The organism is Stenotrophomonas sp. STEN008, from assembly GCF_056760435.1.
In genome coordinates this window covers 1-57671 of sequence record NZ_JBRRET010000023.1, presented here as the reverse complement: position 1 = coordinate 57671, position 57671 = coordinate 1, and the positions used below count along the sequence as shown (strand labels likewise).

49 protein-coding genes and 1 pseudogene (1 of these 50 running past the window's edge) are annotated in these 57671 nt (G+C 65.3%); 27 read left to right on the top strand and 23 right to left on the bottom strand.

Features of this window, described 5'->3' with window-relative positions:
* A protein-coding gene (rnpA, locus tag ACVOME_RS12370) for a ribonuclease P protein component (RefSeq protein WP_481505136.1) crosses the window boundary here: on the bottom strand, positions 1-182 show its start. It extends 313 nt beyond the left edge of the window; 182 of the gene's 495 nt are visible here — the first part of the coding sequence; the start codon lies at positions 180-182; its stop codon lies off the left edge, out of view.
* A gap of 5 nt (positions 183-187) precedes the next feature.
* Positions 188-328, bottom strand: a complete 141-nt coding sequence (gene rpmH / locus ACVOME_RS12365; protein ID WP_005411729.1) for a 50S ribosomal protein L34 — start codon at positions 326-328, stop codon at positions 188-190.
* Positions 329-582: 254 nt separating this feature from the next.
* Between rpmH and dnaA the strand changes: the two genes are divergently transcribed.
* From dnaA to ACVOME_RS12275, 18 genes are all read left to right on the top strand, one after another.
* Positions 583-1914 carry a chromosomal replication initiator protein DnaA gene (dnaA, locus tag ACVOME_RS12360; RefSeq protein WP_065174068.1) on the top strand — a complete coding sequence of 444 codons (1332 nt, stop codon included), beginning with the start codon at positions 583-585 and terminating at the stop codon, positions 1912-1914.
* Between the two features lie 275 nt (positions 1915-2189).
* On the top strand, positions 2190-3290 hold the full coding sequence (dnaN, locus tag ACVOME_RS12355) for a DNA polymerase III subunit beta (protein WP_164229749.1): 1101 nt from the start codon (positions 2190-2192) through the stop codon (positions 3288-3290).
* 707 nt (positions 3291-3997) lie between these two features.
* A complete protein-coding gene (gene recF / locus ACVOME_RS12350; protein ID WP_481505135.1) occupies positions 3998-5092 on the top strand; it encodes a DNA replication/repair protein RecF in 1095 nt (364 codons plus the stop codon).
* 112 nt (positions 5093-5204) lie between these two features.
* The gene (gene gyrB, locus ACVOME_RS12345; RefSeq protein ID WP_065174070.1) at positions 5205-7664 is read left to right on the top strand and encodes a DNA topoisomerase (ATP-hydrolyzing) subunit B; all 2460 of its coding nucleotides are present in this window, start codon (positions 5205-5207) and stop codon (positions 7662-7664) included.
* A gap of 67 nt (positions 7665-7731) precedes the next feature.
* The gene (locus ACVOME_RS12340) at positions 7732-8577 is read left to right on the top strand and encodes a CPBP family intramembrane glutamic endopeptidase (RefSeq protein ID WP_053517218.1); all 846 of its coding nucleotides are present in this window, start codon (positions 7732-7734) and stop codon (positions 8575-8577) included.
* Positions 8578-8647: 70 nt separating this feature from the next.
* A complete protein-coding gene (locus tag ACVOME_RS12335) occupies positions 8648-9454 on the top strand; it encodes a M48 family metallopeptidase (protein ID WP_053517217.1) in 807 nt (268 codons plus the stop codon).
* A gap of 132 nt (positions 9455-9586) precedes the next feature.
* Positions 9587-10780: a tetratricopeptide repeat protein gene (locus ACVOME_RS12330; RefSeq protein WP_053517216.1), complete on the top strand. Its 1194-nt coding sequence runs from the start codon at positions 9587-9589 to the stop codon at positions 10778-10780.
* A 143-nt stretch (positions 10781-10923) separates the two neighbouring features.
* Entirely contained in the window at positions 10924-11592 is a 669-nt protein-coding gene (locus tag ACVOME_RS12325) for an energy transducer TonB (protein ID WP_053517215.1), read from the top strand.
* A gap of 92 nt (positions 11593-11684) precedes the next feature.
* Positions 11685-12446 (top strand): TonB-system energizer ExbB, encoded by a 762-nt coding sequence (exbB, locus tag ACVOME_RS12320; protein WP_053517213.1) that lies wholly within the window; start codon positions 11685-11687, stop codon positions 12444-12446.
* Between the two features lie 61 nt (positions 12447-12507).
* Complete coding sequence (locus ACVOME_RS12315; RefSeq protein WP_053517212.1) at positions 12508-12933, top strand: ExbD/TolR family protein; 426 nt, start codon at positions 12508-12510, stop codon at positions 12931-12933.
* Between the two features lie 3 nt (positions 12934-12936).
* Positions 12937-13350 (top strand): ExbD/TolR family protein, encoded by a 414-nt coding sequence (locus tag ACVOME_RS12310; protein ID WP_053517211.1) that lies wholly within the window; start codon positions 12937-12939, stop codon positions 13348-13350.
* Between the two features lie 119 nt (positions 13351-13469).
* Positions 13470-14933 carry a cardiolipin synthase gene (gene cls, locus ACVOME_RS12305; RefSeq protein ID WP_065182132.1) on the top strand — a complete coding sequence of 488 codons (1464 nt, stop codon included), beginning with the start codon at positions 13470-13472 and terminating at the stop codon, positions 14931-14933.
* Between the two features lie 40 nt (positions 14934-14973).
* Complete coding sequence (locus ACVOME_RS12300; protein WP_053517208.1) at positions 14974-15243, top strand: hypothetical protein; 270 nt, start codon at positions 14974-14976, stop codon at positions 15241-15243.
* Between the two features lie 9 nt (positions 15244-15252).
* Complete coding sequence (locus ACVOME_RS12295; protein WP_481505134.1) at positions 15253-15996, top strand: pyridoxine 5'-phosphate synthase; 744 nt, start codon at positions 15253-15255, stop codon at positions 15994-15996.
* A gap of 77 nt (positions 15997-16073) precedes the next feature.
* Complete coding sequence (locus ACVOME_RS12290) at positions 16074-17165, top strand: PA0069 family radical SAM protein (RefSeq protein WP_262218833.1); 1092 nt, start codon at positions 16074-16076, stop codon at positions 17163-17165.
* A gap of 199 nt (positions 17166-17364) precedes the next feature.
* Positions 17365-20613: a DUF6531 domain-containing protein gene (locus ACVOME_RS12285; protein ID WP_481505133.1), complete on the top strand. Its 3249-nt coding sequence runs from the start codon at positions 17365-17367 to the stop codon at positions 20611-20613.
* Between the two features lie 14 nt (positions 20614-20627).
* Positions 20628-22856, top strand: coding sequence for an RHS repeat-associated core domain-containing protein (locus ACVOME_RS12280; RefSeq protein ID WP_279924099.1), 2229 nt, complete (start codon positions 20628-20630; stop codon positions 22854-22856).
* Between the two features lie 13 nt (positions 22857-22869).
* The gene (locus tag ACVOME_RS12275; RefSeq protein WP_164151471.1) at positions 22870-23271 is read left to right on the top strand and encodes a hypothetical protein; all 402 of its coding nucleotides are present in this window, start codon (positions 22870-22872) and stop codon (positions 23269-23271) included.
* A gap of 120 nt (positions 23272-23391) precedes the next feature.
* On the opposite strand, the pseudogene ACVOME_RS12270 reads toward ACVOME_RS12275, so the two are convergent.
* From ACVOME_RS12270 to ACVOME_RS12255, 4 genes and pseudogenes are all read right to left on the bottom strand, one after another.
* Positions 23392-23613 (bottom strand): annotated as a pseudogene (locus ACVOME_RS12270) (transposase); the annotation flags it as partial.
* Between the two features lie 740 nt (positions 23614-24353).
* Positions 24354-25064, bottom strand: coding sequence for a 2OG-Fe(II) oxygenase (locus tag ACVOME_RS12265; RefSeq protein WP_074902476.1), 711 nt, complete (start codon positions 25062-25064; stop codon positions 24354-24356).
* 107 nt (positions 25065-25171) lie between these two features.
* Positions 25172-26188: a class 1 fructose-bisphosphatase gene (locus ACVOME_RS12260; RefSeq protein WP_053516088.1), complete on the bottom strand. Its 1017-nt coding sequence runs from the start codon at positions 26186-26188 to the stop codon at positions 25172-25174.
* Positions 26189-26397: 209 nt separating this feature from the next.
* Positions 26398-27600, bottom strand: coding sequence for an amino acid aminotransferase (locus ACVOME_RS12255; RefSeq protein WP_053516086.1), 1203 nt, complete (start codon positions 27598-27600; stop codon positions 26398-26400).
* A 171-nt stretch (positions 27601-27771) separates the two neighbouring features.
* On the opposite strand from ACVOME_RS12255, the gene ACVOME_RS12250 reads away from it, so the two are divergent.
* Positions 27772-29886 carry a TonB-dependent receptor family protein gene (locus tag ACVOME_RS12250; RefSeq protein ID WP_481505132.1) on the top strand — a complete coding sequence of 705 codons (2115 nt, stop codon included), beginning with the start codon at positions 27772-27774 and terminating at the stop codon, positions 29884-29886.
* Positions 29887-29911: 25 nt separating this feature from the next.
* Here ACVOME_RS12250 and ACVOME_RS12245 read toward each other — a convergent pair whose 3' ends face one another.
* Entirely contained in the window at positions 29912-30256 is a 345-nt protein-coding gene (locus ACVOME_RS12245) for a hypothetical protein (protein WP_065182172.1), read from the bottom strand.
* A gap of 145 nt (positions 30257-30401) precedes the next feature.
* Here ACVOME_RS12245 and ACVOME_RS12240 point away from each other — a divergent pair, with 145 nt between their 5' ends.
* The 3 genes from ACVOME_RS12240 (at position 30402) to ligD (ending at position 34282) form a co-directional block, all read left to right on the top strand.
* On the top strand, positions 30402-30800 hold the full coding sequence (locus tag ACVOME_RS12240; protein ID WP_053516083.1) for a hypothetical protein: 399 nt from the start codon (positions 30402-30404) through the stop codon (positions 30798-30800).
* A gap of 104 nt (positions 30801-30904) precedes the next feature.
* A complete protein-coding gene (ku, locus tag ACVOME_RS12235) occupies positions 30905-31825 on the top strand; it encodes a non-homologous end joining protein Ku (protein ID WP_053516081.1) in 921 nt (306 codons plus the stop codon).
* Positions 31826-31828: 3 nt separating this feature from the next.
* A complete protein-coding gene (gene ligD / locus ACVOME_RS12230; protein ID WP_322523025.1) occupies positions 31829-34282 on the top strand; it encodes a DNA ligase D in 2454 nt (817 codons plus the stop codon).
* A gap of 36 nt (positions 34283-34318) precedes the next feature.
* Here ligD and ACVOME_RS12225 read toward each other — a convergent pair whose 3' ends face one another.
* From ACVOME_RS12225 to ttcA, 5 genes are all read right to left on the bottom strand, one after another.
* A complete protein-coding gene (locus ACVOME_RS12225) occupies positions 34319-37120 on the bottom strand; it encodes a TonB-dependent receptor (protein ID WP_481505131.1) in 2802 nt (933 codons plus the stop codon).
* A 119-nt stretch (positions 37121-37239) separates the two neighbouring features.
* Entirely contained in the window at positions 37240-37635 is a 396-nt protein-coding gene (locus ACVOME_RS12220) for a hypothetical protein (RefSeq protein WP_481505130.1), read from the bottom strand.
* Between the two features lie 36 nt (positions 37636-37671).
* The gene (locus ACVOME_RS12215) at positions 37672-38451 is read right to left on the bottom strand and encodes a M48 family metallopeptidase (protein WP_053516073.1); all 780 of its coding nucleotides are present in this window, start codon (positions 38449-38451) and stop codon (positions 37672-37674) included.
* A 59-nt stretch (positions 38452-38510) separates the two neighbouring features.
* A complete protein-coding gene (locus ACVOME_RS12210) occupies positions 38511-39416 on the bottom strand; it encodes a recombination-associated protein RdgC (RefSeq protein WP_053516071.1) in 906 nt (301 codons plus the stop codon).
* A gap of 36 nt (positions 39417-39452) precedes the next feature.
* Positions 39453-40373 (bottom strand): tRNA 2-thiocytidine(32) synthetase TtcA, encoded by a 921-nt coding sequence (gene ttcA / locus ACVOME_RS12205; RefSeq protein ID WP_262218840.1) that lies wholly within the window; start codon positions 40371-40373, stop codon positions 39453-39455.
* A gap of 91 nt (positions 40374-40464) precedes the next feature.
* Here ttcA and ACVOME_RS12200 point away from each other — a divergent pair, with 91 nt between their 5' ends.
* Entirely contained in the window at positions 40465-40668 is a 204-nt protein-coding gene (locus tag ACVOME_RS12200; protein ID WP_053516066.1) for a YdcH family protein, read from the top strand.
* Positions 40669-40741: 73 nt separating this feature from the next.
* On the opposite strand, the gene plsB is transcribed toward ACVOME_RS12200, so the two are convergent.
* From plsB to ACVOME_RS12175, 5 genes are all read right to left on the bottom strand, one after another.
* A complete protein-coding gene (gene plsB, locus ACVOME_RS12195) occupies positions 40742-43378 on the bottom strand; it encodes a glycerol-3-phosphate 1-O-acyltransferase PlsB (RefSeq protein ID WP_065174083.1) in 2637 nt (878 codons plus the stop codon).
* Positions 43378-44331: a hypothetical protein gene (locus ACVOME_RS12190; protein WP_164151484.1), complete on the bottom strand. Its 954-nt coding sequence runs from the start codon at positions 44329-44331 to the stop codon at positions 43378-43380. Before ACVOME_RS12190 ends, plsB begins: the two co-directional genes overlap by 1 nt.
* Positions 44332-44645: 314 nt before the next feature.
* Positions 44646-45467 carry a serine protease gene (locus tag ACVOME_RS12185; protein WP_197600184.1) on the bottom strand — a complete coding sequence of 274 codons (822 nt, stop codon included), beginning with the start codon at positions 45465-45467 and terminating at the stop codon, positions 44646-44648.
* 219 nt (positions 45468-45686) lie between these two features.
* Entirely contained in the window at positions 45687-46412 is a 726-nt protein-coding gene (gene pyrF, locus ACVOME_RS12180; protein ID WP_180876196.1) for an orotidine-5'-phosphate decarboxylase, read from the bottom strand.
* Positions 46409-47326, bottom strand: a complete 918-nt coding sequence (locus tag ACVOME_RS12175; protein WP_128987646.1) for a 5'-nucleotidase, lipoprotein e(P4) family — start codon at positions 47324-47326, stop codon at positions 46409-46411. The genes pyrF and ACVOME_RS12175 overlap by 4 nt, the downstream gene beginning before the upstream one ends.
* Before the next feature lie 99 nt (positions 47327-47425).
* Here ACVOME_RS12175 and ACVOME_RS12170 point away from each other — a divergent pair, with 99 nt between their 5' ends.
* A complete protein-coding gene (locus ACVOME_RS12170; RefSeq protein ID WP_111187079.1) occupies positions 47426-48076 on the top strand; it encodes a YceH family protein in 651 nt (216 codons plus the stop codon).
* Positions 48077-48124: 48 nt separating this feature from the next.
* Here ACVOME_RS12170 and ACVOME_RS12165 read toward each other — a convergent pair whose 3' ends face one another.
* Together ACVOME_RS12165 and ACVOME_RS12160 are read right to left on the bottom strand one after the other, a co-directional pair.
* A complete protein-coding gene (locus tag ACVOME_RS12165) occupies positions 48125-48652 on the bottom strand; it encodes a GNAT family N-acetyltransferase (RefSeq protein WP_053516055.1) in 528 nt (175 codons plus the stop codon).
* Positions 48653-48738: 86 nt separating this feature from the next.
* On the bottom strand, positions 48739-50715 hold the full coding sequence (locus tag ACVOME_RS12160) for a UvrD-helicase domain-containing protein (RefSeq protein ID WP_053516100.1): 1977 nt from the start codon (positions 50713-50715) through the stop codon (positions 48739-48741).
* 118 nt (positions 50716-50833) lie between these two features.
* On the opposite strand from ACVOME_RS12160, the gene ACVOME_RS12155 reads away from it, so the two are divergent.
* Both ACVOME_RS12155 and ACVOME_RS12150 read left to right on the top strand, forming a co-directional pair.
* Positions 50834-51592, top strand: coding sequence for an SEL1-like repeat protein (locus tag ACVOME_RS12155; protein ID WP_053516053.1), 759 nt, complete (start codon positions 50834-50836; stop codon positions 51590-51592).
* Between the two features lie 39 nt (positions 51593-51631).
* The gene (locus tag ACVOME_RS12150) at positions 51632-52252 is read left to right on the top strand and encodes a thymidine kinase (RefSeq protein ID WP_481505129.1); all 621 of its coding nucleotides are present in this window, start codon (positions 51632-51634) and stop codon (positions 52250-52252) included.
* 214 nt (positions 52253-52466) lie between these two features.
* Here ACVOME_RS12150 and ACVOME_RS12145 read toward each other — a convergent pair whose 3' ends face one another.
* The 4 genes from ACVOME_RS12145 to ACVOME_RS12130 form a co-directional block, all read right to left on the bottom strand.
* Positions 52467-54071, bottom strand: coding sequence for an OpgD/OpgG family glucan biosynthesis protein (locus ACVOME_RS12145; RefSeq protein WP_053516049.1), 1605 nt, complete (start codon positions 54069-54071; stop codon positions 52467-52469).
* 105 nt (positions 54072-54176) lie between these two features.
* Positions 54177-54989 (bottom strand): bifunctional DNA-formamidopyrimidine glycosylase/DNA-(apurinic or apyrimidinic site) lyase, encoded by an 813-nt coding sequence (mutM, locus tag ACVOME_RS12140; protein ID WP_065174093.1) that lies wholly within the window; start codon positions 54987-54989, stop codon positions 54177-54179.
* A 19-nt stretch (positions 54990-55008) separates the two neighbouring features.
* Positions 55009-55338 (bottom strand): EF-hand domain-containing protein, encoded by a 330-nt coding sequence (locus ACVOME_RS12135; RefSeq protein WP_128987651.1) that lies wholly within the window; start codon positions 55336-55338, stop codon positions 55009-55011.
* Positions 55335-56537: a DesA family fatty acid desaturase gene (locus tag ACVOME_RS12130; protein WP_053516042.1), complete on the bottom strand. Its 1203-nt coding sequence runs from the start codon at positions 56535-56537 to the stop codon at positions 55335-55337. Before ACVOME_RS12130 ends, ACVOME_RS12135 begins: the two co-directional genes overlap by 4 nt.
* A 214-nt stretch (positions 56538-56751) precedes the next feature.
* Here ACVOME_RS12130 and ACVOME_RS12125 point away from each other — a divergent pair, with 214 nt between their 5' ends.
* The gene (locus ACVOME_RS12125; RefSeq protein WP_227255255.1) at positions 56752-57510 is read left to right on the top strand and encodes an ABC transporter ATP-binding protein; all 759 of its coding nucleotides are present in this window, start codon (positions 56752-56754) and stop codon (positions 57508-57510) included.
* Positions 57511-57671 lie beyond the last annotated feature (161 nt).

The window sequence follows — 57671 nt, the reverse complement described above, 5'->3', positions numbered from 1 at the left end:
CTGGCCGGCCGGTCAGCCGGCAGCCAGTGCAGGGTCATCAGCGGATCGGACACACGGCGGGCGCCGTTGAAGACCGTTGAGTATTCGGCACGCGTGCGAACCCGCGCAGAGCGAGGTAATCGCTTGCGCGGGTCTGCAGTATTCACTGTCGAAGGGATTGCGTCTGCCGCGATGTGCGGCATGGCAATCAGGCGCTCAGGACTTTGCGGCCCTTGGCGCGGCGACGCGACAGGATCTTGCGGCCGTCAGCGGTCTTCATACGGGCACGGAAGCCGTGGTCGCGCTTACGCTTGAGGTTGCTGGGCTGGTAGGTGCGCTTGGTGGCCATTGGGGCCTCTCGTATGAATGGGACGGAAAGAACCGGAAATTCTAGAGAGGTACCCCACCCCGCGTCAAGCCCTGGGGACTACGCGAATTCACCGGCCTGTGCAATAGCTGTGGATGTTTTTGTGAATAAGTAGGGGACAAGCATTCCGAAGGCGGGCGCTCGGTGGTAGTCTGAGCCATCCATTTCCCCCCTTTCCGGCCTGTGTTTGGGCGCCTTGTCGCGCCCCCACCCCGGCCATCGGACGATTATTGCTGATGGATGCCTGGTCCCGTAGTCTCGAACGCCTCGAAGCGGAGTTCCCGCCTGAAGACGTTCACACCTGGTTGAAGCCGCTGCAGGCCGATCTGCGCGTGGACAGCCTGGTGCTGTATGCACCGAATGCCTTCATCGTCGACCAGGTGCGCGAGCTGTACCTGCCGCGCATCCGCGAGCTGCTGGCGCATTTCGCTGGTTTCAGCGACGTTTTTCTTGAAATCGGCTCCCGTCCGCGCCCGGTAGAGGCGCAGACCGCGCCGGTTTCCACGCATTCGGCGCACGCAGCCAGCGAACCCCAGGTGCCGTTCGCCGGCAATCTGGACAGCCATTACACCTTCGCCAACTTCGTCGAAGGCCGCAGCAACCAGCTCGGCCTCGCCGCTGCGTTCCAGGCAGCGCAGAAACCGGGCGATCGCGCACACAATCCGCTGCTGCTGTACGGAGGCACCGGACTGGGCAAGACCCACCTGATGTTCGCCGCCGGCAACGCCATGCGCCAGGCCAATCCGGGTGCGAAGGTGCTGTACCTGCGCTCGGAACAGTTCTTCAGCGCGATGATCCGGGCCTTGCAGGAAAAGACCATGGATCAGTTCAAGCGCCAGTTCCAGCAGGTCGACGCGCTGCTGATCGACGACATCCAGTTCTTCGCCGGCAAGGATCGCACCCAGGAAGAGTTCTTCCACACCTTCAACGCCCTGTTCGACGGCAAGCAGCAGATCATCCTGACCTGTGACCGGTACCCGCGTGAGGTCGAAGGGCTGGAAGCGCGCCTCAAGTCGCGGCTTGCCTGGGGACTGTCGGTCGCAATCGAACCGCCTGACTTCGAGACCCGTGCGGCGATCGTGCTGGCCAAGGCGCGCGAACGCGGTGCGGAGATTCCCGATGATGTTGCGTTCCTGATCGCCAAGAAGATGCGCTCCAATGTGCGCGACCTCGAGGGCGCGCTTAATACCCTGACCGCCCGCGCCAACTTCACCGGCCGTGCGATCACCACCGAGTTCGCGCAGGAAACCCTGCGTGACCTGCTGCGCGCCCAGCAGCAGGCGATCAGCATTCCCAACATCCAGAAAACCGTTGCCGACTACTACGGACTGCAGATCAAGGATCTGCTGTCCAAGCGCCGCACCCGCTCGCTGGCCCGTCCGCGCCAGGTCGCCATGGCCCTGACCAAGGAGTTGACCGAGCACAGCCTGCCCGAGATCGGCGACGCATTCGCCGGTCGCGATCACACCACGGTGCTGCATGCCTGCCGTCAGATCCGGACGTTGATGGAAACCGACGGCAAGCTCCGCGAAGACTGGGACAAGCTGATCCGGAAGCTGAGCGAATGATGCACGGACGCCGATGAGGCGTCATCGCACAAAACGGTGCAGAATCCGGTAGCAAGCGCGGGATGAGTTGTGGATAAAAAAGGCGCCTGACAACGCGCGGAATTTATCCACAGCTTTCCCCACCCTCTGGGGGGCGGTAATACAGAGGGTTTCGAGGCCAGAAATCCTTTTTATTACAAAGACTTAACGTTGTTTTCCAGCGATTCTGTCTCTACCAGCACCACCAAGCTTTTGATTTATTCCACATTTTTTAAAGCATAGGGGCACGGAACCACATGCGTTTCACACTGCAGCGCGAAGCCTTTCTCAAGCCGTTGGCACAGGTCGTCAACGTGGTCGAACGCCGCCAGACCCTTCCGGTTCTGGCCAATTTCCTGGTCCAGGTGCAGAACGGCCAGCTTTCGCTGACCGGTACCGACCTGGAAGTGGAGATGGTGTCGCGGATCGCGGTTGAAGATGCCCAGGACGGCGAAACCACCATTCCGGCGCGCAAGCTGTTCGAGATCATCCGCGCCCTGCCCGATGGCAGCCGGATCACCGTCTCGCAGACCGGTGACAAGATCACCGTGCAGGCGGGTCGCAGCCGCTTCACCCTGGCAACGCTGCCGTCCAACGACTTCCCGTCGGTAGACGAGGTGGAAGCCACCGAGCGCGTGGCGATCGGCGAAGCGACCCTGAAGGAGCTGATTGAACGCACTGCGTTCGCGATGGCCCAGCAGGACGTGCGCTACTACCTCAACGGCCTGCTGTTCGACCTGCGTGGCGATGCGCTGCGTACGGTGGCCACCGACGGACACCGCCTCGCCCTGTGTGAAGCCGATCTGGCCAAGCCCAGCGGCTCCAAGCGACAGATCATCGTGCCGCGCAAGGGTGTGACCGAGCTGCAGCGCCTGCTGGAGAGCGGCGACCGCGAGATCGAACTGGAGGTCGGCCGCAGCCACGTGCGCGTGAAGCGGGACGATGTCACGTTCACCTCGAAGCTGATTGACGGTCGTTTCCCGGACTATGAAGCCGTGATTCCGATTGGTGCCGACCGCGAGGTAAAGGTCGACCGTGAGGCACTGCGCGCCTCGCTGCAGCGTGCGGCCATCCTGTCCAACGAGAAGTACCGCGGCATCCGCGTGGAAGTTTCGCCAGGCAACCTGAAGATCAGCGCGCATAACCCGGAACAGGAAGAAGCGCAGGAAGAGATCGAAGCCGATACCACCGTCAGCGATCTGGCCATCGGCTTCAATGTGAATTACCTGCTGGACGCCCTGTCCGCATTGCGCGACGAAGAGGTCATCATCCAGCTGCGCGACTCCAATTCGTCGGCGCTGGTGCGCGAGTCCAGCAGCGAGAAGTCCCGCCATGTGGTGATGCCGCTGCGTCTCTGACGGTTGCGCTGTTCCACGTGGAACCAGAAGACGCCCGGAACGTTCCGGGCGTTTTTTTTTGGGGGGGTTCCACGTGGAGCATCCCGTTTCTCCATCGTGCTGCAAGGGGCCAGTCCCCGGTGTGACAGATCCCTATAGCTGTTCTGCCTGCCCGGATCCGCGTGGTTGCTCCTGTTGCTGACGCGACTATCCACAGACGTCGTTGCAGGCGCTGTCTGCCTTTCCTAGCTTCTAAATCTGGGTATAAATCTAAAGCCTGGTGGTGATGGTAGAGCCAGATTTCGTGGAAAACAGGGTCATCTCGTTGATTTTATTGGTTTTTAATGTGCTGAAACCCCCTGCATATCGGCGCCTGGGGCTGGGGGGGAACCTGTGGATAGATTTCAGGCAGGGCCAAAGCGGCTTTTTTATCCACAGATTGCCCATACCTTGTGTATAAGTAATACCGGGCCGCTGTGCATAGCGTGAAACCGCTGGCTTGAAATTCTTGAAATCTGTGGAACCGCCACGGGTGTTGGTGCGCAGATTTCAAGGAAATGCGGCAGGTTTTTTGCGGGCCGTCGTCCGTAAGCCGGTCAGGACACGTTCGCAACCGCGCCATGGTCTGCAGGGCGATAGCCTGACGCCAACGGCGGACTTGACCGATGCAGTAAGCTGATGGATTCCCTGCCCCTCTACCGCTTCGTGCGGATGGTCCTTCGCACCCCATGCAGATCCGTCGCCTCGTCCTGCACCATCTGCGCCGCTTCGCTGTGGTGGATCTGTCGCCACAACCGGGATTGAATCTGCTGACGGGCGATAACGGGGCCGGCAAGACCAGTGTGCTGGAGGCGTTGCATCTGATGGCTTACGGGCGCAGCTTTCGTGGTCGGGTGCGCGACGGCCTGGTCCGCCAGGGCCAGGATGCGCTGGACATCTTTGTGGAATGGGAGGAACAGCGCGCCCAGTCATCGCCGCACCGCCGCAAGGCCGGTCTCCGCCATAGCGGACAGGACTGGAAGGGGCGTCTGGATGGTGAAGATGTCAGCCAGCTTGGCAATCTATGTGCTGCACTGGCGGTGGTGACGTTCGAGCCGGGTAGCCATGCTCTGGTCAGCGGTGGTGGTGAGCCCCGTCGCCGTTTCCTCGATTGGGGATTGTTCCACGTGGAACCGGATTTTCTGTCCCTGTGGCGCCGCTACTCACGGGCGCTCAAGCAGCGCAATGCCCTGCTCAAACAGGGAGGGCCGGCGAGGATGCTCGATACGTGGGATCACGAACTGGCTGAGGCCGGCGAACCGTTGACCAGCCGACGTCAGCGTTATCTGGAGCGGCTGCAGGAGCGCACCATCGCGCTGGCGGCCAGTCTTGCCCCCCAGCTGGGTATCCAGGCGCTGGACCTCAGTCCGGGATGGCGCCGCCACGAACTGCCGCTGGCCGATGCACTGCTGTTGGCACGCGAGCGGGACCGGCAGGCGGGCTATACATCCGTTGGGCCCCATCGGGCGGACTGGAGCGTGGACTTCAGCCATATTCCAGGGCGGGACGCGCTGTCGCGCGGCCAGGCCAAACTTACGGCCTTGGCGTGTCTGCTGGCCCAGGCCGAAGACTATGCGGAACAGCGCGGGGAATGGCCGGTCATTGCTCTGGACGATCTGGCCTCCGAACTGGATCGCACCCACCAGGCGCGGGTGCTGGAGCGCCTGCTTGCCGGCCCGGCGCAGATCTTCGTCACGGCAACCGAAGCGCCGGCCGCGCTGCAGGCGCTGACTGACATCACCCGGTTCCACGTGGAACATGGACAGATCGTGGCTGTGCCATAGTGCGTACAACAGGGCCGCTCGACCCTGGCTGGTATAATTCGGGTTGCAATCCTTTCATTCTCGGCGCACTGCTTCCTGTGGTGCCCGACCTGCGGAGCCTACGGCAAGCGCAATGAGCGACGAACAGAACACCCCGGTAAACAATGGCAACTACGACGCCAACAGCATCACCGCCCTGGAAGGCCTGGAGGCTGTCCGCAAGCGTCCCGGTATGTACATCGGCGACGTCCATGACGGTACCGGCCTGCACCACATGGTGTTCGAGGTGGTCGACAACTCCATCGATGAGGCGCTGGCCGGTCATGCTGACCATGTCGCGGTGACGATCCACGCCGACGGTTCGGTGTCGGTCTCCGACAACGGTCGTGGTATTCCGGTCGGCAAGCATGAGCAGATGAGCGCCAAGCTGGGCCGCGAAGTCTCGGCAGCCGAAGTGGTGATGACGGTCCTGCACGCCGGCGGCAAGTTCGACGACAACAGCTACAAGGTTTCCGGCGGCCTGCATGGTGTGGGTGTCAGCGTGGTCAATGCGCTGTCGCAGAAGCTGCTGGTGGACGTATTCCAGGGCGGCTTCCATTACCAGCAGGAATTCAGCAACGGCGCTGCCGTCAGCCCGCTGGCCAAGCTGGAAAGCACCACCAAGCGCGGCACGACCGTGCGCTTCTGGCCGTCGACCGTCGCGTTCCACGACAACGTCGAATTCCACTACGACATCCTGGCCCGTCGCCTGCGTGAACTGTCGTTCCTGAACTCCGGCGTCAAGATTGTGCTGGCGGACGAACGCGGCGATGGCCGGCGCGACGACTTCCACTATGAAGGCGGCATCCGCAGTTTCGTCGAGCATCTGGCCCAGCTGAAGACGCCGCTGCATCCGAACGTCATCGCGGTCAGCGGCGAATCCAACGGCATCACCGTGGAAGTGGCGCTGCAGTGGACCGATTCCTACCAGGAAACGATGTACTGCTTCACCAACAATATTCCGCAGAAGGACGGCGGCACCCATCTGGCCGGTTTCCGCGGTGCGTTGACCCGTGTGCTCAACAACTACATCGAGCAGAACGGCATCGCCAAGCAGGCAAAGATCAACCTGACCGGCGATGACATGCGAGAGGGCATGATCGCGGTGCTGTCGGTGAAGGTGCCCGATCCCAGCTTCTCCAGCCAGACCAAGGAAAAGCTGGTCAGCTCGGACGTGCGTCCGGCCGTGGAAAGTGCCTTCGGCCAGCGTCTGGAAGAATTCCTGCAGGAGAATCCGAACGAAGCGAAGGCGATTGCCGGCAAGATCGTCGATGCCGCGCGCGCGCGCGAAGCGGCCCGCAAGGCTCGTGACCTGACGCGCCGCAAGGGCGCGTTGGATATCGCCGGCCTGCCGGGCAAGCTGGCCGACTGCCAGGAGAAGGATCCGGCGCTGTCCGAGCTGTTCATCGTCGAGGGTGACTCGGCAGGTGGTTCGGCCAAGCAGGGTCGCAACCGCAAGAACCAGGCGGTACTGCCGCTGCGCGGCAAGATCCTCAACGTGGAACGTGCGCGCTTCGACCGCATGCTGTCGTCCGACCAGGTCGGTACGCTGATCACCGCGCTCGGTACCGGCATCGGCCGTGATGAGTACAACCCGGACAAGCTGCGCTATCACAAGATCATCATCATGACCGACGCCGACGTCGACGGCGCCCATATCCGCACGCTGCTGCTGACGTTCTTCTACCGTCAGATGCCGGAGCTGATCGAGCGCGGCTACGTCTACATCGGCCTGCCGCCGCTGTACAAGATCAAGCAGGGCAAGCAGGAGCTGTACCTGAAAGATGATCCGGCGCTGGACAGCTATCTGGCCAGCAGCGCGGTGGAGAACGCGTCGCTGGTGCCGGCCGCCGGCGAGCCCGGCATCGAAGGCGTTGCCCTGGAGAAGCTGCTGCTGGCCTACGCCTCCGCGCAGGACGCGATCGAACGCAATGCGCATCGCTATGATCGCAACCTGCTCGAAGCGCTGGTCGACTTCATGCCGCTGGAACTGGACACCCTGCGCAATGCCGGACAAGGCGAAGGCCTGGACGCGCTGGCCAGGCGCCTGAACCAGGGCAGCCTGGGCAGCCCGCGTTTCAGCCTGGAACTGCAGGAGGCCAATGAACAGCGCCCCGCGGCCGTGCTGGTGACCCGACGTCACATGGGCGAAGAGCACATCCAGGTGCTGCCGCTTTCGGCCCTGGAAACCGGCGAACTGCGCGCGATCCACCAGGCAGCCAAGCTGCTGCATGGCCTGGTACGCGAGGGGGCGACCATCACCCGCGGTGCCAAGTCGATCGAGGTCGATTCGTTCGTCAAGGCGCAGAACTGGTTGCTGGATGAAGCCAAGCGCGGTCGCCAGATCCAGCGCTTCAAGGGCCTGGGTGAAATGAATCCGGAACAGCTGTGGGATACCACCGTGAATCCGGATACCCGCCGCCTGCTGCAGGTACGCATCGAAGACGCCGTGGCCGCCGATCAGATCTTCAGCACCCTGATGGGCGATGTCGTCGAGCCGCGTCGCGACTTCATCGAAGACAACGCACTGAAGGTCGCCAACCTGGATATCTGACACAATCGGGACGTGGCCGGTGCGCGGGGAGGCGCGCCGGCCCTTGCCCCTTGATCGCAGGTATCTGATGTCCGCTTCCGCTCCGGTTTCCGCACCGCCGCCGGTTCCGCCGGCGACCGCCGCCCCCCGCGCCGCTTCGCCGCTGGCGGGATTCTTCATCGATCTGGGCATCGCCGCCGTCACCCTGTTCGGCCTGAGCCTGATCAGTGGCCTGTTCTGGGGCCTGTACCGCGGAATGATGGTCGGCTACGCAAACGCGAAGGCCAACGGCGCCGCACCCGATCCCGGCACCCTGACCGAAGCACTGGGCCAGCCGGGTGCCCTGGCGCAGATCCTGATGGCGCTGTTCGCTACCGGCGGCGCGGCCCTGCTGCTGTATTTCTGGCGACGACCGGCCAATGCGGCCGAACGCCAGGCGTCGCGTGACGCGCTGCGCCGGCCCTCCACCTGGGGCTGGACGCTGCTGGTGGCCACGTTGATCGTAGTGGGCAGCAACGGCATCGCCTTCCTGTCCCGGCAGTTCGGCATCGAACCGGTGCCGACCAACGTGGAACTGATGCAGAACGCGGTCGCGCGCTTTCCGCTGTTCCTGATGCTGTTCGCGGTGGTGCTGGCGCCGGCCTACGAGGAACTGCTGTTCCGGCGCGTCCTGTTCGGGCGCTTGTGGCAGGCCGGTCGCCCCTGGCTGGGCATGATACTGAGCAGCCTTGCCTTCGCCCTGATCCATGAAATTCCCGGCACCAGCGCCAACGGCCCGGCCGAGATCGCCCAGCTCTGGCTGGTCTACGGCGGCATGGGCGCTGCATTTTGCTGGCTGTACCGCCGTACCGGAACGCTCTGGGCGGCCATCGCCGCACATGCCCTGAACAATGCCGTGGCACTGGTGGCGCTGGTGTTCTTCGGCGCGACGTAACGGCTGTCCGCTTGACGAAAGATTAAGCAGCGACGATACACACTGCGCTCATGAACACGGGGGTGGACCCATGAAACAACTGCTGCTGGCCCTTGTCATCACCACCCTGGTCAGCGCCTGCGCGACCACCACATCGCCGACCGGACGGCGGCAGATGATCGGTGGCGTCTCGCAGGCACAGCTTGACCAGCTCGGCGCGCAGGCGTTCGCCGAGACGAAGCAGAAGGAAAAGATCAGCACGGACGGCCGGCAGAACGGCTACGTGCAGTGCGTGGTCAACGCGCTGGTCGCCCAGCTGCCTCCACAATACCGTGGCGTACGGTGGGAAACCGCCGTGTTCGTCGACAAGGAACCCAACGCTTTCGCCCTGCCTGGCGGCAAGGTGGGCGTGAACACCGGCATCTTCACCGTAGCCAGGAACCAGGACCAGCTGGCGGCCGTGATCGGCCACGAGATCGGCCATGTCATCGCCCGCCACCACGAGGAGCGCATCACCCGGCAGATGGGCGCGCAGACCGGCCTGGCGGTACTCGGCGCACTGGCCGGCGCTGCCTATGGCGAAGGCGCGGCCAGCACGGTCAACCAGCTTGGCGGCATGGGGGCACAGACGGCGTTCCTGCTGCCGGGCTCGCGGACCCAGGAAAGCGAGGCGGACGTGATCGGCCAGCGGCTGATGGCGCAGGCCGGTTTCAACCCGGCGCAGGCGGTGGACCTGTGGCAGAACATGATGGCCGCCAGCGGCGGACGCAGCCCGCAATGGCTGTCCACCCACCCCGATCCGGCCAACCGGATCCAGGAGCTGCGACGTGATTCCCCTGCCCTGATGCCGGTCTACCAGCAGGCGCAGGCGGCCGGACTGCGACCAAAGTGCGGATGAGTGCGCAGTTTCATGCTGTATTGCAGCACATAAAACGATTTCTCACGCCATCTGTTTCTGATACGTTTGGCGGCTCAGATTTTTCTGACAGTCCGACTTTGCCGCTATCCGGCGGTTCGATCGAGGTGAACGATGATTTTCCGTAAACACAAAGCTGTGCTTTCCGTCCTCGTCGCGACCGCCCTGACCGGCGCCGTGGTCACCGATGCGCTCGCGCAGTCCTCGCGTTCCTCCGACCGTGGCAACCGCGGCGGCAGCAGCAAGCAGGCCAAGGCCGAACCGCTGTACCCCAATGCGACCCGCCAGGAGCCGGCGGCCAAGTCCTCGGCCAAGATGGGTGGCAAGCTGCAGAAACTGGTAGACAGCTACAACAAGGAAAAGTTCCCGGAGACCCGCACCCAGGCCGACGCGATCCTGGCTGACAGCGCCGCGAACGAGTACGACAAGTCGCTGGCCGCGCAGCTGGCTTCGCAGGCCGCCTACCAGACCGACGATGTCGCCGCCGCCATCGCCTACCTGAAGCAGGTGCTGCAGTTCAACGGCCTGGACAACAACGGCCACTTCCAGTCGATGCTGATGCTGGGCCAGCTGCAGCTGCAGGAAGACCAGACCGCCGAAGGCCTGGCTACCCTGGACAAGTACTTCGCCGAGAGCAAGTCGACCAAGCCGGACGAGCTGATCGCCAAGGGCCAGGCGCTGTACCAGCTGGAGCGCTACCAGGAAGCGATCCCGGTGCTGAAGCAGGCCATCGCCGGCTCCACCGAGCCGAAGGACAGCTGGAACCAGCTGCTGATGGCGGCCCTGTCCGAGGCCGGCCAGACCGGTGAAGCCGTGCAGGCCGCCGAGGCCCTGGCGGCGAAGAACCCGAACGACAAGAAAGCGCAGCTGAATCTGGCCAACATGTACATGCAGGCCGACCAGATGCCCAAGGCCGCCGCGGTGATGGACAAGCTGCGCAGCAGCGGCCAGCTCACCGAAGAGCGCGAGTACAAGCAGCTGTACTCGATCTATGCCAACACCGAGAACAAGGAAAAGGACGTCATCGCGGTCATCAACGAAGGGTTGCAGAAGGGCATCCTGAAGCCGGATTACCAGGTCTACCTGGCGCTGGCCCAGTCCTACTACTACTCCGACCAGGTGCCGCAGGCGATCGATGCGTGGCAGAAGGCCGCCCCGCTGTCCAAGGACGGTGAGACCTACCTGAACCTGGCACGCGTCCTGCATGCCGAAGGTCGCGTCCCCGAGGCCAAGCAGGCCGCCCAGCAGGCGCTGGCGAAGGGCGTGAAGAACCAGGCTGATGCCAAGAAAATCATCAACCTGAAGTAAGTAGGAATAACGCCTGAACGCCTGCTCAGTTGATGCGCAGGCGCTCAGGATTGGTATAAGCTTGGAGGTTCCTGCGGTGTCATGCACCGCTGATCAGGGATTCCGCCCCCGGCATCCCGGCCCCACTATTGAGCTCTTGGCGCATGACGGAACAACTAGTCGTTCACCGGTACGAACAACCCGATGACAAGGGGCTGAGCTGGCCTCGCATCGTCGGCATCGCGTTTGTAATCGCCCTGCATCTGGCCGCCTTCATGATGCTTCTGATCCCTGCCGTGGCTCCCAAGGCCGCTGCGGAGAAGGAACGCAATGTGATGGTGACCATCGTCGACGCACCGCCGCCGCCGCCCCCGCCGCCGCCGCCGCCGCCGCCGACAGATACTCCGCCGCCGCCGGTGAAGAATCTGTCGCCGCCGAAGCCGTCGCCGGTCCCGCCGCCGCCGCAGGCGCCGGTCGTGGACGTGCCGGAACCGCGTCCGAACGATATCGTCACTCCGCCGACCCCGCCGTCGCCGCCAAGCCCGCCGGCGTCGATCGAGGCCAGCGTGGACATCTCGTCCAAGGCGATGAATCCCCCGCGTTATCCGCCGGCAGCATTCCGCGCAGGTATCCAGGGTGAAGTGATCCTGATCATTGATGTCGATGCCAGCGGCAACGTCACCAATGTCACGGTGGAAAAGTCCAGCCGTAACCGCGACCTGGACCGTGCTGCGATGGAAGCAGCACGCAAGTGGCGCTTCAACGCCGCTGAATCTGGCGGTAAGAAGACGGCAGGTCGCGTTCGCGTCCCGGTCAACTTTGCGCTGAACTGATGCGTTCGGGTGGCTTCGGGCCACCCCCGCTCCGGTTCGATTGTTTAGCTTAGCTACACCCTTTATCACCACACACAACAAAGGTAAGCGTCATGCTGCAGGAAATTTTCATCGCCGCTGCTGCCGGGGGCAATCCGTCCAACGCCCTGTCGCAGATGGGCTTCGAGCACCTGATCCACGAAATGACCACCAAGCCGGGTGATTTCGCTGTTTCCTGGGTCGTGCTGCTGACCCTGGTGATCATGTCGGCCATGTCCTGGTACTGGACCGTCATCAACATCTTCCGCGCCACCCGCCTGAAGAGCGCTGCCGATCGCGTCGTCAGCCTGTTCTGGGACACCCCGAACGCGCAGGACGCCATCCGTGCGATGGAAGAGCAGCCGGCTTCGGAGCCGTTCTCGAAGATCGCCCTGGACGCTGCCCAGGCAGCTGCCCACCACCAGCGCGCTGAAGGCGGCGGTACCGGTGGCCTGGGTGAGAACCTGAGCCGTTCGGAATTCGTCGACCGCGCCCTGCGTCAGGCCGTCACCCGCGAAAGCAACAAGCTGCAGTCGGGCATGACCCTGCTGGCCACCGTCGGCGCGACCGCTCCGTTCGTCGGTCTGCTGGGTACCGTGTGGGGCATCTACGGCGCGCTGATCAAGATCGGTGCCACCGGCTCCGCTTCGATCGACGCCGTTGCCGGCCCGGTGGGTGAAGCGCTGATCATGACCGCGATCGGTCTGTTCGTCGCGATCCCGGCCGTGTTCGCCTTCAACTTCTTCAGCAAGATCAACAGCGCGACCATCAGCAAGTTCGATACCTTCGCGCACGACCTGCACGACTTCTTCGCCACCGGTTCGCGCGTCCGCTGATTGCGGCGCGCTTCCACCCGCGACGAAGCAAGTAGTCATCAAGATCTAGACGGAGCCCGTTATGGCTTTCAGTAGTGGTAACAGCGGCGGCCCCATGGCCGACATCAACGTTACGCCCCTCGTGGACGTGATGCTGGTGCTGCTGATCATCTTCATCATCACGGCGCCCCTGATGTCCCACAAGGTCAAGGTGGATCTGCCGGAAGCCAACCTGATCCAGAATCCGGATGACGCCGAAAAGCGCTCCGGTCCGATCACCCTGGCAGTCAAGGAAGACGGCTCGATCTACTGGAACGACGAAGAAATCACCAAGCAGACGCTCGAGTCGCGCTTGGCGACCGCCGCCCAGCAGACCCCGCAGCCGCCGCTGAACCTGCGTGGTGACCGCACCACCAAGATGCGCGTCATCAACGACCTGACCAAGGTCGCGCAGGAGCAGGGCATGCTGGACGTCGGCTTCGTCGCGACCAAAGAAAAGGGGCAATAAGCCATGGCATTCAGTAGTGGTGGTGGCAAGGGCCCCATGGCCGACATCAACGTCACGCCCCTCGTGGACGTGATGCTGGTGCTGCTGATCATCTTCATCGTGACCGCGCCGATCATGACCTACCCGATCGCCGTGGACCTGCCGCAGCGCGTGCTCAACCCACCGCCGCAGCTGGTCGAACCGCCGCCGCCGATCGAACTGAAGATCGACGCCAGCAACCAAGTCTCGTGGAACAACAGCCCGATCAGCACCAGCGAGCTGCAGCAGCGGATGGAACAGGAGGTCCAGCGTGACCCGACCAACCAGCCGGAACTGCGGATCGATGCAAGCCCGGATTCCGAGTACGACGTGATGGCCAAGGTTCTGGCTGCCGCGAAGAATGCTCAGATGAAGAAGATCGGCTTCGTACAGCAGTAAACGCAATACCGCAACACAACAGTCATGACGCGACTGCAGACGCCCCTGGAGACAGGGGCGTCTTTTTTTGTGCCGGTGCCGACGCCCGGAAACCCGCTGGCGCCCGCTATGATCGGCGCATGCTCGCCCTCTTCGACTCCCTCCGCCACTGGCTTGATGGCATTGCCCACCTGGGTTCGATCCTGGCCGTGGCCTACCTGCTGTACCTGCTCGCGCTGGCGGGCTGGATCATGCTGCAGAAGCGCGAACCGGTAGCCACGCTGAGCTGGATCCTGTCGCTGGCCCTGCTGCCCTACCTCGGCCTTTTCATCTATTACCTGCTCGGTCCGCAGAAGGTGAAGCGGCAGCGCCTGCGTCGTGGCCGCGCGCGATCGGGGATGGAGCATTACAGCGACGTCTGCCCGCCCGATGCCGATTGCACCGAGCTGGCCAAGATCGCCCAGGCCACCACCGGACTGGCGCCGAGCAGTGCCACCGAAGTGACCTGGCTGGTCGATGGCGCGGCGACCTATGCCGCGCTGCTGGAAGCGGTGGCGCAGGCGCGTGACCACGTGCATCTGGAGTACTACATCTTCAATCCCGACCATGCCGGAACCGCACTGCGTGATGCCCTGGTCGAACGTGCCCGCGCCGGCGTGCAGGTGCGGCTGCTGCTCGATGCAGTGGGCTCGTCCGCGGTGCCGCGACGCTTCCTGCAGCCGCTGCTCGACGCCGGCGGTGAAGCGGTCTGGTTCCATCCCCGCCAGCTGCTGAAGCCCTTCAAGCGACCGTGGCTGAACCTGCGCACCCACCGCAAGCTGGTGATCGTCGATGGCCGCCTCGCCTTCACCGGCGGCATCAACATCACCGATGACGAGGATGAGAGCCGCAACGCCAACGCCTACCGCGACCTGCACATGCGCATCCGCGGTCACGTAGTCCGCAGCCTGCAACTGGTGTTTGCCGAGGACTGGCTCTACGCCAGCGGTCAGGACCACTCGCATTTCGACATCGCGCGGATGTGGCCGGCGGACATGCCGCTCCGCGGCGAAGGCTCGATCAACGCACAGGTGCTGGTGTCCGGCCCGGACTCGGGCTGGGAGACCATCCACCGGCTCCACGTGGCGGCCATCCAGGAAGCGCAGGAGCGCGTGTGGCTGGTCACGCCCTACTTCGTGCCGGGCGAAGCCGCGCGGATGGCGCTGACCTCGGCCGCGCTGGGGGGACTGGACGTGCGCCTGCTGGTGCCGAAGATGAGCGATTCCTGGTTCGTGACCCAGGCCGCACGGTCCTACTTCGACGAGCTGCTGCACGCCGGGGTGAAGATCTACGAGTACGGCCCCCGCATGCTGCATACCAAGGCCTTCATCGCCGACGACGACGTCTGCATCGTCGGCAGCGCCAACTTCGACCATCGCAGTTTCCGCCTGAACTTCGAGCTGTCCATGATGATCAGCGACCGCGAGCGGGTGGCCGCCCTGGCGGGCCTGCTGGAGGCCGAGTTCGAGCGCGCTACCCGCGTGCACGACCAGGCCGCGGCCCGCTCGCTGTGGCTGCAACGCCTGCCCGAGGCCTTCGCGCGCCTGGCCTCGCCGCTGCTGTAAGGCGGCGCTACACTGCGGCGATCATCCGGGGAGCCTGACTATGTACTGGTTGTACCTGCTGCCGGCGCTGGGCTGTTTCGCCTTCGCGCTGAAAACCCCAAGCCCGGGGCTGATGGCGCTGGCGCTGCTGGCGGCCCTCGCCTTCCTGCTGGCCTGGGTGCGTGGCCGCTACGTGGCCCGGTTCGGTGATCTGCAGAGTGATCCCTCAACCCTGATCGATGCCGACGAGCTGCGCCGCCTGCGTGAGCAGGCCGAGGCCCGTGGCGCGGATCAACGCGACGAACACGATCCGTCCCCTCTTTCCAAGTAGTACCGTTCGATGACCCAGCTCAGTGTCAACGTCAACAAGATCGCCGTCCTGCGCAATTCGCGCGGTGGTGCCGAACCCGATGTGGTGCGTGCCGCCCAGGCCTGCCTGGATGCCGGCGCCCATGGCATCACCGTGCATCCGCGACCTGATCGACGCCACATCACCGCCGAGGACGTGCTTGCGCTGTCCACGCTGACCCGCGTCCGTGGCGTCGAATTCAACATCGAAGGCAATCCCTTCGCACCGCCACGCGACGGCTACCCGGGGCTGCTGCCGCTGTGCGCGCAGACGCGTCCGGCGCAGGCCACTCTGGTGCCGGACGGCGATGGCCAGATCACCTCCGACCACGGTTTCGACTTCGAGCGCGACGGCGAGCGCCTGCGTCCGCTGGTGGCGGAGTTGAAGGCGATGGGCTGCCGGGTCAGCCTGTTCGTCGATGCCGGCAGCCCGCTGCTGGAACAGGCGGCCGAGGTCGGCGCCGATCGCATCGAGCTGTACACCGGACCCTATGCCGAAGCGCACGCCGCAGGCGACGCCGCAGCGATGCTGGCGCTGTTCGCCACGGCCGCGCGCCGCGCGCAGGCCGTTGGGCTTGGTGTGAACGCCGGCCATGATCTGTCGCAGGACAACCTGCGTGACTTCCTGGCGAACGTGCCGGAGGTGCTGGAGGTCTCGATCGGGCATGCGCTGATCGGCGAGGCCCTGTATGACGGGCTGGATGCGACCGTTCGGGGCTATCTGGCGCTGCTCTGAGGTAGCGCCGGACCCTGCCCGGCGGGGCCAATACTGTTGTCGCAGCCGCTGAGACGGCAGCGGCGTAGGCTACCCACATGGGTATCGCGATCAAAGGCCGAGGGTCCAGCTCCCACCTTGCCGGGCGGTTCGAGAGCACCGTCAGCGAGGCAGTGGACGACGGCTGGGAAGTGGATGAAAGCGACGAGTTCGCGGCCCCCCGTCTGCGCACCGAGGTACGCGCTGAAACCGCGCGCAGCATCATCAGCCGCAATACGTCCCCGGACGTAGGCTTCAGCCAGTCGGTCAATCCGTATCGTGGCTGCGAGCACGGTTGTTCCTACTGCTTCGCGCGCCCGTCGCATGCCTATCTGAACCTGTCGCCGGGCCTGGATTTCGAGACCAAGCTGTTTGCCAAGACCAATGCGCCGCAGCTGCTGCGCAAGGAGCTGTCCCGGCCAGGCTACGCGCCGCAACCGATCGCGCTCGGCATCAACACCGATGCGTACCAGCCGATCGAGCGCAAGTTCAAGCTGACCCGTCAGTTGATCGAGGTGATGCTGGAGACGAAGCATCCGTTCTCGCTGATCACCAAGAACGCGCTGGTCGAGCGCGATATCGACCTGCTTGCGCCACTGGCGGCAGAGAACCTGGTCAGCGTGCATTTCTCGGTGACTTCGCTGGATCCACGCCTGTCGGCGAAGCTCGAGCCGCGCGCCTCTGCACCGCACGCGCGCCTGCGCGCGATGAAGCGTCTGCACGAGGCGGGCATTCCGGTTGGCGTGATGGTTGCGCCGGTGATTCCGTGGATCAATGACAGTGAACTGGAAAGCGTGCTCGAAGCGGCGCACGAGGCGGGTGCGCGCACTGCCGGCTATGTGCTGCTACGCCTGCCTCTGGAGGTTGCGCCGCTGTTCCGCGACTGGCTGGACGCCCACCATCCGGATCGCGCCGCGCACGTGATGAGCACCATCCAGCAGCTGCGCGGTGGCAAGGACTATGACAGCCGCTTCGGCACGCGCATGCGGGGCCAGGGGGTCTATGCGGATCTGTTGAACAACCGCTTCAAGCTGGCGCGCAAGCGCCTGGGCTTCGACGCCCAGAACAGCCACTGGCCGAAACTGGATTGCAGCCGCTTCCAGAAGCCGCTGCCGCCGAAGGTGGATTCGCCTCAGGGGTCGTTGTTCTGAAGTAGTGGCACTGGCTACCGCGGAACGCGTATGGAAAACCGTGATCACGATCTGCGCCTCGGCGACGGATACGACATCGCGACTGCGCACATCGCTCTGTTCAACTGTGTGAACTCCAGATTACTATCCACTTCCTCCTGAACTCACGGTTCAGGCGAAAGCGACTTCAGATCCGGCAACACAAGGAATAAAAGCGAGCATGAAGCTCCGTTCGAAAGGCGTGTCTACCACCGCCGCACTTCTGCTGCCCGTGCTGATGTCGGGCTTTCTCCTGGCACCTCCTGCGTCCGCGAAAAAGGCAACCAGGGTCTTCTATCAGAACAACAACGGGGACTCCGGAATCAAGGATCTGGACAAGATCACCGTTACCCATCTGCGTGGTCCATCAGTTGGCACTTCAGGTGTCATCTCGATTGGCATAGGGGTGTCCTACCACTCGGACGCGTCGATGCCCGCCAGGACAGCGGTGGAACAGGAAACCGACGATCGTCGTGATGACTGCGGCGAGCGCAAGGGCAACCCCGTTGTGCTCTACACCGGCAACAAGGTCGAAATCGAACGGGACTTCACCGTCGGTGGGGAGATGGGCCTGTACCTGGAGCGCACCTACAACCATCACTGGAGTGCTGCTGGCCTGTTTGGCAACCACTGGATCAGCAACTTCGACTACAGCATCGCATTCTCGAACGCGCAGAAGACGGCCTGGGCACAGCGGCCGGACGGTCGCAGGCTCAAGTTCGTCTGGAGCGAAGCGAACGGGCGCTGGAACGAGGATCGTGCCAAGCCGATCGCCTACCTGACAAAGAACAGCGATGGCAGCTTCACCCTGTACAACGAGGAGCTGGGCAGCGAGCGGTACGACGCTGCTGGATACATTACCGAGCTTCGCAATGAGCAGGGCGTCTTCTGGACATTCACGTACAGTGACAAGTATCTGCAGAAGGTTACGCATTCCTCCGGCCGCAGCATCCAGTTCGTCTGGTCCAACGGATCGCTGACACAGGTCAAGGATCCTGCGGGCAACGTCTACCAGTACACCTATACCCCGAATGCGTTCGGCACGGGACGTGCGCGTCTTGCCAGCGCAACCCTACCGGGCTCGCCGCAGACCACGATCAGCTACCACTACGAGGACGCGCGATATCCAGGTGGCTTCACCGGCAAGTCCTACAACGGCGTGCGCTACTCTACTTTCGCCTACGATGCCAACAGGCGAGCAACGCTCTCGGAACATGCCGGCGGTATCGAGCGGCACACCTTCAGTTACGCCATCGAGAGCAGCGCGCCGGTGGCGGTACCTCCAGCGCCGGTGCATCCAGGCGGCATCCGGGGCAACGAAGAGACGGGCTGGTGTGAGTACAGACCGGGCCAGGGCAATATCTGCATCCAGCCCCGGTCCTTGCCCGGTGGCCCTGTTCAAATCGCCGCCGACCCGAGCGCCCAAGGCGTGCTGTTGGCCGCCACCGGGGAGCGGACCCGTCCGGTCAAACTGAAGGTCAGCGAGACCAATCCACTCGGTCGCACGACAACGTATGCCTATGAGGACGGACGCCAGGTGTCGGTGACCGGCAACCGATCAACGACCTGTCCCGCCAGCTACAAGGAACGCACCTACGATGCCAATGGCAATCCTGACCTCGTTCACGACTTTGTCGACAACGTCACTGATTTTGATTACAGCCCCGATGGCAATCTGCTGAGGAAGGCCGAGGCCGTTGGCAGCGCTGCGGAACGTGTCACGCTCTATCAGTGGGATGCGGCGGGACGGCATCTGCTGAAGGAAACGCGGGTTGGTGATCGCGAGACCAGCTTCAGCTATGACAGCCGCGGTAACGTCAGCTCGGTCACGACACGAAATCTCAGTGCTGCCGGCGTCAATGGTCAGGCCAGAACCACTCAGTACACCTATACCTACCACGCCAATGGGCTGACGGCTTCCGTCAAGGAAGATGGCCCCTTGGCGCAGGACGACATCACGTCCACCTTCAATGCGAAGGGAGATCTGTCCAGTGTCACCAGCGCGTTGGGGCACAGGGTGACGTACGCCGCCTACAACGAACTGGGGCAGCCGGGCCGTATCACCGGACCCAATGGCGATGTCCGTGAAATCACCTATGACGCTCGCGGCCGTGTTCTGGTAGACCGGATCAACACAGGGTCCGGTTGGGCAACGACCACAACGACGTACAACGCGACGGGCGACATTGCCAGCATCACCACACCTGTGGGAATCAAGACGCTATACAGCTACGACGCTGGCCGGCGCCTGATGAGCGAAGTTCAGCCGATTGGGGACGGCAACTGGCTGTGGACGCGTCACACGTATGACACCGCATCCAATCGCACACGCACTGAAATCGCGCAGACGGACTATTCCAGCGAGAGCGTTGTCAGGGGCGTAATCGACGAGGTCACCCACGACGCGCAATGGAACTGGTTCGTGCGAGGCTGGGCCTGCTCCTCGGGATCGGCTTCGTCCATCCAGGTTGATGGCTATGCGGAGGGCGGAACCTATCTCGGCAGCGCACAGGCGAACCTCGCCAGCGAGAGCCAGGTAGCATCCGCGTGCCAGGCAACAGGAAACGCATATCGATTCCAGCTCCCCCTCACGCTGGAACAGCGCCAGCAGCTGGGTGGGAAAAAGATCACGCTCTACGGCCACTCTCCGCTGGGCGCGCAGTACAACCGAGCTCTGGACAACTCCAGCACCTTCTCCATTCCCACCGCGCACATCATCGGTGATGTTGCAGGGATCATGAATGATGGGAACTGGAACTATTCCGTGCAGGGATGGGCCTGCTCGGTAGGAGTCAACGCCGCGACCACGGTTCATGTCTACGCAGGTGGACCTGCAGGGAGCGGCACCTACCTCGGCAGTGTGACCGGTATGTTGATCCCGAATGACGATGTGAAAGAGGCTTGCCAATCACAAGGCTCTTACTGGTTCGGACTTGCATTGGATGCAAATACACGAAGCGTTCATGGCGGAAAGCCGCTTTATGTTCATGGCATCTCTCCCTGGGGCGGCCCCAACCTGGCCATCAATCGGTCCGGCACGTTCACCGTTCCAACCATCTCGCGTACTGCTGAGCTGGTGCAGGCGTCAGCCGGCCCAGAGCACATCTTCAATGGTGAAACGTCCACGGTGACATTCCAGTTCCGGAACACCGGCAACGTTGTCTGGAACCCCGGTGACACCTACTTGGCGCTGACGACGTTGCGGACGAGTCAATCCGTGGGGCTCAACAATACGGTGGCTCCTGGTGCCGTCGCGACCTTCACCATCAACGTCTCGCCGGTCAACAGTGGCAGCGGAGTTGCCCAGTTCCAGTACTTCGGGCAGCTCGCATCCGGTGCAACCGCCTGGGGACCTAAGGGACAGATAACGATCAGAGCCGAGAACCATACAGGAAGCTGCAACCTGATCTTCTGTGAACAACCCCGCTAAGGAAAGCCAAGACCATGTCCACAATTGCTTTGGCCATGATGGGGCTCAACACCATCGTCTCGGCCGTGAACTACGACTACGACGAGCTGGGAAGGCTTGTCGCCGAGCGGAATGATCAGGGGCGCAATGTGCGCTATGCCTATGATCTGGAGGATCGGCTGGTGCAGACCACCGATTCCCAGAACCGGGTGAGCCGATACTCCTATGATCCGCTGGGTCGATTGCTCGTACAGACGGATGCGAATGGCGGAACGACACGCTTTGCCTACGACAAGGGTGACCGGCTGGCATCTGTGACCGATCCCCGCGGCCTGGTAACGACCTACCAGACCGATGGATTTGGACAGCTATGGACGCAGACCAGTCCGGACACGGGTCGCACAGACCACGAGTACAACGCGGCGGGCCAGCGCATTGCGACGGTGTTGAACGACGGCAGCACCGTCGGTTACGGGTACGACGGGCTGGGCCGCTTGACCAGCCAGAATGCTGAGGGTCAGCAGCAGACCTATACGTACGACAACTGCGTGAACGGCAAGGGGCGTCTGTGTGCCCATTCGGCTCCAGGTGCAAGCGCGCGCTTCACGTACAACGCCGCAGGACAGCTGGTAAGCCGGACTGACCAGCTTTCGCAGGCGAACACCCTGAGTGAGGGAACTGTCAGCTACACCTATGACAGTATCGGGAGGAACAGCACCGTCACCTATCCCGATGGCACGCTCGCGAAGTACGTCTACAACAGTAGAGGCTTTCCGCAGTCCATGACCCTTACCAAGGGCACGGTGACGCAACAGATTATTGGATCCAGCGTCTACTCGGCCCTGGGAGCGCGGCAACGCATGCCCTTTGGCAACGGCCTGGCGCGCAGCTACGCGTTCGATCAGGGCGGCCGCCTGGAGGCCCAGGCGGTGCGGAATCAGCAGACCACCGCTCTCAGCCGCACGTCATACCGCTACAACGGCGACAACGAGATCATCAAGATCAACGACGATGTGACGAGCAACCTCAGCCAGGTCCTGGGCTATGACGCACTGGGACGCCTGAGTACGCTGACACGAGCTGGCATTGCCTATACGCTTTCCCATGACGCGGGTGGGAACTACACCGCGCTCAACGCAAAAACAGAGGCAACCCGCTACGTCATCGACGCAAGCAGCAACCGGATGCTGCAGTTCATCAACCAGGATGGCACCCGTACGTATCAGTACGATGCGCTCGGCAACAGGATCAGCGAAACATCGGGCAGCCGCATCTCGACGTTCACCTACGGCCCGTTCAACCGGATGATTCAAAGCAACGTAGGCGGGCAACGAACGGACTATCTGCTCAATGCCCAAGGGCAGCGCGTGGGCAAGAGCAGCGCGAGCTCGACCAGTCGCTACTTCTATGCAGGTCAGAACCAGCTTCTGGCCGAACAGACCGGGAACACCTGGACGAACTACCTGTGGTTCGGTGGTGAGCTGGTTGGCATCGACAGGAAGGGGTCGGTGAACTTCGTTCACAACGACCATCTGGGGCGGCCGGAATATGCGACCAACAAGGCGCAGCAGGTGGTGTGGAAAGCGTACAACTATGCCTACGGGCGCAGCGTCCTGAAGGACGATATCGGTGGGCTCAACATTGGTTTCCCGGGGCAGTACTACGACAGTGAGAGTGGGCTCTGGTACAACGGATTCCGTGACTATGACGCGAGCGCTGGGCGTTATGTGCAGAGTGATCCGATTGGGTTGGCGGGGGGGATCAATACGTATGCCTATGTCGAGGGGAACCCGATCAGCATGATCGATCCACTTGGTTTGATCGGGTACCTGTGTCAAAAGGGAAACAATGTCGGTATCTCGATTCCAATCAACTTCCAGGGTGCAAACTCCGCACAGATATCGCAGGCAACGAGGGCGATCGAAAGCGCCTGGAGTGGCAAGATCGGGGCCTACAACGTAAAGACAACAGTGAAGTCCATTCCGGTTTGGCACACCGCCACGACTAACGGAATCGCCATCCGATCCGGAACACGCGAGTCGTATGTGCAGATGCCTTGGGCCAATGAGGGAGTCTGGTATATGCCCGGCCAGTGGGGCGACGCGACATTGGCTCACGAGGCAGGTCACTTGTTGGGTTTGGCTGACTATGGGACCGGAATCATGGGCAGAGATCTCAGTGTTCCGGTGTCCGAGCAGAACATACAGGATCTCCTCGACCCTTCAAATGAGGCCATAATCCGTGTCTGTCAATGTAGTAACTAGAATTTCATTCTCCATGGTTCTGATGGCGATGCTCGGCTGTCAGGCGACCGAAGGTAACACCACACTCAGCCAACGATATGGGATATGCGCCAACCTCCCAGCCGGTGTTGAGTTTCGAAAGGTCCCACCCGGACCTGACTTTGATCTTGGGGTTCTAGAGTCCGAGGGGCATTACGCGGAAGTCTTCATCGGACGTCACCCGAAGTTCTCTCATCGCGTCATCAAGAGGGGCGTAACCGCTACAGATGGATTCGAGCTTTTGGGCCAGGAGTCCGGCGATGGCGTGGAAAGAATGCTGTACGCATATAATCGCGGTGACCCTGAAGGTCCGAGTTACGTCATGTTCATGGCCGTCGATATCCAGCCGATGAAGAAAATTCTGAATGCAAATAATTTTCTTGTGAGTTGCAGGTAAACAGAAGTTCGCAGTCCGTGCCGTTACTGTTAACTCTTTGCCCGAGTTTCAAATCTTTCAGTTCGATCGAGAAGAAGATAATGGTCAAATATAGAAAATACGGCACCGAAATCGGCGGTCTCAACTTTTAAGTGCAACAGGTGATCTGAATGCCTGCAGTTCGGTATTAATGGCCTCTGCAGGTGTCTTCCAGCCCAGCGTCTGACGCGGTCGGGTATTCATCAACCACGCTACAAGGTTGAGATATTCCTGGCTGGCCATGGACAGATCCGCGCCCTTGGGCAGAGACTGGCGCAGCAAACCATTGACGTTCTTGTTGCTTCCACGCTGCCATGGCGGCTGCAGTTGCGAGCATACCCGTTACAGCTAGCTTCCCGTACTGCAGTTGCCTACGCTGTTGGTTCGGCGTTCGGTCGCCAAACTGGACTCAAGGTCGCAGGTCTTGCGGCATATGGATCTGCAATCAAAGCAGCACACAACAATTCTGGCGCATTGGCGGCTGCGGCTGTAGTGGGAGAGGAGATATGCAATTGAAATCCCCATTCAAATTTTCATGCCCCAGTTGTGGTGCTCCGAGGCAGGGCTTTCCGCTTCGCCGTTCGATCGAGAAGAAGGTAAGGACCGAATGCAGTAGCTGCGGAACCGAAATCGTTTCGGAGCTGGGCCACGTTAGATATGCAATCTGCTACGTAATCGCTTTGGTTTCTGTGGCGCCCATTGGTATTGTCCTTGTTGCGGGAATTTTGACCGCACAGTGGCTATGGGTAGCTGCAGCACTCATCCTTGCCAGCCTCATTTGGACGCCGACCATGCTTTTCCATTCGCGGAATGCCAAAGTGCCCATCGCCGACAGGCGACCGGAGCGATATGGGCGAACGCACACGCCAAGCACGTAGCTCCTGGTGGTGCCCCCCCACTGACAGCTTCTGCGTATTCCGGGCGGGGTCCAGTTCGTTGCGATGAATCTGCCGCCGCCGGGCATTGATTGCCAACATGGCAGGACTGCGGTCGGTGCTGCGACTGGAACTCCACACCATATGGTGTGGGATGACCGTCTGATGGGGTAATAAATCAGTGATGCCTCACCCACCCCCAAACAACTTCTGCGCACTCTGGAACAGGATCCAGCTCGTCGCGATGAACTTGTCGCCGCCCTGCGGCCGATTGCCGCGATGGGTGTGGGTGAAGGCGGTCGGGGCGATCAGCAGGCTGCCGGTACGCGGTGCGATCTTGCGGCCCTGGAACAGGAACTCGGTTTCGCCTTCGTCGAATCCATCGTTGAGGTACAGCGTCCACAGTACATGCCGGTGCAGCGTTTCGGCCTGCGCATCCTTCGGGTACAGCTCGCAGTGCCAGTACGGGTAACCGCCCTCGCCTGCGGCATACCACTGCAGGTTGATCGCGCCCGGGCGCAGGCAGGTGCGCGCCAGGTCGGCCAGCTGCTGCTCCGGCATGTCGGGGAAGTCCTCGGCCGACAAGCGTCGCGGCTGGCCGTCGCTGTCCTGGATCTGCAACATCAACGGTGCGATCAGCGCCTGTGGATAACGGCGTAGATAAGTCAGCAGGCCCTTGAACACGGCCTGCTGCAGCTGTACGTCGACGTCCTGCCAGCCCTCCAGGCCGCTGATGCGCAGGTCCTTGCTGTGCTTGAGTTCCGGGAACACGCCGCTGCCGACGGCACCTGGCATCAGCCCGCGGGTGGCACGGAGGCGCTCGACGATGGCAGCGCAGACCTCCGTGGGGACCGCGTTGTGGATGACTTCGATGAAATCGACCGGGCCCTGCTCGTGCATGCGTGCATTCCTTCGGCGGCAAGGGCTTGATGGTGCCGTTTGCCGCCGTCGGTGTCACCCCACGGTCATGTCATCGAACTGCCATGAGCGCGTCCGCAGTGCGCCGCTCAGGCCTGTGCGGCGTCGTGCTGGTGGTGGTAGCGCACCGCCTCGGCCACTTCCTCGCGCGAGCCGAGAAACACCGGCACGCGCTGGTGCAGCTGGTCGGGCTGGATGTCGAGAATGCGCTCGCGGCCGGTCCAGGCGGCACCGCCGGCCTGCTCGACCAGCAGGCCCATCGGGTTGGCTTCGTACATCAGGCGCAGCTTGCCGGCCTTGGACGGATCCTTCCGGTCCCACGGATAGATGAAGATGCCACCGCGCGTCAGGATGCGATGCACATCGGCCACCATGCTGGCGATCCAGCGCATGTTGAAGTTCTTGCCACGCGCACCTTCCTTGCCGGCCAGCAGATCGCCGACATAGGCCTGCATCGGTGCTTCCCAGTGGCGCTGGTTGGACATGTTGATGGCGAATTCCTGGGTGGCCGCCGGAATCTGCATGTTCTCGGTGGTCAGCACGAACTCGCCCTTCTCGCGATCCAGGGTGAAGGCATGCGTTCCGTGGCCCACGGTAAGCACCAGCTGGGTGCTCGGCCCGTAGATGCAGTAGCCGGCCGCGATCTGCTTGCTGCCCGGCTGCAGGAACGCGTCATCGCCCGGCAGTTCGACGTTGGTCGGGCAGCGCAGCACCGAGAAGATGGTGCCGACGGAGACGTTGACGTCGATGTTGGAGCTGCCATCGAGGGGATCGAACAGCAGCAGGAAATCGCCACGCGGGTAGATGTCCGGCACCGGCTGGCTGTGGTCCATTTCCTCCGAGGCGCAGGCGGCGAGGTGGCCACCCCAGGCGTTGGCTTCGAGCAGGATCTCGTTGCTGATGACATCCAGCTTCTTCTGCGCCTCGCCCTGCACGTTGCCGGTACCGGCGTCGCCGAGCACGCCGCCGAGGGCGCCCTTGCTGACGGCGATGGAGATGCTGGTGCAGGCGCGGGCGACGACCGCGATCAGCTGACGCAGGTCGGCATTGATGCGGCCGGCGTGCTGTTCCTGGATCAGGAAGCGGGTCAACGAGGTACGGGACATGGGCGGACAGGTCTCGGCAGCGGGAAAACGCCTATTGTCGCCCGTCTGGCCGCTGCGTGCGTGAGCGCGGGAAGGCGTAATCGTTTCCAGATGCGCTCGTAGCGCCTTCCTTTTGTCGAGGCTCGTGGGAAGGGGAGGCGATGCAGGACACGCTGCAAAAACAAAGGCGCCTTCCGGCGCCTTTGTCTTCAAGCCACTGGAGCGTGGGTTCAGCCCTTGGCGACGGTAGCCACGGCCTTGGCGACATACTCCAGGTTGTTCTGGTTCAGCGCGGCCACGCAGATGCGGCCAGTGCCGACGGCGTAGATGCCGAACTCGTCGCGCAGGCGCTCGACCTGCTCACGGCTCAGGCCGGAGTAGGAGAACATGCCCGCCTGCTCGTTGATGAAGCCGAACTGCGGGGCACCGGCGGCCGCCAGCTTCTCGACCAGGCCCTGGCGCAGCGCGTGGATGCGTTCGCGCATCTCGGTCAGCTCCTGCTCCCACATCGCACGCAGTTCCGGGTTGGTCAGCACACCGGCCACCAGCGCTGCACCGTGGGTGGAGGGGCTGGAGTAGATGGTGCGGATCACGCGCTTGACCTGCGACTGCACGGCCTTGGCGTCAGCGGCGGTCGGCGCCACCATCGACAGTGCACCCACGCGCTCGCCGTACAGCGAGAACGACTTGGAGTACGAGTTGGCGACGATGAAGCTGTCGATGCCGGCTTCGGCGATGATGCGCACGGCGGCGCCATCCTGCTCGATGCCCTTGTCGAAGCCCTGGTAGGCCATGTCGATGAAGGGGAACAGCTGGCGGTCCTTCAGCAGCTGTGCGACCTGCGTCCACTGCGTGACCGTGAGGTCGGCACCGGTCGGGTTGTGGCAGCAGGCGTGCAGCAGCACCACGCTGCCCGGCTGCAGCTTCTGCAGGTCGGCCAGCATGCCGTCGAAGTCGACACCGTGGGTCGCGGGATCGAAATAGGTGTAATCCACCACCTCGAAGCCGGCGGCACTGAACACCGCGCGGTGGTTTTCCCAGCTCGGGTTGCTCAGCGCGACGGTGGCGTGCGGCAGCAGCTTCTTGAGCACGTCGGCGCCGACGCGCAGCGCACCGCTGCCACCGACGGTCTGTGCGGTGGTGACGCGGCCTGCGGCCAGCAGCGGCGAATCCTTGCCGAACACCAGCTCACGCGTCGCCTGCGTGTACGCCGGAAGGCCGTCGATCGGCAGGTAGCCGCGCGGTTTGGCTTCGGCGGCGAGCTGCTGCTCGATCTGCTTGACAGCGCGCAGCAGCGGAATGCGGCCACTCTCGTCGTAGTAGATGCCCACACCCAGGTTGACCTTGGTCGGGCGGCTGTCGGCGTTGTATGCCTCGGTCAGGCCCAGGATCGGGTCGCCTGGGACCAGTTCCACGTTTGCAAAGAAGGACACGGCGGTACTCGTTCGGTAGACGGAAAGGGGGAGGAATTGCGCCACGCGGCTTGCGGCATTTCGGCCGAAAACGGCCCATCGTAACAAAGCCTGTCGGGGCTGGCCGCCACCATCGTCATCCGCAGCCCCGTACCATGGCGTGCGTTGCCGACCGATCCATCAACCTGAATCATGAATCCTGCCCCACGCCGCAATCGCCTGCCCCTGTCCGCCCTGCTGCTGTCGCCGCTGGTCGCGATGGCGGAGCCGTCCACGACCGCCCTGCCCCCGGTGCAGGTGCAGGCAGCCCGTGTGCAGGGGATCGATCCGTTCGCCCTGCCCGCCAGCCAGGACACGGTCTGGATCGATGCTGACCGCCCCGGCACCGGGGCGCAGCTGTCCGAAGCATTGGGCGGGGTGCCGGGCCTGCTGGCCCGCGACCGGCAGAACTTCGCGCAGGACACCCAGCTGTCGATCCGGGGCTTTGGCGCCCGCTCGACGTTCGGCGTACGCGGGGTACGCGTGCTGATCGACGGTGTGCCGGCAACCATGCCCGATGGGCAGGGCCAGCTGTCGCACGCCAGCCTGCTGGGTGCCGAACGCGTGGAGGTGCTGCGTGGACCGTTCTCGGCGCTGTACGGCAATTCCTCCGGTGGCGTGCTGCAGGTGTGGAGCGCGCAGGGCCGGGCGGGCGACCCGTGGCGGCTGCGGCTCAGCGCGGGCGCGGACACGACCCTGAGCGTGGGTGCGCAGCTGCGCGGCGCGGGTCAGGTGCTGGACTACAACATCGCGGTCAACCACTTCCGTACGGATGGCTGGCGCGACCACAGCCGTGCCCGGCGCGAATCGCTCAACGCCCGCGTCGGCGGCGAACTGGCAGGCGGGCGGCTGGAGCTGCTGCTCAACGCGCTGGATGCGCCCGATGCGCAGGATCCGCTGGGTCTGACCCGCGCGCAGGTCGCGGCCGACCCGCGCCAGGCCACCGCCGTCGCTCATCAGTACAACACCCGCAAATCAGTGCGCCAGCAGCAGGCCGGCCTGCGCTGGAGCCGCGAGGCCGGCGCGCAGCGGTGGCAGCTGATGGGCTATGCCGGCCAGCGCTCGGTCACCCAGTATCTGGCGATCCCGCCGACGGCCCAGGCCAACCCGTTGCATGCCGGCGGTGTGATCGACCTGGACAGTGGCTATGGCGGCCTGGACGCGCGCTGGAGCTGGCAGGGCGAGGTGGCCGGCCGACCGCTGGACCTGGTCGCCGGGCTCAGTGCGGATCGCCAGCGCCAGCAGCGCACCGGCTACGAGAACTTCGTCGGCAGCACGCTGGGCGTGCGCGGGCGCCTGCGCCGCGACCAGATCGACATCGTGCAGAACGTGGACCAGTTCGCCCAGGCCTGGTGGCAGTGGAGTCCGCGCTGGTCGCTGCTGGCCGGCGTGCGGCACAGTGCCGTGCGCTTCGAATCGGACGACCGCTACATCACCGACCGCAACCCGGACGACAGCGGCCACCGCCGCTACCGGGCCACCACACCCGTGGCCGGCATCAGCTTTGAAGCCCACCCGCAGTGGCGCCTGCATGCCGCCGTGGGCCGTGGCTTCGAGACACCGACCTTCAATGAACTGGGCTATCGCGCCGACGGCCAGGCCGGGCTGGCGCTGGATCTGGCGGCGGCGCGCAGCCGCACGCTGGAGATCGGCAGCAAATGGCATGCACAGGATGGAATGCAGCTGGATGCAAGCCTGTTCCGCGCAGATACCGACGACGAGCTGGCCGTTGCCAGCAATATCGGTGGCCGCAGCACCTACCGCAACATCGGCCGTACGCGGCGCCAGGGCATCGAACTGCAGTACCGGCAGCCGCTGGCCGAGCAGCTGGAACTGCAGCTGGCCTGGACCTGGCTGCAGGCACAGGTGCGGTCGCCCTATCTGACCTGTGCCGGCAGCGGCTGCCGTGTGCCCGATACCCGCGTGGATGCCGGCAGCCGCCTGCCGGGTGTTCCGCGCCAGCAGGCCTTTGCCCGCCTGGAGTGGACGCCCGCGGACTGGCAGTGGGCGGTGGAGGCCACCGCGAGCAGCGATACCGTGGTGAACGACCTCGCCGACGAACGCGCGCCGGGTTACGCCCTGCTGCATCTGGAAGGGGGCCGCCAGTGGCGGCTGCCCGGAGGTGAGCTGCGGGCCTTCGCCCGGCTGGAGAACGTGCTTGACCAGGCCTACATCGGCTCGGTCATCGTCAACGATGGCAATGGCCGCTACTACGAGCCCGGCCCGGGCCGCCGCGCCAGTGTCGGCCTGCAGTGGTCATGGCGCTGACCTGACCGGCGGCGCCTGCGGGACGTCAGTCGGGCGCCTTGGCCGGCACGAACGGTGACGTCGGGTCGCTGGCCGGGAACGTTTCCTCCAGCGCCTCGTCCTGGTTGTCGCTGGCGTGCTGCTTGCGTTCGCGTCGCTTGAGCGGGCTCTCCTGCCCTCCCCGATGGCGGTCGCCGCCGTCCTTGCGGTCCAGCGCGGCCTGTTCAGCCTCGCGCTTCACCGGCAGATGCTCGCCGGACTGTGCGGCGTCGAAGAAGGGCGCGCCCGTGCCACGGAAGTCGGCATCATCGTTGTCGTGCTTGCCGCGCTGCTCGCCGGGAATTGGCGCACGGTTCTCGCGGAGCGGGTCTCGGGAGGTCTCTCGGCTCATGATCAGGTACCTGCGCATGGGGAGGACCACTACACCTCCACCGAGGTAAAGGCACCGCGAACCCTGCGTCATGAACATCTCTGTCACGGCTGGATAACGCTGCCGCCGGTATTCCTGCCCACCCGACCCGCTGCAGGAGCCGGTCATGCCCCGCCTGGAACGCCCCGCCCCGTCCGTGTTCAACGCCCTGCTCGATCCGCTCGGCCAGCGCACCGCGCAGCGCCGGACGCGTCGCCACGAAGATCCGCAGGCCGTGGCCCAGGATTACCTCCAGTACATGCTCAGCGATTACGAGGAACGCCGTGGTCACGGTCATCGCAACTGGCGTGACCTGTGCCCGGTGTATGCCTTCGCACTGACCACACATGCGGCGGACTGGCCGCGTGGGGATGCGGCCGATACCTGCGAGGAGCTGGCCGAGCATTGGGAACAGATGCGAGGGCAGTCGCGACTGGGCTGGTCCCAGGCGCGGCCGGTGGTGGAAGACGCATGGCGCGCGCTGGATCATATTCCGGCAGCGGCGGTAAGACCCCTGCTGCAGTGACCTGGCCGGGATGCTGCGCGCCGACCCGGCGTGCACGGCATCGACACGGGTGGTTTACACCCGGCACCGGAAGCTGACGGCCCTGCTCAAGCACAGGTGCGCGCATGGCCCGCCCGATCTGGACCGGAACACTCTCCTTCGGCCTGCTCAACGTGCCGGTGTCGCTGATGTCCGGCGAACGCAAGGTCGATCTGCAGTTCCGCATGCTCGATTCGCGCGACCGCAAACCGATCCGCTTCGAACGGGTCAACGCCGATACCGGTGAGGAAGTTCCGTGGAAGGACATCGTCAAGGCCTACGAGTACGACAAGGGTAGTTATGTCGTGCTGGAGGAAGGCGACATCCGTTCGGCGGCGCCCGAAAGCCATGAGACCGTGGAGGTGGAGACCTTCGTGGACGCGGCGCAGATCGATCCGCGCTACTACGAAAAGCCCTATCTGCTGGTGCCGGGCAAGAAGGCCGAGAAGGGCTATGTACTGCTGCGCGAGACGCTGCGCAGCACCGGCAAGGTCGGCATTGCACGGGTGGTCGTGCGTACCCGCGAGTATCTTTGCGCGGTGATGCCGCACGAGCACGCCCTGGTGCTGATGATCCTCCGCTATCCGCAGGAGCTTGTCGATCCGGAGGACCTCAAGCTGCCCACCGGCACCCTGTCCGAGTACCGCATCACCGGCAAGGAAACGGCGATGGCCGAGCAGCTGATCGAGTCGATGGCTGGCGACTGGGATCCGTCGCAGTATCACGACGAGTTCCGCGAGCGCCTGCAGCAGGTGCTCAACAAACGGATCAAGGCCAAGGGGGGCACCACCCGGGTGGACGAAGAGCCTGCACCGCGCGAGGACGCCACCACCAACGTGGTCGATTTCATGGCCCTGTTGCAGAAGAGCCTGGATGCGAACAAGCGAACCCCCGCGAGCAAGACGACCGCGCGCAAGGCGCCGGCGAAGAAGGCGGCCGGCAAGACAGGCAGGAAGACCGCGAAGAAGGCAGCGAAGAAGGCCGCGCCACGGCGCAAGGCAGGGTGATCCATGTCGCTGCATCAGTACCGGCGCAAGCGTCGGCTCGGCGGCGGCAACGGGCAGACGCCGGAACCGGACGACCAGCCGGCGCCGGGTGATCCGAAGCGGCGGCCGATCTTCGTCATCCAGCTGCACCACGCCAGTTCGCGCCATTTCGATTTCCGCCTCGAAATGGACGGCGTGCTCAAGAGCTGGGCGGTGCCCAAAGGGCCATCGCTGCGCGTTGGCGAGAAGCGGCTGGCGGTGGAAGTGGAAGATCATCCCCTGTCCTATGCCGGCTTCCAGGGCGATATTCCCGAGGGCCACTACGGTGCTGGTCACGTGGAGGTCTTCGACCACGGCACCTGGGCATGCGCGGGTGATCCACTGCAGGCGCTGGCAGCGGGCAAGATCGATTTCGTCCTGCATGGCCAGCGGCTGGCCGGGGGATGGAAACTGGTGCGGACCGCGATGAAGGGACGCCAGGTGCAGTGGCTGCTGATCAAGCGCGAAGACAGCGAGGCCCGCGACGCAGAGGCCGACGACCTGCTGCACGCGCCATTGCGTGAACACCCCGGGAGCGCGAAGAAGATGACGGACAGGAAGACACGCAAGGCGGAGTCGCGCTGGCACGCGCGCGCGCTGAAACTGCAGGGCGCCCGCGACCGCCCGTATCCGCGTGCATTCAAACCACAACTGACCGACCACCGCGATGCCGCGCCCGATGGCGATCGCTGGCTGCACGAGATCAAGTGGGATGGCTATCGCCTGCTGGCCGATCTGCACGGCGGTGAAGTGAAGCTCCGCTCGCGCAACGGGCTGGACTGGACCGGGGACTTCCCTGAAGTCGTGCAGGCCGTGCAGGCGCTGCCGGTTGATGACGCGCGCCTGGACGGTGAACTGGTAGTGCTCGACGAGAAGGGGCGCAGCGATTTCGCCGCCCTGCAGCGGGTCATCGATGGCAGCTCGAAGGCGCCGCTACGCTACCTTCTCTTCGACCTGCCCGGCGTGGCGGGAGTGGACATCAGCGCGGCACCGCTGCTTGAGCGCAAGACGCTGCTCAAGGCGTTGATCGGCGACACGCCCGGAACGCTGGCGTTCAGCGATCACGTGCTCGGCCATGGGCCGCAGGTCTTCGCCGCCAGTGGTAAGGCCGGGTATGAGGGCATCGTCAGCAAGCAGGTGGACGCGCCCTACGTCAACGTGCGTGCGCGCAGCTGGGTGAAGGTCAAGCATGAGGACACCGATGAGTTCCTGATCGTCGGCCATACCGCGCCGAAGGGCTCGCGCGTGGGGTTCGGATCGCTGCTGCTGGCAACTCCCGACAAGGACGGCCTGCGCTACGTGGGTCGCGTCGGCACCGGCTTCGACGATGACAGCCTGCGCGCGCTGGCGCGGACGCTGAAGCCGTTGGCGGTGGAGGACGCTGCGGTGGCGCTGCCCGCGCACGTCCCGTTCCGCGCCGCCAGCGTGCACTGGGTGAAGCCAGTGAGGGTGGCGGAAGTGGCCTTCCGTGGCTGGGGCAAGGAGGGGCTGCTGCGACAGGCCAGCTTCAAGCGGCTGCGCAGCGACAAGAGCGGCGAGGATCTGGCGATGCCTGCAAAGACCACGAGCAGCGACGACGCGGTTGCCATCAGCCACCCCGAGCGTGTGGTCTTCGCGAAGAAGAAGATCCGCAAGGGCGACGTGGCCGACTACTACCGGCAGATGGCGCGCTGGATCCTGCCCGGGATCGTGGGCAGGCCCCTTTCGCTGCTGCGCTGCCCTGATGGCGCGGGCAAGGCCTGCTTCTTCCAGAAGCACCACGGCCCGGGCCTGGGCGACGCCGTGCATGCGGTCCCCCTGCAGCAGAAGAGCGGTCGCGAGGACTACGTCTACATCGACGATGTGCGCGGCCTGCTGCAGCTGGTGCAGATGAACACGCTCGAGCTGCATCCCTGGGGCGCCACGGTCGCCGATCCCGAACATCCGGACCGGCTGGTATTCGATCTGGACCCCGGTGAGGGCGTCGGCTGGAACGAGGTCAAGGCCGGCGCGCGCGACGTGCGCGACCGGTTGCAGGAGATCGGCCTGCGCAGTTTCGTGCGGCTGTCCGGCGGCAAGGGCGTGCATGTGGTGGTCCCCCTGCAGCCCGCCGCCGACTGGGAACAGGCCAAGGCATTCTGCGAGGCCTTCGCGCAGGCGATGGCACAGCAGGCGCCCGAACGCTATGTGGCAACGATGAGCAAGGCCAAGCGCGGCGGTGTGATCTTCATCGATTGGTTGCGCAATACGCGTGGCGCGACCAGCGTCTGCTCCTGGTCGCTGCGTGCCCGCGAAAGTGCGGGCGTGGCGGTGCCGCTGCGCTGGGAAGAGCTTGCGCGGATCAAGGCGGCCGACGCCTTCCCGCTCGACAAGGCGCTGGCACGGGCCAAGCGCCTGAAGGCCGATCCGTGGCAGGGTATCGATGCGGTGAAGCAGACCCTGCCGTCGCTCGATCTGTAGGGCCGGGGCATTGGCCACGGCCCTGCAGCGGCGGGCTCAGAAGTCCGCGCGGATGCCGAAGGTGATGCGACGGCCGGAGAACTCGTACTGGGTCGGGAAGGCCTTGTCGATGGTGTAGCCGGTGGTCTTCTCGTCGAGCAGATTGATCGCCTCCAGGTTCAGCTTCCAGGTGTCGGTGAGGCGGAACCCGATAGAGGCATCGAGCTGGCCATAGGCATCGCGGTAAACCGGATACATGTTCAGATGGATGTACTCGACGTACTTGTCCTTGTAGTTGTACGAGGCGCGCGCGCTGAAGCGATCGTTCTCGTAGTACAGGGTGACGTTGTACGCCTTCTCGGCCAGGCCTTCCGGCGGCGTCGGGATATCCAGGTCGGATGCACCGGTCAGCGAATTGTCGAGCTGGGTGTAGTTGGCATTGATGCCCCAGCCTTCCAGCGCCGGGTGCAGCATCGACAGCGGCAGCTGCGCGACCAGTTCCACGCCGGTCACCTTGTACGAGCCATCGGCGTTGACCGGCTGGTAGACCTCGAAGTCGTAGTAGCCGTCCAGCGAACCGTTGGCGTTGAGTTTCTCCACGTTCGGCACGATGCCGGTCAACGACTGCCGCACTACGCCGTCGATCTTCTTGGAGAAGTACGACGCGGCCAGCAGGCCACCGTTCTGCAGGTACTTTTCCAGGCCCACTTCCCACTGCCTGGCGGTGGTCGGCTTCAGTGCCGGGTTGCCGTCCATGAAGCGGAAGCTGCTCCAGCTGACGGTGCGGCGGTAGGCAATGTCGGTCAGCGACGGACGCATCAGCGTTTCCGAGGCAGCACCGCGCAGCACCAGGCCGTCGGCGATCTCGGCGGTCATGTTGAAGCTGGGCAGGATCCTGCTGTAGTCGCCGCTGCTGGAGATCGGTGTGGCGGTGAAGCCGTTGCTGCCATCCGGGTTCTGCACCGGATGGAAGCCTGACGAATCGACGTCGGTGTCGATCGAACGCACGCCGAGGTTGGCGTACACCGGTACCTGTCCGATATCGAAGTAGAGATCGGCCATGGCATACAGGGCCAGGGTCTTCTCCTTCACCTCGTAGTACTGGCCCGGATCGATCGGGGTTTCATAGCCCGGGTAGCGGAACGTGGCGCGCGCATAGGCGTTGGAAACCTGCTGCCAGTCCAGGTCGCTCGGGCGATACGCACCACCCGGTGCCAGCTGGCTGATCCACACCGGGTTGCTGTCGGCCAGCGTGCGCGTATTGACCCACGCGGCGCTGCCGGCGGTCGGGCCCTGGATCTTGCCGCTGCCGAACGCGCGTTCCTTGGTCTTGTCGGTGTAGCGCGCGCCGAACTGCACGCCGCTCAGTGCCGGGAAGAAGGCCAGGTTCATCTGCCGCCTCAGGTCGAGCTGCGCGGCGTACTTGTCATCCTTCACCTTCTCCAGCTCGGTTTCGTACGCTTCGAACAGGTACTTGTCCGCGGCGTTGTACATGTCGAAACCGCCGGTTGTGCTCGGCACGGTCTCGCCGCCGTTGCGGGTCCAGCGCGTGCGCGACGGCGCGTAGGCCACATGCTTGAGGTTGGCGTAGTCCGAGTCCTTGCGCGCGCCGGAGTAGCCGACCAGCGCGTCGATGTCCCAGTTGCCCACCTTCCAGTCCAGCGTGCTGCTGAACTGACGGTAGTCGGTATTGGCGTTGCGTTCCTTGCTTAGGATTTCGTGCTGGGTGGCGGTGTAGGACACGTCCTTCAGCACGGTGATGCCGTAGGCCGACAGCGTGTCACGGTCGTAGTCGTGGATGGTGTCCAGCGTGCTGCGGCTGGAGGCCGAGTACGCTGCGGCATCGTACTCGTCCTCGTGTGTGTCGTAGCCGCCGAGCATGGCGTCGAAGCTGAGCGAGAACGTGTCGCTGGGCTTGAACTGCAGCGAGGCGGTGGCGCCCCACTGGTCCTGCTCGTTGAGGTAGACGCGGTCGCCGACCTTGTCCTGGAAGACAATCCGGCTGGTTTCATCCTTGTCCATCCGGTTGCTGACGACGATGCCGGCATCGCGCGCCAGCACCGCGGCGGCCTGCGAACCGCGCGTACCCGACGCCTCCAGGAAGCGGCCCATGGGACGGAAGTTGATGCCTGAGTTGGAGTCGGTGCGGTTGCTGCGCTTGGCCTTGGAGAACGACACCAGGCCGCCCCAGTTGCCCCAGGTGTCACTGGCGAGGAAGGAGATCTTCGGATCGATCTTGCCGTTGATCGAGTTGTGCGAAGCTTCGGCCGACGCACTGAACTTCGGCTCGGGGAAGTCGAATGGCTTGGCCGTTTCGATGTAGACCGAGCCGGCGATGCCGCCTTCCTCATCGGCGGCGGTCGGCGACTTCTGCACGGTCACCGTCTGCACCACGTCCGAGGCGAAGATGTCGAACTGCACGTCGCGTCCGCCACTGCCGGACGCCGTCGCCAGGTTGTTGATCGAGACCAGGGTGAACTCGCTGGGCAGGCCGCGCACGCTGACCCTGCTGCCCAGGCCCTTGTTGCGTTCGATGGTGACGCCCGGCATGCGCTGCAGCGCTTCGGCGAGATTCTGCTCGGGAAAATCGGCCACGTCGGTGGCGACGATCGAGTCGGAGAAGCCGATGTTGGCGCGCTTCAGGTCGACGGCGCGCTCCAGGCTCCGTGCATAGCTGCCGGTCACGGTGACCGTGTCCAGCTGCTGCAGCTGTTGGCGGGTATCGCCTTCGATCGCCTCCTCGGCCATCGCTTCGACGGGCAGCACGGCCAGGCCGCCGATCAGCACCGCATGCACGGCGCGGGACAACAGCTTCGCTTGGGGGGCCGCGGTGGCGGCCTCCCGGGTCTGGTAACGCATCGGATGATTCCCCGGTTCCCTGTGGTGTCTTACGCCGCGCCTGTTCCCGGGTTCCGTGGGTACAGGCCCCTGCGCCGCGTTGCCGACGTTCGGCGGGCACCGAGCCTAGGGGGAGATTGTTAAGCCTGTGTTGCGCTGCGTGAGGGCCGGCGTCCGAACCCCCATCCCAGCAGCAGCTGCACCGGCAGTGATACCAGCAGGCCGATGACGAACCAGCGTGGGAAATCCGCGCCGAGCGTCCACAGGCCGTAGCCTGCGCCCAGCACCAGCAGCGACCAGATCGAGGTGCCGTGCGCGCGCGGCCAGCAGGGCGCGTAGTAGGTGGCGAAGGCGATCGCGGCGATGCCGCCGAGCACGGTGAACGCCAGGTCCCAGCCCAGCTGCGCTTCGCTGCCGGGATGCAGGCCGAGCAGCGCAGGCAGCCAGCCACCGGCACTGGTGACCAGGGCAAGCGCGAGCAGCGCGCCAACCAGGGCGACGATGGAAAGAAAGACAGTCTTGAGCATGCCGGGCATGGCCGCATTGTACGGCCGGACCGGCAGGGTGATGGCTTACAGCAGCTGCCTCAGCATCGCCTTCAGGCGTCGCCCTTCCTGCTGGAAGTAGTCGCGCTGCTCACGCCAGGCCGGGAACCGTTGCTCGACCTCCTGCCAGAACGCCGGCGAGTGGTTGGGCTGGATGAGGTGGCAGAGCTCATGCACCAGCACATACTCGAATGCCTGCGGACGCCCCAGGACCAGCGCAAGATCCAGGGCCATGCTGCCATCGGGAGCCAGCGAACCCCACTGCGAGGACATCACCTTCAAGCGCAGGCGGCTGGGTGCCCGTGGCAGGCCGGGCAGGTAGCGCGGCAGCCAGCGGCCCACGTCGGCGCGGGTCTGCGCCTCGAAGAACTCGCGCAGCAGACGGCGCAGGGTCGCGTCACCGGCACGGGTCGGCCACTGCAGGCAGGCGCCGTGCTCGTCGATGTCCAGGCGTGCGTAGCGGCCTTCCTGCCAGCGCAGCGGCAGCAGCTCCCCGCGCAGGGGCAGCACCCCGTCCACGCCGGGCTGCAGCGGTGCGGGCAGGCCCTGGCCCTGGTACTGGCGCAGCTGCAGTGCCAACCAGTCGCGATGCTGCTCCAGGAAACGTTCGCCCATCACCAGGCTGGCGCGCGGCGGCAGGGTCAGGCGCGCGCCGCGTTCGTCGACGCTGAGCTTGATGCGGCGCGCGCGCGGATCGCGTACGCGCAGCACGTCGATCTCGGCATCCTCCAGGCGCAGGCGAACGGTATCGCGCTGCACGGTGGCGGGCGGTGTGGGCGAGATCAGGCGGCGCAGCAGGCGGCTCATGCAGCCAGCATAGCGCTGCTTCGGGCCGCTGGATGACCGGCGGCCCACGCGGTGCCTGTTCAGTCAGCCTTGCTGAGCTTGAACGCCTCTTCCAGCAGCAGGAACAGGCGGCGGATCTCGGCGCTCTGCAGGGCGAACCGTGCGTCGAACTCGGCGCGACGGCCGTCCTCGTCGGCATGCTCGAGCTGGTCCAGGGCGCCGTCGAGGAACTTCAGCTTGCGCACGATCAGGTCGTCGCCGATGACGAAGGACAGGTTGTCTTCGAAGATCAGCGCCAGCTTGGTCACCTGCTTGCCGGCGTCCAGGTGCTTGTCGATCTCGTCGCAGCGCAGTTCCTGGTGCTGGCACTTGACCACCGCACCGCCCTCCACCGGATCCTTCATCTCGCACTCCTCGCCCAGGCTGAGCCCGGTCGGCAGCGGTTCGCCGGCAATCCAGCCGGTCAGGATCGAACGCGGCGCGACTTCGGCGTTCAGCGGCATTGCCGGGAAGCTGCCGAGCAGGCCACGGATGTCGGACATGAAATACTCGCCGGTCTTGCGGCTGGAGGTATCCACCGCGACGTAGCCGTGCTGCAGGTCGATGAAGGCGTCGTTGCGCGAGGACTTCACGAAGGCGCGCGGCAGCAGTTCATGCAGCAGGTCGTCCTTCATGCGCTTGCGCTCGCGGCCACCGGGGCGCCGGCCTTCCTTTTCCTCGATCTCCTCCAGCTTGCGCTCGAGCAGGTCGTTGACCACGGCTGCCGGCAGGATCTTGTCCTCGCCGCCAACCGTCAGCCACAGGTGCTCGGCGATGCGGTGCGAGAGCAGTTCCTTCTCCTCGCGGCCGAACGGTGAAATGAAGCCGCGCGAATTCATCTCCAGCGCGCCGACCGGCTTGAGCACGGCGTGCGGCAGCAGCGTATCGATTTCAGAAAAATCAGTGGCGGTCGGGAAACGGAAGAACGTCAGGTTGCGAAAGAACATGGATTTCCGGATGGCAAAGAGAAAGGGCGACCGACCTTATGCGGTGGGCGTCTCGGGATCTGCGTCGGCGTCGACCGGGGTACCGGCCAGCCAGGCATGGGCATCGGGCAGCGGTGCGTCATCGCGACGGCCCAGCGCCATGAAGTCGAACAGGGACGTGTCGGCCAGCTGCGAGGGCCTGACCTGGCCCATGGCGCGCGCGATCTGCTCGATGCGGCCGGGGTGGTCCCTGTCCCATTGCTTGAGCATCAGGCCGACCTGGCGGCGCTGCAGGTTTTCCTGGCTGCCGCACAGGTTGCAGGGGATGATCGGGAACCGGCGTGCCTGCGCGTACGCGACAATGTCGCTTTCGCGCACGTAGGCCAGCGGCCGGATCACCACGTGCCGGCCGTCATCGCTGCGCAGCTTCGGCGGCATGCCCGACAGCTTGGCGTGGTGGAACAGGTTCATGAAGAACGTGGCCACCATGTCATCGCGGTGGTGGCCGAGCGCGATCTTGGTGAAGCCATGGGTCTCGGCATGGTGGTACAGCGCGCCGCGGCGCAGGCGCGAGCACAGCGAACACATCGTCTTGCCTTCCGGAATCACCCGGCTGACCACTGAATAGGTGTCCTGCTCGATGATGTGGTACGGCACCCCGAGCCCGGCCAGATACTCCGGCAGCACATGCTCGGGGAAGCCCGGCTGCTTCTGGTCCAGGTTCACCGCCACCAGTTCGAACGGCACCGGTGCCTTTTTCTGCAGCTGCACCAGCATGTCCAGCAGGGTATAGCTGTCCTTGCCGCCGGACAGGCAGACCATGATCCTGTCGCCGGCCTCGATCATGCCGAAGTCGGCGATCGCCTCGCCCACCTGACGGCGCAGGCGCTTGGCCAGCTTGTGCTGCTCGCGCTCGGCCGCGCGCGGATCGCGGGGCGCGCGCGGCAGGGGATCGGGAAGGGAGATCACGGCACTCATGCCTGCCATTCTACCGGCTTGGAGCGGCCCCGGCCGGGGAACGGTCCGGCCCTCTCCCGGTGGTCATCATCGCTGTGTATGCTCGGAGGCTGTGGACACCTACAGCCCCGCCGAGATCGCCGAACGCCTCGCCGCCCTGCGCGCCGAGCACCGCTTGCTGGATGAACAGATCACCCGCATGGCGGCCAATGGCGAGGACGAGCTCGAGTCCAAACGCCTGAAGCGGCGCAAGCTGCAGCTGAAGGACTGCATCACCCGGCTGGAAAGCCTGCAGATTCCCGACGAGCCGGCGTGAGCCGGGTTCGGGTGGGTGCCAACCTTGGTTGGCACAGCTGAAAGGTGTGTGGACCAAGGTCCACACCCACCGTTCAATCCTGCGGCGCGGGCTCGTCCGGGCGTGCGGCTTCCGGGCTGACCCGCTCGATGGTGTGGCGCAGTTCGCGACCGAGGATGAACTTGGCGTCCTTGGCCCAGGCATCCAGGCGCTGGTCGAACAGCAGCTTGCTGTTCTCGTCGGGCCATACCAGGCGCAGTTCGCGCAGCTTCTGGATGAAGCTGCGGAACAGGGCTTTGTCGAAGAACTCCGGTGCCGCCGGCGCGTAGAGCAGGCTCAGGCGCTGTGCGGCCTGCTGGCACAGGCTTTCCAGTTCGGCGGCGCCGAGCGTGCCCGGCCCGTTCTTCACCAGCACCGAAATGGCGATGTAGTAGCGCTCGAAGGCCTGCTGCAGGGAGTGGCCGATCGCACGCAGGCGGAACACTTCGTCGGTCTGCCCGGTGTTGCGGGCAAGAATGCCGCCATCGTCCTCGTTGACGTTCTGCAGCAGTCCCTCGCGCACGAACACGTCGATGGTCTGGTCGATGCGCTGGGCGAATTCGTCCTCGGTCCACGGCAGGAACAGCTCGGCCTGCAGGAACGGGTAGACGGTGCGGCCCAGCTGGACCAGGCCGGTGCGGCTCATGCGGCGGTTGTTCTGGAAACAGCACGCCACCCACGAGGAGGCGGTGAACAGGTGCAGCACGTTGTTGCGGAAGTAGCTCAGCAGCACCGCGGTGTCGCCGCTCACACTGAGCACGTCGCCCAGCGGGTGCTTGATGCGGGTAAGGACGTTGATCTCTTCGGCGTGGGCAATGATCCGCTCCGGCGAATGCGGAGTCACCGTCACCCGGTCCGAATACGGCATCTCGACCAGCAGGGTCTTGCACAGTTCGATCTGCGCGATCAGGTCCGCCTCGCCCATTGCATGCTTGGGCGTGGACAGCAGGGCCAATGCCAGCAGATTGATCGGGTTGACGTCCGCCGCACCATTGATGCGTTCCTGGATGCGCTCGGCCAGTGTATCGACAGTGGTCGACAGCCATGCCGGCTTCTCGTCTTCCGGCACCGCCTCACCCTTCCACTCCGGCGCCTTCTCGGCCAGCACGTCGTTCAGCGCGATCGGCTCGCCGAAGTTGACCACCACCTGCCCGTAGTTCTGCTTGAGCACCTTGGGGATGCCCCACAGCAGCTGCCAGATCGATTCCTTTTCCTTCGGTCGGCCGGAGAGTTCGTCCAGGTAGCTGCCGCCTTCCATCAGCTTCTCGTAGCCGATGTAGACAGGCTGGAACAGCACCGGCTTGCGCGGCTGGCGCAGGAAGGCGCGCAGTGTCATCGAGATCATGCCGCCCTTGGGCTGCAGCAGGCGGCCGGTACGCGAGCGGCCGCCCTCGACGAAGTACTCGATGGAATAGCCACCGGCCACCAGCTGCGCGACGTACTCGCTGAGCACCGCCGAGTACAGCGCGTTGCCGCGGATGGAGCGGCGGATGAAGAACGCGCCGCCCTTGCGCAGCAGCGTGCCGACCACCGGCAGGTTGAGGTTGATGCCGGCCACGATGTGCGGCGGCACGATGCCGCGGTCGTACAGCAGGTAGGACAGCAGCAGATAGTCCATGTGGCTGCGGTGGCTGGGCACGTACACCACTTCATGGCCCGGCGCGGCCGCCTTGAACTTGTCCAGATGGTGAACCAGCACACCGGCATAGATCCGGTTCCAGACATGGCTGAGCATGAAGCTGGCCGAGCGCACCACCGGGCTGGAATAGTCCGCAGCGATTTCCCAGGCGTAGGCATGCGCCTTCTTCCAGGCATCGGCCGGCTTGGAATTGTCGCGCTTGGCCTGCGCGGCGATCGCTTCGCGTACCGGCTCGGCGGCCAGTACCTGGTCCACCAGCAGGCGGCGGGTGGAAAGGTCCGGGCCGATCACCGATTCGCGGATACGGCGGAAATGGGTGCGCAGCACGCGTTGCAGCTTGCGCACCGTGCGCTCGGGCTCCAGGCCCTCGTTGACGGTGGAGCGCAGCGAAATCGGCGGAGCGAAGCGGACGATGGTGCTGCGGCCGTTGAGCAGGACCGCCAGCAGGCGGCGGAAACGGCCGACCAGCGCCCAGTTCTCCGAGAACAGTACGGCAAACCACCCGCTCTGCTTGTCCGGCGCGCGGCCGACGAAGATCGACACGGGCACCAGGTGCACGTCCAGATCCTCATGCACGCGATGCGCCTGCAGGACTTTGGCCAGCGAATCGGAATGGGTCTTGGCGCCACGCTGTTCCGGAATCAGCGAGTTGCTGGAACTGCGCCGCGACAGTGCCAGGTAGGCGCGTTTGCGACCGGTCGGGTCGCCGGCCAGCGGCACCAGCGGTGAAGGCAGGCCCGCCTGGCGGCACGCCTTGTCCAGGATCAGCGCATTGGACAGCCCGTAGTCTTCCAGCACGTACATCACCGGACGGCCATCGTTGTACTGGCCCGGATCCTCAGGTTCGATCTTCAGCGACAGCCACGGCTCGACCAGGCGGCCGAGCAGCCGTGCCCACAGCGGGCGGCGGCCAGGAGGACGGGCGTGCACGGGCGGCGGCACCGGATTCGGGCCGGTACTGGTCGAGGGGGACGCCAGCGCCGTTTCGGCGGGCGTCGACTGGGATTCTTCGCCGGGGAACGGCAGCGGGTTCTGTTTCGACATCGGCGCCATTATGGCTTAGGCGGCGGCATTGCCGCTTCTTCGCCTGCATCGGCGGGTTCGGCCGGGGCGGGCGCGGCTGCCGCACGGGCCGCGTCGGCCTGGCGCAGTATCGCGTCGGTATCGGCCAGAGTGCGGGTCAGGTACCAGTGACCTTCGCGCCGGCTCAGCGGCAGCTGCAGGGTCAGCTCGCGCCCGGCCAGGTCGTACTGCAGGCGGACCAGCGCGTTGTCGCCCTCCAGTGACAGCACTTCGCCGCGGATGCTGCGCAGGGCTTCGTCCACCCCCAGCCCGTAGCTGGCCAGCACGGCCTTGAGCGTGTGGATGAACGGCGCCAGCTGCTGCAGGCTGCCTTCCATCCCCGCGGCCTGCAGGCCGGCATCATCCTCGAAGCCGACCTGGGTGGCGGCGCCGACGAGCGCGGCGATGCTGCTGCGCGCCCGTGCGCGATCGCTGATCGGTGCGCCCTGCGCCCAGCCGGACAGGGCCTCCACCAGGGCGATGTAGTGGGCCTGCTGGCTGGGCGTGTATCCCTTCTGATGGCGCAGGTACTGCACCCCGAAGTTGCCCATCGACTGCGCGGCCTGGCGCACCGCGCCGGACTGCCCGGCCAGCTGGCGGTCGAAACTGCGCTGCAGTTCGGCACTGGCGCCGGGCCTGCGCAGGGCGGCCAGCATCGGCAGCAGCTGGTCACCCAGCGGCAGTTCGGTCAGCGGCCATTGGCTGTGTCCGTCCGCCCAGGCCTGCTGCAGCCGCTGGTACTGGCTGGGGGGCACCGACAGCTTCGCGTAGCCGAGCAGATCGTCCTCGGCCAGACGCTGCGACATCGCCTGCACGGCGGCCACCGGTTCGGCTGCCGGTCGGGCCGGATCACTGCCTGGCTCGCGGCACGCGGCCACGGCCAGCAGCACCATGGCCGCCAGCCCCCACCCTCGTGCAGACTTCGTTCGCACTACCGTGCTCATGCCTTCGGACTCCCCGGACCGGTCCGCATCTTGCGGCCTGCAAGGTGACAGCGGCAAGCCGGGACGTCACGGTTTCCAGCCAAGGGGGTCAGATCCCCTCTGCTGCGGCAGAAGGGATCTGACCCCAGCGCCGCCACCGGGATAAAAAAAGAGCCCGGATCACGGGGATCACAGGCTCCTCAAGCCGGCTCGAGGCCGGAGGACAGTGTTGTGGCGCAGGTCCGGTCCGAAGACCGGATGGCGCGATCCTACGCCGCCGCACAACTTAAGGCAACACATGATGTAATGTTATTCAACTTATTGATTTTATTGAATCAATCGCGTTGCCACACGGATTCGATGAAATCCACGGCATGTTTTTCGGCGATTCGGGCATAAACCCCCGGGTAGCCAGCCAGGGCACAGCCTTCGCCCCAGCTGACGATGCCGAACTGGGTCCAGCCCTCCCGCAGGCGCAACAGCAGGGGCCCGCCCGAATCCCCCTGGCAGCTGTCGATGCCCTCGCGACCGGCACAGATCACCTTGCCGCGGGCCAGCTCGCCGGCGTATGCCTGCTGGCATTGCGTGAAGGGCACGAAGGGCGTCCGCACCGCCTGCAGCTCGGTCGGGTAGATCACGTCGTCATCGATGCCGGTGTCACCCCAGCCGATCACGGTGAAATCACGACCCGGCTTGAGATAGCTGGCGTCCGGACGCAGGCGCAGGGCAACCGGCTGCACGTCGGCCAGCGGCGCGCTGAGGTGGATCAGGGCCACGTCGTGCTCCAGGGTGTTGCCGCTGTTGAAGGCCGGATGCACGTGGATCGCCCTGATGTTGGATGCTCGAGGCGATGGCGCGCTGGCCAGCGTGGTGCTGCCGGCCAGCACCGCCAGCCGCGCGGGCGAGTTGCCCTGTACGCAGTGCGCGGCGGTCAGGATCCAGGACGGCGAGATCACCGTGCCGCCGCAGACGTGGCGGTCGAAGTCACTGTCCCCCAGCTCCAGGCCCTGCAGGCTGACCATGAACGGGTACTCGCCAGGCACGGCCGGGGCGCCGCCGATGATGTGGGGCGACCCGGTCGCCGGTGCTGCTGCGGTGGCAGGAAAGATGGCAGCGGCCAGCAGGCCACCGAACAGCAAAGAGGTGCTGCGATACATATCCTTGTACTCCCTCTATCGATGATTGGAACCGGCGAAGCCGCGGTCCACGCCGGTGCATCGATTGGAAGGGCGACCACCCCCGCGCACTGCGAGCGGGCTCACAGTTCATCCGTGTGGGGACGGTCGCGTCATTACGGGAGCCACAATTGCGAACGCCATCCCGCATGCAGCGCGATGGCGTTCATGATGTCGCCGTGATCGCTGTTGGTGCGGGACTCAGCGTGCAGCCAAAGCCGACGCGATTTCCTGCTGGATCGACCGCGCCGCTGCCTGCGGATCGGCCGCCAGGCGGATCGGTCGACCGACCACGATGGCGTCGGCGCCATCGGCAAACGCCTGGGCGACGCCGACGGTACGCTTCTGGTCGTCGCCGACCGGACCCCCGGGGCGGATGCCCGGGCAGACGATCGAGAAGCCGGCACCGCTCGCGGCACGGATCGGCGCGGCTTCCTGGCCTGATGCGATCACTCCGTCGATACCGGCGGCCTGCGCGGCCAGCGCGCGCTCGACCACCACGTCCACCGGCTCGCGGTCGATCCCCATCTGAGCCAGGTCCGGACGCCCCATCGAGGTCAGCACGGTGACCGCCAGCAGGCGCATGTCGCCGGTGCTGGCCGCGGCGCAGGCTTCCATCATTGCCGGATGCCAGCCGTGGATGGTGGCGTAACTGACCGGCCACTGCGACAGCCGCCGGATCACCGCCGCCGCGGTAGCGGGGATGTCGAAGAACTTCAGATCGACGAACACGCGCTTGTCGCGGCGCGCCAGCTCATCCAGCACCTGGAAGTAGTCACCGGACGCCAGCAGTTCCATGCCGATCTTGTAGAAGGCCACGCTCTCGCCGAGGCGGTCGACCCACTCCAGTGCCTGTACGCGGTCAGGGACATCCAGCGCGAAGATCAGGCGCTCATCGTCGCGCAGCGGCAGCGGTGCGCGGCTCACGGCGCGTAGTCCAGGGCAGCGCGCTTGGCCTCATGGCGTGCCTGGCGCGACTGGCTGTAGTCATTGTTGAACTGCGCCGGCTCGAAGCCGCCGTAGGTCGGGTTCGGCAGCATCCACCAGCGCTCGCCGAACCAGTCGTGGTACTGCTGCAGCAGTGCGTCACGGCCTTCATTGGTGTTGGCGGTCACTTCCACGAAGTCGCCCAGCTGGTCGCCGAACTGCATCAGCACGCGGTACTTCTGCCCGGCCAGGCGCCGGCGGCAGTTCTTCTCGCTACCGGCCTGCTCGCAGCCTTCGACCACGGTGCCCAGGCCCAGGAACACGCTGTCATCGGCGACCGGCAGGCCCTGCTCGCGCAGGTTGGCCAGGGTCGCTTCCTTCAGGTGCACGGCGCGGTTGGAGATGTACAGAAGGGTCACGCCGCGGGCATTGGCCGCCTTGGCGAAATCGACCACGCCGGGAATCGCCTTGGCCTTCTTCTCCGCGACCCACTGGTCCCAGCTCAGCTCGTCGTATTCCTTGCCATCGCGCACCAGGCGCGCCTGGTAGGGCGAGTTGTCCAGCACGGTTTCGTCCACGTCCAGCACCACCGCGGGCTTCAGACCCTTGGCCTCGTTGCCGCGCTCTTCCGGCACCAGCGCGTCCCAGTGGGCTTCCTTCAGCGCGCCGTCCAGGCGGTCGGCGGCGGCACGGTAGGTCTGCTCGGTGATCGCGCGGTACTCCTGCGCGCGCTGCATCCACAGCACCGCGTTGAGGTTGTCGTTGGCGGTCGCTTCGCCGGCCGCCCCGGTCTTGGCAGCCGGGGCCACCGGAGCGGCCGCGTCGGTGGCCGGGGTCTCGACGCGCTTGCAGGCGGACAGACCCAGCAGCGCCGTGGCGAGCAGGGTGAGGGACAGGGAAACAGGACGACGCATGGCATTCACCGGCAACAGATATCGGCTCATTTTACCGGCAAAGGCGCCATCGGGACGGCTATGCTTGGCGGTTGACCCGATGCCTTCCCGGAGGCCGCCATGACCGATGCCATCCAGACCCCCGACCGTCCCCTGCTCGATCCCGTGCAGGCCCGCCTGCTGGGCTGCCTGGTGGAGAAGGAGGCGACCACGCCGGACACCTACCCGCTGACGGTCAACGCCGCCCAGTCGGCCGCCAACCAGAAGACCGCGCGCGAGCCGGTGATGAACGTCGACGCCGGCAGTGTCCAGCACGCGCTGCGCCAGCTGGAGTCGATGGGCCTGGCGCGCCAGCACTTCTCCTCGCGTGCAGACCGCTACGAGCATCGCCTGCAGGCCGCGCTGGACCTGACCCGGCAGCAGACCGTGCTGCTGGCGATGCTGCTGCTGCGCGGGCCGCAGACACTGGGCGAGCTGGTCACGCGCAGCGAGCGCCTGTACCGCTTCGCCGACACCGACGAAGCCCGCCACGCCATCGAGCGCCTGCAGCAGCGTGAGCTGCTCATCGTGCTGCCGCGCGCCAGCGGCCAGCGCGAGGACCGCTACATGCACCTGCTGTGCGGCGAGGTGGACGCGGCGGCACTGGCGGCACGGTACGCAGGCGGTGCCGGTGGCAGCGAGCCGGCCGACCCGGGCCTGGCTGAACGGGTGGCCCAGCTGGAAGCGGCAGTGGCCGAACTGCAGGCGCAGCTGGCGGACCTGCGCGGCTGAGGCGGCCCGCCGGGCCTGGCCCAACGCTGTCGATGCGGTACAGGCGGACTAGCCGACCGGCGCCGCTCCCGGCGTGGCATACAGACGGCTGGGCGTGGCGATGCCCGGCAGCTGGATGACCCCCTGTTCGCACATGCCCAGGCCCAGCAGGATTTTCCCGGACACGACGTTGTCCAGGTCGGTGATGCCATAGAGGTCCTGCAGGCCAAGGGCGCCGCGCGCGTGGGTGAAGACCGCCCGCGCTGCTTCTCCTGCGTAGCCGTGCCCCGTGTACTCCGACAACAGTGCATAGCCGATGTCCGGTCCCGGCAGGCCGTCGCGCCGGACCAGCCCGGCATTGCCCAGCCAGGCGCCATCGGACAGACGCTCGATGGCATACATGCCGAACCCGTTCAACGCATAGCTGTGCAGCACGCGCAGGGCGATGTACTCGCGGGCCTGCGCTTCGCTGTGCACGTTGCGGTCACCAATGAAGCGCACGAAACCAGGATCGTTGAGCAGCGCCAGCATCGGCGCCGCATCACGATCTGGCTCGATGCGGCGGAGCCGCAGGCGTTCGCTTTCGATGGGATGCATGCGCAGACCTGTGGGTGGAGAGGCCCGATTGTAGGGCGATGTGCTGGGGTCAGAGCCCTTCCCTGCGGGAAGGGATCCGACCCCGGTCAGTCGAACAGGGCCTCGATCGCCGCCAGTCCCGCCGTTGCCCGCTCCTTCTTGCGCGCGGCATCGGCCACCGGATCGGCGCCGTCGCGCTGGATCTCCTCGGCCGGGATCTCGTCGAAGAAGCGGCTGGGCTTGAGCCGCACATGCTCGCCGAACTTGCGGGTGAGCTTGCTGTAGCTCATCCACAGCTGGATCTTGGCGCGGGTGATACCCACGTACAGCAGCCGCCGCTCCTCCTGCAGGTTGCCTTCGTCGAGGCTGACCTGGTGCGGCAGCACGCCGTCCTCGCAGCCGACGATGAAGACATACGGGAACTCCAGGCCCTTGGAGGCATGCAGGGTCATCATCCGCACCTGGTTGCCGCCCTCATCCTTGTCGCTGCGCGACAACAGTGCCAGCTGGCCGGCCAGATCGGCGGCGGTGGCACCGCGCGGACCGCCTTCAAACCACTGCGCAAGTTCCTCGATGTTGTTGGCGCGGCGCTGGTAGCTGGCCTCTTCCTTGGCCTGCTGGCGCAGCTCGCTGAGCAGGCCCGATTCCTTGGCGACCTTGCGGATCATGTCACCGGAGCTGACCTGCCGCATCTGTGCGCGCAGGTCGCGCAGGATGTCGGTGAAACGCGCCAGGCTGTTGGCAGCGCGCGGCGGCAGCTGCGACAGCGCGCCGATCGCCTCGGCCGCCTGGGCCATCGGCATGTCTTTTTCCGATGCCAGTTCGGCCAGCCTGGCCAGCGTTCCGGCACCCACGTCGCGCTTGGGCGCCTGCACGGCACGCATGAATGCGGTGTCGTCGTCCGGGTTCACCAGCAGCCGCAGCCAGGCCAGCGTGTCCTTCACTTCCTGGCGCTCCAGGAACATGGTGCCGCCGGTCAGGTGATAGGGAATACGCAGCAGCTGCATCGCCTTCTCCAGCGGCCGCGACTGGAAGTTGCCGCGGAACAGGATGCAGAAGTCACTCCACGGCACGTTGCGCGACTGCGCCACGAAGGCGATCTCGGCGGCCACCTTCTCTGCCTCGTGCTCGCTGTTGCGGCATTCCCATACGCGGATGCGCTCACCGTCGGCCTGATCGCTCCACAGCTTCTTCAGGTGCTCGTGCGGGTTGTTGGCGATCAACGCATTGGCCGCGCGCAGCACGCGGTTGGAGCAGCGGTAGTTCTGCTCCAGCTTGATGATCTCCAGCGTGGGGTAGTCGCGCCCCATCTGCTGCAGGTTCTCGGGGTTGGCGCCACGCCAGGCGTAGATGGACTGGTCATCGTCACCCACGCAGGTGAAGTTGCCCTTGTCCCCGGCCAGCTGCTTGAGCAGGCGGTACTGCGCGTCGTTGGTGTCCTGGCATTCGTCCACCAGCAGGTAGCCGATGCGTTCGCGCCAGGCCAGGGCGATCTCCGGGTTCTCCTCCAGGATCTGCACCGGCAGGCGGATCAGGTCGTCGAAGTCGACCGCGTTGAAAGCGGTCAGGCGCAGCTGGTAGCGCTCGTAGACGCTGGCTGCTTCCTTCTCGCGGTTGCTGCGCGCGGCAGCCATCGCCTGCTCGGGCGAGAGACCGGCATTCTTCGCCCGCGACACCAGGTTCTTCATGTCCTCGATATCGTCGGGCTTGGCGCCATGCATCAGGTCCTTGATCTGCGCGGCGGCGTCGTCGGCATCGAAGATCGAGAAGCCGCGCTTCAGGCCCACCGCCGCATGCTCGATCTGCAGGAACTTCAGGCCCAGGGCGTGGAAGGTGCAGATGGTCACCTCGTCGGCGTCCTGCTCGCGCAGACGCTTGGCCACACGTTCGCGCATCTCTTTGGCCGACTTGTTGGTGAAGGTGATCGCGGCGATGCGGCGGGCCGGGTAGCGGCCGCAGCCGATCAGGTGGGCGATCTTCTCCACGATCACGCGCGTCTTGCCGCTGCCGGCACCGGCGAGCACCAGCAACGGGCCTTCGATGTGCAGGACGGCGGCGGCTTGGGGAGGATTGAGACCGTGCATGATGGGCGGATTGTACCGGGCGGCCGGGCACCACCACAGAGTCGCCATCGCCCGGCCCGGCTTGCGATGGGCGCTGTCCGGTGCTATCAGTGGGCAGACGCATCAATGGAGTGATGTCATGAACACGCACACGCGCTTGTTCTGCCTGGTCATACTCGCGATGGCTGCGCCAGGCTTGGCGGTGGCCGCCGCGCCGGCGCTGGAGTGCAGGTTGCAACCGGCCAAGCCCATTCCCCGCGATGTACTCACCAACGGCTTCTTTGAGGCCCATCCTGACCTGCGATGGCGGGGTCATGCCCTGGGGCTGTATCGCGAGGGCAAGTACGCGCAGGCGCTGCGCAGCTTCCGCACTGCCGCGCTGTATGCCGACAAGTTCTCGCAGTCGATGGTGGCGCGGATGTACTGGCAGGGCGTCGGGACCGCCGTCGACCGGCCGTTGGCCTATGCCTGGATGGATCTGGCCGCCGAGCGGATGTACCACGATTTCCTGCGCCAGCGCGAACTCTACTGGGAGCAGCTGGACGAGACCGAACGCGCACAGGCCGTGCACCGGGGCCAGGCCGTGTATGCACGCTTCGGCGATGCCCAGGCCAAGCCGCGCATGGAGAGGAAGCTGCGCCAGGGCCTTGGTCAGATCACCGGCTCGCGTACGGGCCATATCTCGCCCGGGCTGATGGTGGCGTCGCGTTCGGGGCCCGACGCTATGCCCGGCCTGGTTACCCCTCAGGTGCCGGCGCAGCTGGTCTACGACAAGGCCTGGTGGGATCCCCAGCGGTACTGGTGCAACCAGGATGCGTTCTGGGCCCGCCCACTGGATGCCTCCGTCGAAGTGGGCGAACTGGAGCAGCTGCCGAACGTGCCACCGGCAGCGAAGTAGCCTGCGGCCGGCTGCGCAGCGGATGCGTACAATTGGCCGATGGCCAAGCTCTACTTCTACTACTCGGCGATGAACGCCGGCAAGACCACCACCCTGCTGCAGAGCGCGCACAATTATCGCGAGCGCGGCATGCGGGTGGCGATCCTGACCCCGCGCCTGGATGATCGCGCGGGCGCAGGCGTGGTGGCCTCGCGTATCGGGCTGCGCGCCGAAGGCATGGCGTTCGACCGCGACACCGACCTGCAGCGCTGGGCCGAACAGGACCTGGCATCGAACGGGCCGATGGGCTGCCTGCTGGTGGACGAAGCACAGTTCCTGACTCGCGCGCAGGTCTGGCAGCTCGGCGAAGTGGTCGACCAGCTGCGCATCCCGGTGCTGTGCTACGGGTTGCGCACCGATTTCCGCGGTGAACTGTTCGAAGGCAGCCAGTACCTGCTGGCATGGGCCGACGAGATGCAGGAGATCAAGACCATCTGCCACAGCGGCAAGAAGGCGATCATGACCGTCCGTGTGGATGAGCATGGGCATGCCGTGCAGGACGGCCCGCAGGTGGAGATCGGCGGCAACGACCGCTATGTGTCGGTGAGCCGGGCCGAGTTCAAGAAGATCACCCGCGGTGAAGGCCGCATCGAGCCGATGCAGGCACCCTTGCCGCTGTAGGCGGTGTTTGGCAGGGCTGCGCTCACCTGCAGAAGCAACGTCAACGTCGAATGAAACTGTGGGGTCAGATCCGTTTCCCTTCGGGAAAAGGGATCTGACCCCATCGACGTATCCAACTCACCCCGGGAAACTGCCCATCCACAGGAAGCCAGCTTCTGACGTTGCTCCAGTGTCTGCGGATGGGGGGCTGCAAGCCCTGCAAACCGACACCCACTCAGTACAGCGTCCGCTCCGGTGCACCGGCCGGCGGCGGCGTGTACTGGTACAGCCAGGTTTCGGTCAGCGGCTTGCCACCGCTGCGCAGGTACAGGCGGATGTCGATCTGTTCGGTGCTGCCTTCCGGCGGCACCAGGTCGAACATCGCGCGGTAACCGTCGATCTCGCGCAGCGGACGCGCCGATACGATCTCGACACGGCCCCGGCTGGTTTCCACCACTGCCTCGACCTCGGCCTTGTCGATCAGCTTGGCCAGTTCGCCGCCTTCGAAGTCCACGGCGAAGCGCCACGAGAAGTACTCGCGCTTCTTGCCGACCACACCGCCCAGCCCCGTGCGGCTGGCCACGCAATGCGCCAGCGGTGGCCGTGCCGGCGGCTCGGCGCCCCAGTACAGGCGGTAGCCGACCAGCAGCTCCTGTCCCGGCTGCGGCTTCTCCTTCGGATTCCAGAAGGCGACGATGTTGTCGAAGGTCTCATCGACCGTGGGGATCTCCACCAGCTGCACCGAGCCCTCGCCCCATTCGCCCTTCGGCTCGATCCACAGGCAGGGGCGCTTCTCATAGAAGACGCCGTCGTCCTGGTAGTGATCGAAGTTGCGGTCGCGCTGCAGAAGGCCGAAGCCACGCGGATTGCGGTCGACGAACATGTTGAAGCGCAGGTTGCGCGGATTGCACAGCGGCCGCCAGATCCACTCACCGGCCCCGGTCCACATCGACAGGCCATCGGTATCGTGGATCTCCGGGCGCCAGTCCCAGTCCATGCGGCGGTCGTTCTCACCCACCTGGTACATGCTGGTGCACGGCGCGATGCCCAGGCGCTCGATCGCCTTGCGTGGGTAGAGCGCACTGTCGATGTCCATCAGCAGCACATCGCCGTTGGTGATGGCGAAGCGGTAGGCGCCGGCTACGCTGGGCGAGTCCAGCAACGCATAGACGATGATGGTGTCCGAATCGGCGGCAGGCTGTTCGAGGTAATAGGCGATGAAGTCGGGAAACTCCTCCGGCCTGCCCATGCCGGTATCGATCGCCAGGCCGCGCGCGGACTGCCCGTACTGGCCTTCCTTGCCGACCGCGCGGAAATAGCTGGCGCCAAGGAACGCCGCGAAATCGCGGTCGGTATCCTTGCGGGTGTTCAGGCGGAACCCGGCGAAGCCCAGGTCCGCCGGCAGTTCGCCGTTGCGGATCCCGCTCTTGCCGTAGTTGAACGCTGCACCGTCATACGCCAGTTCCTGCGCCTGGCCGTCGACCACGTCGAACATGCGCACCGGCGAATGGAAGTACAGGCCCAGGTGGAAGAACTTGGCCTGGAACTTGCCGGGCTGATCGGCCCACAGCGCGTGGTCCTGGCGATAGCTGATGGACTGGTACTGGTCCCAGTCCAGCGCTTCAAGCCGGCCCGGCAGCACCCGCTTGTGGCTCTGGTACGGAGCCTGTGCCAGTGCGCGTGCCTGCCCCTTCAGGGTGGCGAAGCTGAACGGCTGCGGCTGGCCGAGGCGGCGCAGGCCGACCTGGCCGTTCCTGCTGGCGGCGCAGGCGGGCAGGGACGGCAGGCCGAAGGCTGCCAGGGCCAGGGAGGCGTTGCGGATGAAGTCGCGTCGTTGCATGCAGGCGCGTCAGGCACAGGGAAGGGTCGGCCATCATAGGCAGACAAACGTTAACGGGCAGCGGAGGGCGCAACCTCCCATTCAGCTGCCGCTGGCTGGACCGCCTCAGCGCTGGCAGTGGCTGCACCACACGCTGGCACGCTGGCCGATCATGGCGTGCTTGAGCAGGCGTCCGCAGGTCGGGCAGGGCAGCCCGTCGCGGCCATAGACCAGCAGTTCCTGCTCGAAGTAGCCGGGTGCGCCATCGGGGCTGATGAAATCACGCAGTGTGGTGCCACCGCGGGTGATCGCGTAGCCCAGCGTTTCCTTCACCGCGGTGGCCAGCCGCTGGTAGCGCTCGCGTGAGACCTTGCCGGCCTCGCGCAGCGGGCTGATGCCGGCCTTGAACAGGCTCTCGGCGGCATAGATGTTACCGACGCCCACGACCACCGCCTGGTCCATGAGGAAGGTCTTGACCGGGGCGCTGCGGCCGCGGCTGCGGGCGAACAGGTAATCGCCATGGAAGGCCTCGTCCAGCGGTTCAGGCCCCAGCCCCTGCAGCAGCGGATGGACCTGCCCGGCCGGTTGCCAGAGCAGGCTGCCGAAGCGGCGCGGATCGTTGAAGCGCAGCAGGCGCCCGTTGTCCAGGCTGATATCCACGTGGTCATGTGGCCGCAGTGGGGTATCTCCGGGCAGTACACGCAGGCTGCCGGACATGCCCAGATGCAGTACGGCGCTGCCGATGGCCGTGTCCAGCAGCAGGTACTTCGCGCGCCGGCGGATGCCTTCGATGCGCTGTCCCGGCAGCAGCTGCGCAATCTCCGGCGGAATCGGCCAGCGCAGGTCGGCGCGGCGCAGGATCACGCCGTGGACGCGGCGGTCCTGCAGATGCGGGGCCAGGCCGCGGCGGGTGGTTTCGACTTCGGGCAGTTCAGGCATGCCCCGATTCTACGCCCGCTCAACGCGGGGGCGCGGACAGCTCACGGGCGTCGAGAAACCCGTCACCGTTGGCATCCTGCTTGTGGAAGCGCTGCACGATGACCTGCCGCTGCTGCTCGCGGGTGATCGCTCTGCCCTTGCCACCGGGCAGTTCATCGGTAGTCAGCACGCCATCCCCATTGCGGTCCATGCGGTCGAAGGCATACAGCATCCACTGCACGTACTCGGTCTCGCTGACCCGGCCGTCGCCGTCGCTGTCCATCTTCTGCAGGTAGCTGCGGGTGTCGCTGACCTGGGCCGGGGCGGCGGCCGGCAGCAGCGCGGCCAGCAGCAGCGCCCCTGCCCTCATGCGCCCACCAGCGTGTAGCCCTTCAGCCGTTCGGCATAGGCCTGCAGCGCGGCGATTCCGCTCCCCTCGGCCTCGCGGCACCACGCCTGCAGGTGTCGCAGGCGCTCGGCGGCATCGTGCCCGCGCGCCTCCAGCAGCGCAGCCAGCCGCGCGCGGTACTCGACCAGCACACGGATGCGCGGGCGTTGCGCCACCCACTCGCTGAGCTGGGCACGGTTGTCCGGCTTCAGCCAGCGCCCATCGTTGACCAGGCCGCGGCGCAGCCGCCGCGGCAGCAGCCGGCGCAGCTTGGCGCCCGCCTGGGCGGCTTCCTCGCGCAAGGCCGGCATGAAGACGTTGCGCTGGTAATCGGTCATCGCCTGGAAGCGATGCGACAGCAGTGCCTTCAGGGTCTCGGCGTCGGGCACGGCGATGTTCGGGCGCACATCCATCGCCGGTGCGACGCGCAGCACCCTGGCCAGGCGCAGGGCCTGCAGCAGGCGGATCGCGCACCAGCCGATGTCGACTTCCCAGCGCCGCATGGCAAAGCGTGCCGAACTGGGGAAGGCATGGTGGTTGTTGTGCAGTTCCTCGCCACCGATCCAGACGCCCCACGGTGTCAGGTTGGTGGAGGTGTCGGCCGATTCGTAGTTGCGGTAACCCCACCAGTGCCCCAGGCCATTGACCACGCCGGCCGCCCAGAACGGAATCCACGCCATCTGGATCGCCCACAGTGCTACGCCCGGCAGGCCGAACAGTACGCTGTTGATGGCCAGCAGCAGCACCGGGCCGAGGGTCGCATGCGGGGTATACAGGTGGCGCTCGATGGCATCGTCGGGCGTGCCGCGTCCGTACTGCTCGATATCCGCGCGCATGCCGCGTGCTTCCCGATACAGCTCCACTCCCCGCCAGAACACCGTGCCGATGCCGCGCGTGACCGGGCTGTGCGGGTCGTCCTCGGTCTCCACCTTGGCGTGGTGCTTGCGATGGATGGCCACCCACTCGCGGGTGATCATCGAGGTGGTCAGCCACAGCCAGAAGCGGAACACGTGGGCCAGTGCCGGATGGAAATCGACGCCGCGATGGGCCTGGCTGCGATGCAGGTAGAGCGTCACCGAGAAGATGGTGATCTGGGTGAAGACCAGCAGCACCGCCAGCATGGCCCACCCTCCCAGGCCGAGCACGCCACCGGTCAACAGGGATATCAGGGCATCGGACATGGAGGCTCTCCGGATCGCACGGGGATGGCAGACATCATGGCCGCTTGCGTTGCAAACTGCACCTCTGACCGCGGTGCGCCAGCACCGCTTCCGTGGCACCGTTCACAGTTGGGGACCTGAGTTGTCGAGCCTGGATCCGCGCGCCCGCGCCGTTGTCGCCGTCCCGTCCGCCGGGGAGCGGCCGCCGTTGATCGAACTGGACCGCGCCAGCGTGATGCGCGGCCAGGTGAAGGTCCTGCATGGGCTGAGCCTGCGCATCGCGCAGGGCCAGCACACCGCCCTGCTCGGCCCGAATGGCTGCGGCAAATCGACCTTCATCAAGCTGATCACCCGCGAGCTCTACCCGCTGGCGCAGGGCGACGGCGCGGTCGCGGTGAAGGTGCTGGGCCAGAACCGCTGGCAGGTGGACCGGCTGCGCTCGCAGCTGGGCATCGTCACCGGTGACCTCAGCAGCACGCTGTCCGAGATGCCGGGGCTCACCGTCGAGCAGGCCGTGCTGTCCGGTTTCTTCGCCAGCTGCGTGGTGCCGGCTTTCCGTGAGGTGACCGCCGAGATGCGTGCCCGCGCCGGCGAGACACTGGCGATGACCGGTGCGCTGGCCCTGCGCGAGCGCGCCTATGCAGAGCTCTCTGCCGGCGAGACGCGCCGGGTGCTGATCGCGCGCGCGCTGGTGAACCGGCCGCAGGCGCTGCTGCTGGACGAACCCTCCACCGGCCTGGATCTGGTCGCCCGCCAGCAGCTGATCGCGACCATGCGGGCACTGGCGCAGCAGGGCATCACCCTGGTGCTGGTGACCCATCACATTGAAGAGGTCATTCCCGAGATCGAGCGGGTGGTGCTGCTGCGCGACGGCCGCGTGCTGGCCGACGGCAGTCGGGCCACGCTGCTGTGTGACGAGCCTCTGTCGGCGGTGTTCGGCGGGCCGATCCGGGTGGTTGAACAGGATGGCCGGCTGACGGCGTACGCGGGGTGAGCAGTACGCCTGCGCAGTGCCGGCGTCGGCGTGGCGCTGCAGGCGGTGCAGGGTAGCGGGGCGGCCGTGCCGCGCCCCCCCGCCACGGGCACCCCCCCCCCCCCGCCGCCGGGGGGGGGGGCGGTGGCGGACCGCGGGGGGGGTGACACAGCACCGCCCCC

Bases quoted from the DNA above. Each gene is read 5' to 3' on its own strand.
- dnaN (WP_164229749.1), top strand. From the start codon at position 2,190: ATGCGTTTCACACTGCAGCGCGAAGCCTTTCTCAAGCCGTTGGCACAG.
- ACVOME_RS12280 (WP_279924099.1), top strand. From the start codon at position 20,628: ATGTCCACAATTGCTTTGGCCATGATGGGGCTCAACACCATCGTCTCG.
- ACVOME_RS12300 (WP_053517208.1), top strand. From the start codon at position 14,974: ATGTACTGGTTGTACCTGCTGCCGGCGCTGGGCTGTTTCGCCTTCGCG.
- exbB (WP_053517213.1), top strand. From the start codon at position 11,685: ATGCTGCAGGAAATTTTCATCGCCGCTGCTGCCGGGGGCAATCCGTCC.
- ku (WP_053516081.1), top strand. From the start codon at position 30,905: ATGGCCCGCCCGATCTGGACCGGAACACTCTCCTTCGGCCTGCTCAAC.
- ACVOME_RS12285 (WP_481505133.1), top strand. From the start codon at position 17,365: ATGAAGCTCCGTTCGAAAGGCGTGTCTACCACCGCCGCACTTCTGCTG.
- ACVOME_RS12135 (WP_128987651.1), bottom strand. From the start codon at position 55,338: ATGAGGGCAGGGGCGCTGCTGCTGGCCGCGCTGCTGCCGGCCGCCGCC.
- recF (WP_481505135.1), top strand. From the start codon at position 3,998: ATGCAGATCCGTCGCCTCGTCCTGCACCATCTGCGCCGCTTCGCTGTG.
- ACVOME_RS12125 (WP_227255255.1), top strand. From the start codon at position 56,752: ATGCGCGGCCAGGTGAAGGTCCTGCATGGGCTGAGCCTGCGCATCGCG.
- ACVOME_RS12160 (WP_053516100.1), bottom strand. From the start codon at position 50,715: ATGCACGGTCTCAATCCTCCCCAAGCCGCCGCCGTCCTGCACATCGAA.
- ACVOME_RS12165 (WP_053516055.1), bottom strand. From the start codon at position 48,652: ATGCATCCCATCGAAAGCGAACGCCTGCGGCTCCGCCGCATCGAGCCA.
- ACVOME_RS12250 (WP_481505132.1), top strand. From the start codon at position 27,772: ATGAATCCTGCCCCACGCCGCAATCGCCTGCCCCTGTCCGCCCTGCTG.
- ACVOME_RS12290 (WP_262218833.1), top strand. From the start codon at position 16,074: ATGGGTATCGCGATCAAAGGCCGAGGGTCCAGCTCCCACCTTGCCGGG.
- ACVOME_RS12260 (WP_053516088.1), bottom strand. From the start codon at position 26,188: ATGTCCCGTACCTCGTTGACCCGCTTCCTGATCCAGGAACAGCACGCC.
- ACVOME_RS12215 (WP_053516073.1), bottom strand. From the start codon at position 38,451: ATGAGCCGCCTGCTGCGCCGCCTGATCTCGCCCACACCGCCCGCCACC.
- ACVOME_RS12130 (WP_053516042.1), bottom strand. From the start codon at position 56,537: ATGTCCGATGCCCTGATATCCCTGTTGACCGGTGGCGTGCTCGGCCTG.
- ACVOME_RS12150 (WP_481505129.1), top strand. From the start codon at position 51,632: ATGGCCAAGCTCTACTTCTACTACTCGGCGATGAACGCCGGCAAGACC.
- ACVOME_RS12340 (WP_053517218.1), top strand. From the start codon at position 7,732: ATGTCCGCTTCCGCTCCGGTTTCCGCACCGCCGCCGGTTCCGCCGGCG.
- gyrB (WP_065174070.1), top strand. From the start codon at position 5,205: ATGAGCGACGAACAGAACACCCCGGTAAACAATGGCAACTACGACGCC.
- ACVOME_RS12220 (WP_481505130.1), bottom strand. From the start codon at position 37,635: ATGCCCGGCATGCTCAAGACTGTCTTTCTTTCCATCGTCGCCCTGGTT.
- rpmH (WP_005411729.1), bottom strand. From the start codon at position 328: ATGGCCACCAAGCGCACCTACCAGCCCAGCAACCTCAAGCGTAAGCGC.
- ACVOME_RS12245 (WP_065182172.1), bottom strand. From the start codon at position 30,256: ATGAGCCGAGAGACCTCCCGAGACCCGCTCCGCGAGAACCGTGCGCCA.
- ACVOME_RS12265 (WP_074902476.1), bottom strand. From the start codon at position 25,064: ATGCACGAGCAGGGCCCGGTCGATTTCATCGAAGTCATCCACAACGCG.
- ACVOME_RS12170 (WP_111187079.1), top strand. From the start codon at position 47,426: ATGACCGATGCCATCCAGACCCCCGACCGTCCCCTGCTCGATCCCGTG.
- ACVOME_RS12145 (WP_053516049.1), bottom strand. From the start codon at position 54,071: ATGCAACGACGCGACTTCATCCGCAACGCCTCCCTGGCCCTGGCAGCC.
- ACVOME_RS12225 (WP_481505131.1), bottom strand. From the start codon at position 37,120: ATGCGTTACCAGACCCGGGAGGCCGCCACCGCGGCCCCCCAAGCGAAG.
- ACVOME_RS12295 (WP_481505134.1), top strand. From the start codon at position 15,253: ATGACCCAGCTCAGTGTCAACGTCAACAAGATCGCCGTCCTGCGCAAT.
- ACVOME_RS12335 (WP_053517217.1), top strand. From the start codon at position 8,648: ATGAAACAACTGCTGCTGGCCCTTGTCATCACCACCCTGGTCAGCGCC.
- dnaA (WP_065174068.1), top strand. From the start codon at position 583: ATGGATGCCTGGTCCCGTAGTCTCGAACGCCTCGAAGCGGAGTTCCCG.
- ACVOME_RS12325 (WP_053517215.1), top strand. From the start codon at position 10,924: ATGACGGAACAACTAGTCGTTCACCGGTACGAACAACCCGATGACAAG.
- ttcA (WP_262218840.1), bottom strand. From the start codon at position 40,373: ATGAGTGCCGTGATCTCCCTTCCCGATCCCCTGCCGCGCGCGCCCCGC.
- ligD (WP_322523025.1), top strand. From the start codon at position 31,829: ATGTCGCTGCATCAGTACCGGCGCAAGCGTCGGCTCGGCGGCGGCAAC.
- ACVOME_RS12185 (WP_197600184.1), bottom strand. From the start codon at position 45,467: ATGTATCGCAGCACCTCTTTGCTGTTCGGTGGCCTGCTGGCCGCTGCC.
- ACVOME_RS12175 (WP_128987646.1), bottom strand. From the start codon at position 47,326: ATGCGTCGTCCTGTTTCCCTGTCCCTCACCCTGCTCGCCACGGCGCTG.
- ACVOME_RS12275 (WP_164151471.1), top strand. From the start codon at position 22,870: ATGGTTCTGATGGCGATGCTCGGCTGTCAGGCGACCGAAGGTAACACC.
- ACVOME_RS12210 (WP_053516071.1), bottom strand. From the start codon at position 39,416: ATGTTCTTTCGCAACCTGACGTTCTTCCGTTTCCCGACCGCCACTGAT.
- ACVOME_RS12330 (WP_053517216.1), top strand. From the start codon at position 9,587: ATGATTTTCCGTAAACACAAAGCTGTGCTTTCCGTCCTCGTCGCGACC.
- ACVOME_RS12190 (WP_164151484.1), bottom strand. From the start codon at position 44,331: ATGAGCACGGTAGTGCGAACGAAGTCTGCACGAGGGTGGGGGCTGGCG.
- plsB (WP_065174083.1), bottom strand. From the start codon at position 43,378: ATGGCGCCGATGTCGAAACAGAACCCGCTGCCGTTCCCCGGCGAAGAA.
- ACVOME_RS12155 (WP_053516053.1), top strand. From the start codon at position 50,834: ATGAACACGCACACGCGCTTGTTCTGCCTGGTCATACTCGCGATGGCT.
- cls (WP_065182132.1), top strand. From the start codon at position 13,470: ATGCTCGCCCTCTTCGACTCCCTCCGCCACTGGCTTGATGGCATTGCC.
- ACVOME_RS12310 (WP_053517211.1), top strand. From the start codon at position 12,937: ATGGCATTCAGTAGTGGTGGTGGCAAGGGCCCCATGGCCGACATCAAC.
- ACVOME_RS12240 (WP_053516083.1), top strand. From the start codon at position 30,402: ATGCCCCGCCTGGAACGCCCCGCCCCGTCCGTGTTCAACGCCCTGCTC.
- ACVOME_RS12315 (WP_053517212.1), top strand. From the start codon at position 12,508: ATGGCTTTCAGTAGTGGTAACAGCGGCGGCCCCATGGCCGACATCAAC.
- mutM (WP_065174093.1), bottom strand. From the start codon at position 54,989: ATGCCTGAACTGCCCGAAGTCGAAACCACCCGCCGCGGCCTGGCCCCG.